This is a genomic window from Streptomyces sp. NPDC003032 (assembly GCF_053591415.1).
Genome location: NZ_JBSFTT010000002.1, coordinates 114,349 through 169,576 on the forward strand (window position 1 = coordinate 114,349; position 55,228 = coordinate 169,576).

The 55,228-nt window shown below is 71.6% G+C and carries 54 protein-coding genes, 1 tRNA gene and 2 pseudogenes; 29 read left to right on the plus strand and 28 right to left on the minus strand.

Features of this window, described 5'->3' with window-relative positions; all coding sequences use genetic code 11:
* Positions 1-1,217 precede the first annotated feature (1,217 nt).
* The 3 genes from ACWDZ7_RS03020 (at position 1,218) to ACWDZ7_RS03030 (ending at position 3,086) form a co-directional block, all read left to right on the plus strand.
* Positions 1,218-1,973: a hypothetical protein gene (locus ACWDZ7_RS03020; protein WP_451794298.1), complete on the plus strand. Its 756-nt coding sequence runs from the start codon at positions 1,218-1,220 to the stop codon at positions 1,971-1,973.
* Positions 1,974-2,044: 71 nt separating this feature from the next.
* Complete coding sequence (locus ACWDZ7_RS03025) at positions 2,045-2,749, plus strand: class I SAM-dependent methyltransferase (protein ID WP_451794299.1); 705 nt, start codon at positions 2,045-2,047, stop codon at positions 2,747-2,749.
* Between the two features lie 181 nt (positions 2,750-2,930).
* Positions 2,931-3,086, plus strand: a complete 156-nt coding sequence (locus ACWDZ7_RS03030) for a hypothetical protein (RefSeq protein ID WP_451794300.1) — start codon at positions 2,931-2,933, stop codon at positions 3,084-3,086.
* Between the two features lie 133 nt (positions 3,087-3,219).
* Here ACWDZ7_RS03030 and ACWDZ7_RS03035 read toward each other — a convergent pair whose 3' ends face one another.
* The 3 genes from ACWDZ7_RS03035 to ACWDZ7_RS03045 form a co-directional block, all read right to left on the minus strand.
* Positions 3,220-3,723, minus strand: a complete 504-nt coding sequence (locus tag ACWDZ7_RS03035) for a hypothetical protein (RefSeq protein ID WP_451794301.1) — start codon at positions 3,721-3,723, stop codon at positions 3,220-3,222.
* A 393-nt stretch (positions 3,724-4,116) separates the two neighbouring features.
* Complete coding sequence (locus tag ACWDZ7_RS03040; protein WP_451794302.1) at positions 4,117-4,878, minus strand: MerR family transcriptional regulator; 762 nt, start codon at positions 4,876-4,878, stop codon at positions 4,117-4,119.
* Positions 4,879-5,101: 223 nt separating this feature from the next.
* On the minus strand, positions 5,102-5,821 hold the full coding sequence (locus tag ACWDZ7_RS03045; RefSeq protein ID WP_451794303.1) for a phosphodiesterase: 720 nt from the start codon (positions 5,819-5,821) through the stop codon (positions 5,102-5,104).
* A 131-nt stretch (positions 5,822-5,952) separates the two neighbouring features.
* Here ACWDZ7_RS03045 and ACWDZ7_RS03050 point away from each other — a divergent pair, with 131 nt between their 5' ends.
* Complete coding sequence (locus tag ACWDZ7_RS03050; RefSeq protein ID WP_451794304.1) at positions 5,953-6,486, plus strand: hypothetical protein; 534 nt, start codon at positions 5,953-5,955, stop codon at positions 6,484-6,486.
* Positions 6,487-6,552: 66 nt separating this feature from the next.
* Here ACWDZ7_RS03050 and ACWDZ7_RS03055 read toward each other — a convergent pair whose 3' ends face one another.
* Positions 6,553-7,377: a cytochrome c oxidase assembly protein gene (locus ACWDZ7_RS03055; RefSeq protein ID WP_451794305.1), complete on the minus strand. Its 825-nt coding sequence runs from the start codon at positions 7,375-7,377 to the stop codon at positions 6,553-6,555.
* On the minus strand, positions 7,374-7,766 hold the full coding sequence (locus ACWDZ7_RS03060) for a DUF2243 domain-containing protein (protein ID WP_451794755.1): 393 nt from the start codon (positions 7,764-7,766) through the stop codon (positions 7,374-7,376). Before ACWDZ7_RS03060 ends, ACWDZ7_RS03055 begins: the two co-directional genes overlap by 4 nt.
* 364 nt (positions 7,767-8,130) lie before the next feature.
* Between ACWDZ7_RS03060 and ACWDZ7_RS03065 the strand changes: the two genes are divergently transcribed.
* From ACWDZ7_RS03065 to ACWDZ7_RS03075, 3 genes are all read left to right on the plus strand, one after another.
* A complete protein-coding gene (locus ACWDZ7_RS03065; RefSeq protein ID WP_451794307.1) occupies positions 8,131-9,327 on the plus strand; it encodes an alcohol dehydrogenase catalytic domain-containing protein in 1,197 nt (398 codons plus the stop codon).
* 62 nt (positions 9,328-9,389) lie between these two features.
* Entirely contained in the window at positions 9,390-10,403 is a 1,014-nt protein-coding gene (locus ACWDZ7_RS03070) for an SDR family NAD(P)-dependent oxidoreductase (protein WP_451794308.1), read from the plus strand.
* Positions 10,404-10,487: 84 nt separating this feature from the next.
* On the plus strand, positions 10,488-10,814 hold the full coding sequence (locus tag ACWDZ7_RS03075; protein WP_451794309.1) for a plasmid stabilization protein: 327 nt from the start codon (positions 10,488-10,490) through the stop codon (positions 10,812-10,814).
* 154 nt (positions 10,815-10,968) lie between these two features.
* On the opposite strand, the gene ku is transcribed toward ACWDZ7_RS03075, so the two are convergent.
* Together ku and ACWDZ7_RS03085 are read right to left on the minus strand one after the other, a co-directional pair.
* Positions 10,969-11,892, minus strand: a complete 924-nt coding sequence (gene ku, locus ACWDZ7_RS03080) for a non-homologous end joining protein Ku (protein WP_451794311.1) — start codon at positions 11,890-11,892, stop codon at positions 10,969-10,971.
* A gap of 89 nt (positions 11,893-11,981) precedes the next feature.
* Positions 11,982-12,854 carry a hypothetical protein gene (locus ACWDZ7_RS03085; protein ID WP_451794312.1) on the minus strand — a complete coding sequence of 291 codons (873 nt, stop codon included), beginning with the start codon at positions 12,852-12,854 and terminating at the stop codon, positions 11,982-11,984.
* Between the two features lie 137 nt (positions 12,855-12,991).
* Between ACWDZ7_RS03085 and ACWDZ7_RS03090 the strand changes: the two genes are divergently transcribed.
* Positions 12,992-14,041 (plus strand): glucose 1-dehydrogenase, encoded by a 1,050-nt coding sequence (locus ACWDZ7_RS03090; RefSeq protein ID WP_451794313.1) that lies wholly within the window; start codon positions 12,992-12,994, stop codon positions 14,039-14,041.
* A gap of 40 nt (positions 14,042-14,081) precedes the next feature.
* Here ACWDZ7_RS03090 and ACWDZ7_RS03095 read toward each other — a convergent pair whose 3' ends face one another.
* Together ACWDZ7_RS03095 and ACWDZ7_RS03100 are read right to left on the minus strand one after the other, a co-directional pair.
* Complete coding sequence (locus ACWDZ7_RS03095) at positions 14,082-15,269, minus strand: metallophosphoesterase (protein ID WP_451794314.1); 1,188 nt, start codon at positions 15,267-15,269, stop codon at positions 14,082-14,084.
* A 121-nt stretch (positions 15,270-15,390) separates the two neighbouring features.
* Positions 15,391-17,295, minus strand: coding sequence for an ABC transporter ATP-binding protein (locus ACWDZ7_RS03100; protein ID WP_451794316.1), 1,905 nt, complete (start codon positions 17,293-17,295; stop codon positions 15,391-15,393).
* Between the two features lie 189 nt (positions 17,296-17,484).
* On the opposite strand from ACWDZ7_RS03100, the gene ACWDZ7_RS03105 reads away from it, so the two are divergent.
* Positions 17,485-19,800, plus strand: a complete 2,316-nt coding sequence (locus ACWDZ7_RS03105) for a glycoside hydrolase family 3 N-terminal domain-containing protein (RefSeq protein ID WP_451794317.1) — start codon at positions 17,485-17,487, stop codon at positions 19,798-19,800.
* 98 nt (positions 19,801-19,898) lie between these two features.
* A complete protein-coding gene (locus tag ACWDZ7_RS03110) occupies positions 19,899-20,093 on the plus strand; it encodes an antitoxin (RefSeq protein WP_451794318.1) in 195 nt (64 codons plus the stop codon).
* A 70-nt stretch (positions 20,094-20,163) separates the two neighbouring features.
* Here the strand turns inward: ACWDZ7_RS03110 and ACWDZ7_RS03115 are convergent, their stop codons facing one another.
* The 4 genes from ACWDZ7_RS03115 to ACWDZ7_RS03130 all read right to left on the minus strand — a co-directional run bounded on the left by ACWDZ7_RS03115 (position 20,164) and on the right by ACWDZ7_RS03130 (position 23,834).
* On the minus strand, positions 20,164-21,177 hold the full coding sequence (locus ACWDZ7_RS03115; protein WP_451794320.1) for an RICIN domain-containing protein: 1,014 nt from the start codon (positions 21,175-21,177) through the stop codon (positions 20,164-20,166).
* Positions 21,178-21,752: 575 nt separating this feature from the next.
* Positions 21,753-22,475 (minus strand): cation transporter, encoded by a 723-nt coding sequence (locus ACWDZ7_RS03120; protein WP_451794322.1) that lies wholly within the window; start codon positions 22,473-22,475, stop codon positions 21,753-21,755.
* Between the two features lies 1 nt (position 22,476).
* Entirely contained in the window at positions 22,477-22,812 is a 336-nt protein-coding gene (locus tag ACWDZ7_RS03125; protein WP_451794324.1) for an ArsR/SmtB family transcription factor, read from the minus strand.
* A 164-nt stretch (positions 22,813-22,976) separates the two neighbouring features.
* Positions 22,977-23,834, minus strand: a complete 858-nt coding sequence (locus ACWDZ7_RS03130; protein WP_451794326.1) for a GNAT family N-acetyltransferase — start codon at positions 23,832-23,834, stop codon at positions 22,977-22,979.
* A 361-nt stretch (positions 23,835-24,195) separates the two neighbouring features.
* On the opposite strand from ACWDZ7_RS03130, the gene ACWDZ7_RS03135 reads away from it, so the two are divergent.
* Positions 24,196-25,086 carry a glycoside hydrolase family 19 protein gene (locus ACWDZ7_RS03135; RefSeq protein WP_451794327.1) on the plus strand — a complete coding sequence of 297 codons (891 nt, stop codon included), beginning with the start codon at positions 24,196-24,198 and terminating at the stop codon, positions 25,084-25,086.
* Between the two features lie 68 nt (positions 25,087-25,154).
* Here ACWDZ7_RS03135 and ACWDZ7_RS03140 read toward each other — a convergent pair whose 3' ends face one another.
* Both ACWDZ7_RS03140 and ACWDZ7_RS03145 read right to left on the minus strand, forming a co-directional pair.
* Entirely contained in the window at positions 25,155-25,592 is a 438-nt protein-coding gene (locus tag ACWDZ7_RS03140; protein WP_451794329.1) for a nitroreductase/quinone reductase family protein, read from the minus strand.
* 29 nt (positions 25,593-25,621) lie between these two features.
* On the minus strand, positions 25,622-26,173 hold the full coding sequence (locus ACWDZ7_RS03145) for a TetR/AcrR family transcriptional regulator (RefSeq protein ID WP_451794330.1): 552 nt from the start codon (positions 26,171-26,173) through the stop codon (positions 25,622-25,624).
* A 108-nt stretch (positions 26,174-26,281) separates the two neighbouring features.
* Between ACWDZ7_RS03145 and ACWDZ7_RS03150 the strand changes: the two genes are divergently transcribed.
* From ACWDZ7_RS03150 to ACWDZ7_RS03160, 3 genes are all read left to right on the plus strand, one after another.
* Positions 26,282-26,755, plus strand: a complete 474-nt coding sequence (locus ACWDZ7_RS03150) for a nuclear transport factor 2 family protein (RefSeq protein WP_451794332.1) — start codon at positions 26,282-26,284, stop codon at positions 26,753-26,755.
* Positions 26,756-26,890: 135 nt separating this feature from the next.
* A complete protein-coding gene (locus ACWDZ7_RS03155) occupies positions 26,891-27,307 on the plus strand; it encodes a CBS domain-containing protein (RefSeq protein ID WP_451794334.1) in 417 nt (138 codons plus the stop codon).
* Between the two features lie 140 nt (positions 27,308-27,447).
* Positions 27,448-28,845, plus strand: coding sequence for an NADP-dependent succinic semialdehyde dehydrogenase (locus tag ACWDZ7_RS03160; RefSeq protein ID WP_451794336.1), 1,398 nt, complete (start codon positions 27,448-27,450; stop codon positions 28,843-28,845).
* 27 nt (positions 28,846-28,872) lie between these two features.
* Here ACWDZ7_RS03160 and ACWDZ7_RS03165 read toward each other — a convergent pair whose 3' ends face one another.
* Positions 28,873-29,100 (minus strand): DUF5133 domain-containing protein, encoded by a 228-nt coding sequence (locus ACWDZ7_RS03165; RefSeq protein ID WP_451519628.1) that lies wholly within the window; start codon positions 29,098-29,100, stop codon positions 28,873-28,875.
* A 162-nt stretch (positions 29,101-29,262) separates the two neighbouring features.
* On the opposite strand from ACWDZ7_RS03165, the gene ACWDZ7_RS03170 reads away from it, so the two are divergent.
* From ACWDZ7_RS03170 to ACWDZ7_RS03185, 4 genes are all read left to right on the plus strand, one after another.
* Positions 29,263-29,784 (plus strand): DUF6328 family protein, encoded by a 522-nt coding sequence (locus ACWDZ7_RS03170; protein WP_451794338.1) that lies wholly within the window; start codon positions 29,263-29,265, stop codon positions 29,782-29,784.
* A gap of 250 nt (positions 29,785-30,034) precedes the next feature.
* Complete coding sequence (locus ACWDZ7_RS03175) at positions 30,035-30,727, plus strand: HemK2/MTQ2 family protein methyltransferase (protein WP_451794340.1); 693 nt, start codon at positions 30,035-30,037, stop codon at positions 30,725-30,727.
* Positions 30,711-30,962 (plus strand): CDGSH iron-sulfur domain-containing protein, encoded by a 252-nt coding sequence (locus ACWDZ7_RS03180; protein WP_451794342.1) that lies wholly within the window; start codon positions 30,711-30,713, stop codon positions 30,960-30,962. Before ACWDZ7_RS03175 ends, ACWDZ7_RS03180 begins: the two co-directional genes overlap by 17 nt.
* Complete coding sequence (locus ACWDZ7_RS03185; RefSeq protein ID WP_451794343.1) at positions 30,959-32,020, plus strand: iron-containing redox enzyme family protein; 1,062 nt, start codon at positions 30,959-30,961, stop codon at positions 32,018-32,020. The genes ACWDZ7_RS03180 and ACWDZ7_RS03185 overlap by 4 nt, the downstream gene beginning before the upstream one ends.
* On the opposite strand, the pseudogene ACWDZ7_RS03190 reads toward ACWDZ7_RS03185, so the two are convergent.
* The 3 genes and pseudogenes from ACWDZ7_RS03190 to ACWDZ7_RS03200 all read right to left on the minus strand — a co-directional run.
* Positions 31,967-32,146, minus strand: a pseudogene (locus tag ACWDZ7_RS03190) (DUF6766 family protein); the annotation flags it as partial. The gene ACWDZ7_RS03185 and the pseudogene ACWDZ7_RS03190 overlap by 54 nt on opposite strands.
* A 392-nt stretch (positions 32,147-32,538) precedes the next feature.
* A complete protein-coding gene (locus ACWDZ7_RS03195; protein WP_451794344.1) occupies positions 32,539-32,976 on the minus strand; it encodes a hypothetical protein in 438 nt (145 codons plus the stop codon).
* Positions 32,977-33,094: 118 nt separating this feature from the next.
* The gene (locus tag ACWDZ7_RS03200) at positions 33,095-34,060 is read right to left on the minus strand and encodes an LLM class F420-dependent oxidoreductase (RefSeq protein WP_451794346.1); all 966 of its coding nucleotides are present in this window, start codon (positions 34,058-34,060) and stop codon (positions 33,095-33,097) included.
* 173 nt (positions 34,061-34,233) lie between these two features.
* On the opposite strand from ACWDZ7_RS03200, the gene ACWDZ7_RS03205 reads away from it, so the two are divergent.
* Positions 34,234-35,370: a glutamate--cysteine ligase 2 gene (locus ACWDZ7_RS03205; protein WP_451794348.1), complete on the plus strand. Its 1,137-nt coding sequence runs from the start codon at positions 34,234-34,236 to the stop codon at positions 35,368-35,370.
* Between the two features lie 22 nt (positions 35,371-35,392).
* Here ACWDZ7_RS03205 and ACWDZ7_RS03210 read toward each other — a convergent pair whose 3' ends face one another.
* Positions 35,393-35,896, minus strand: a complete 504-nt coding sequence (locus ACWDZ7_RS03210; RefSeq protein WP_451794349.1) for a MarR family winged helix-turn-helix transcriptional regulator — start codon at positions 35,894-35,896, stop codon at positions 35,393-35,395.
* Between the two features lie 125 nt (positions 35,897-36,021).
* On the opposite strand from ACWDZ7_RS03210, the gene ACWDZ7_RS03215 reads away from it, so the two are divergent.
* Entirely contained in the window at positions 36,022-37,530 is a 1,509-nt protein-coding gene (locus ACWDZ7_RS03215; RefSeq protein WP_451794350.1) for an MFS transporter, read from the plus strand.
* 120 nt (positions 37,531-37,650) lie between these two features.
* Here the strand turns inward: ACWDZ7_RS03215 and ACWDZ7_RS03220 are convergent, their stop codons facing one another.
* Entirely contained in the window at positions 37,651-39,228 is a 1,578-nt protein-coding gene (locus ACWDZ7_RS03220) for a carbohydrate-binding protein (protein WP_451794352.1), read from the minus strand.
* Between the two features lie 260 nt (positions 39,229-39,488).
* Here ACWDZ7_RS03220 and ACWDZ7_RS03225 point away from each other — a divergent pair, with 260 nt between their 5' ends.
* The 4 genes from ACWDZ7_RS03225 (at position 39,489) to ACWDZ7_RS03240 (ending at position 43,158) form a co-directional block, all read left to right on the plus strand.
* Entirely contained in the window at positions 39,489-40,082 is a 594-nt protein-coding gene (locus ACWDZ7_RS03225; RefSeq protein WP_451794353.1) for a TetR/AcrR family transcriptional regulator, read from the plus strand.
* The gene (locus ACWDZ7_RS03230; RefSeq protein WP_451794355.1) at positions 40,079-40,951 is read left to right on the plus strand and encodes an alpha/beta hydrolase; all 873 of its coding nucleotides are present in this window, start codon (positions 40,079-40,081) and stop codon (positions 40,949-40,951) included. The genes ACWDZ7_RS03225 and ACWDZ7_RS03230 overlap by 4 nt, the downstream gene beginning before the upstream one ends.
* Positions 40,952-41,071: 120 nt before the next feature.
* Entirely contained in the window at positions 41,072-42,772 is a 1,701-nt protein-coding gene (locus ACWDZ7_RS03235; RefSeq protein ID WP_451794356.1) for a PH domain-containing protein, read from the plus strand.
* 203 nt (positions 42,773-42,975) lie between these two features.
* On the plus strand, positions 42,976-43,158 hold the full coding sequence (locus tag ACWDZ7_RS03240; RefSeq protein WP_451794358.1) for a hypothetical protein: 183 nt from the start codon (positions 42,976-42,978) through the stop codon (positions 43,156-43,158).
* A 165-nt stretch (positions 43,159-43,323) separates the two neighbouring features.
* Here ACWDZ7_RS03240 and ACWDZ7_RS03245 read toward each other — a convergent pair whose 3' ends face one another.
* On the minus strand, positions 43,324-44,106 hold the full coding sequence (locus ACWDZ7_RS03245) for a hypothetical protein (protein WP_451794359.1): 783 nt from the start codon (positions 44,104-44,106) through the stop codon (positions 43,324-43,326).
* Between the two features lie 170 nt (positions 44,107-44,276).
* The gene (locus ACWDZ7_RS03250; RefSeq protein WP_451794756.1) at positions 44,277-46,184 is read right to left on the minus strand and encodes a protein-arginine deiminase domain-containing protein; all 1,908 of its coding nucleotides are present in this window, start codon (positions 46,182-46,184) and stop codon (positions 44,277-44,279) included.
* A 311-nt stretch (positions 46,185-46,495) separates the two neighbouring features.
* Between ACWDZ7_RS03250 and ACWDZ7_RS03255 the strand changes: the two genes are divergently transcribed.
* The gene (locus ACWDZ7_RS03255; RefSeq protein WP_451794360.1) at positions 46,496-47,074 is read left to right on the plus strand and encodes a phosphoesterase; all 579 of its coding nucleotides are present in this window, start codon (positions 46,496-46,498) and stop codon (positions 47,072-47,074) included.
* The gene (locus ACWDZ7_RS03260) at positions 47,071-48,636 is read left to right on the plus strand and encodes an alkaline phosphatase D family protein (RefSeq protein WP_451794361.1); all 1,566 of its coding nucleotides are present in this window, start codon (positions 47,071-47,073) and stop codon (positions 48,634-48,636) included. The genes ACWDZ7_RS03255 and ACWDZ7_RS03260 overlap by 4 nt, the downstream gene beginning before the upstream one ends.
* Before the next feature lie 57 nt (positions 48,637-48,693).
* On the opposite strand, the pseudogene ACWDZ7_RS03265 reads toward ACWDZ7_RS03260, so the two are convergent.
* Together ACWDZ7_RS03265 and ACWDZ7_RS03270 are read right to left on the minus strand one after the other, a co-directional pair.
* Positions 48,694-48,783: pseudogene (locus tag ACWDZ7_RS03265) on the minus strand (DNA-binding response regulator); the annotation flags it as partial.
* Between the two features lie 86 nt (positions 48,784-48,869).
* Entirely contained in the window at positions 48,870-49,136 is a 267-nt protein-coding gene (locus ACWDZ7_RS03270) for a hypothetical protein (RefSeq protein ID WP_451794363.1), read from the minus strand.
* Between the two features lie 7 nt (positions 49,137-49,143).
* On the opposite strand from ACWDZ7_RS03270, the gene ACWDZ7_RS03275 reads away from it, so the two are divergent.
* Positions 49,144-49,305, plus strand: coding sequence for a hypothetical protein (locus ACWDZ7_RS03275; RefSeq protein ID WP_451794364.1), 162 nt, complete (start codon positions 49,144-49,146; stop codon positions 49,303-49,305).
* A 68-nt stretch (positions 49,306-49,373) separates the two neighbouring features.
* Here the strand turns inward: ACWDZ7_RS03275 and ACWDZ7_RS03280 are convergent.
* A tRNA-Pro gene (locus ACWDZ7_RS03280) sits at positions 49,374-49,447 on the minus strand.
* A gap of 107 nt (positions 49,448-49,554) precedes the next feature.
* Here ACWDZ7_RS03280 and ACWDZ7_RS03285 point away from each other — a divergent pair.
* Together ACWDZ7_RS03285 and ACWDZ7_RS03290 are read left to right on the plus strand one after the other, a co-directional pair.
* Complete coding sequence (locus tag ACWDZ7_RS03285; protein ID WP_451794366.1) at positions 49,555-50,124, plus strand: DUF309 domain-containing protein; 570 nt, start codon at positions 49,555-49,557, stop codon at positions 50,122-50,124.
* Positions 50,125-50,210: 86 nt separating this feature from the next.
* Complete coding sequence (locus ACWDZ7_RS03290) at positions 50,211-52,280, plus strand: MDR family MFS transporter (RefSeq protein ID WP_451794367.1); 2,070 nt, start codon at positions 50,211-50,213, stop codon at positions 52,278-52,280.
* A 33-nt stretch (positions 52,281-52,313) separates the two neighbouring features.
* On the opposite strand, the gene ACWDZ7_RS03295 is transcribed toward ACWDZ7_RS03290, so the two are convergent.
* Positions 52,314-53,846, minus strand: a complete 1,533-nt coding sequence (locus ACWDZ7_RS03295) for a long-chain-fatty-acid--CoA ligase (protein WP_451794369.1) — start codon at positions 53,844-53,846, stop codon at positions 52,314-52,316.
* A gap of 109 nt (positions 53,847-53,955) precedes the next feature.
* Entirely contained in the window at positions 53,956-55,143 is a 1,188-nt protein-coding gene (locus ACWDZ7_RS03300; protein WP_451794371.1) for a thiolase family protein, read from the minus strand.
* Between the last annotated feature and the right edge of the window lie 85 nt (positions 55,144-55,228).

Genomic DNA, 55,228 nt, shown 5'->3' on the forward strand with positions numbered 1-55,228 from the left:
CTGTCGGACGCTCTTCCTCACCGAAGAACGGCACATGCATCTTCGAAGAGCAGGTCCCCGCGGGCTCCCCATCCCGCGCTGAATCGGACCCCGTCCCAGGGGTGCTGCGGTCCTCCGGGCGTGAGCCGTAGTCCGAGGTCGCGACGAGCGGTGGCCGGCAGTGGCGTCGTACGAGCAGTGAGCCGAAGGCGGTGTTCATGGTCATAGCGTCCGAGCAGCAGAGAGGTCGGAGCGCGCCGGGTGCCGGTGCTTCCGGCGATGATCGCTTCGGCACCCTCATAGGCACGGACACGGCCGCCCTGCAGGACCACGAGCTCCCTATCAACCACCAGGTCCTCCTCCACCCGGGCGGCAGCAGCCACGAGATCTGGGAAGGCGCCGCTGAGAGCGGCGCCACGGCGGGATTGGAGGTGGAGCTTGCCGGACCGGATGTAGGCAATGACCCGGTAACCATCGACCTCCTGCTGCCAGATCGCATCGCGAACATGCCCAGCCGTCGGCAGAGACTCGCTGGCCCGAGCCGGCATCGGCTCGATCGGAGGCGTCAGCACACCCACCACCCTGCCGCGGACCCGTGCTTTCCGCTTGGCAAGGCGGACCCCTCACAGGTCCCGTGACCTGCGCGGCGAGCTAAATGTACAGGGGTCTCCCTGGCGGTCGAGGGTGTGGCGGGCGCCGCAACTGGCTGCCCGGCGCCGGACTCTCGTCTCGTCGCCACGGAGTCGATGAGCGCCAGCGTCTTCTCGTGTACGTCGTCCGGCATCGCCGACAACGCGGCGGCGGCGGTCTGAGCGAGATCTACCCTGCGCATCAGGTCTCCCCGTTCTGTGTGGGAGCAGCACGGTAGGGCGAGGCCGCGGTGGACAGCTGTTCCTGTGGACAACCCAGGTCGCCGGACGCGCGTCACCGCCCCCATCGCGCGGCCGACACCGCGCTGCGCGGCCGGTGCGCACCACCTCCCGGCCGGGGCTGGCCCCAGTGTGCTGCCGTACACCGGCCGCCGGGAACCGGGCGGCCACACATAAGGCAACGGTAAGCAACCCACCGGCAACGCGCGGCGACCCCAACGGCCTTCCGGAGCATCAGGGTTCGGCGCTGTCCTGGGATTCAAGCCGGTCCGCGGCAGAGCCTGCATCCTCGGTGCGCGGGCCGGCGCCACACAAGCGGCCGAGCCCCTTCGAGGTGCCTGGCCCCGACCTGCCATTGGAGGCGCCGTCATGACGACCGCGACCACACCGCGCACCACCGCGAACAAGCCGTTCTCCGTCACCCTGCCGGAGGCGTTCACCCCCGAGTGGAGCCGCATCGACGGCCTCACCGTCGACGGCCGCACCGTCACCGTCGACCCGGGGCAGTACTTCTTCCCCTACGAGAACCCGACCTGGGTCCTGGCGGACTGGGACCTGGTCCGCACCGAGCTGCTGGACGCGGCCGAGACCAGCGAGCTGGCCGTCGAACAGCAGGCCCTGGAGTTCGTGAAGGCTCACGGCCAGGTCACCGACGACCCGGCGAAGGTGCTGGCCGTCAGTTACCACGTTGCCGCGCACCTCTTCCGCGACGAGTACCTGCACATCGAGGGCCTGGGTGTCACCGAGCGGGAGCTGAAGGCGCTGCGCGAGGCCACCACGATCATGGCGCTGAACCGGGTCGAGCTCGACGGGCACCTGTCCAACGTCGGCCCGTGCTGGTTCTTCCCCGTCGCGACCTCGGTCGTCTTCGGCTTCGACGAGGACGAGGGCAAAAGGGTCGACGAGCTGTACCACGGCGGCTGGTTCAACGAGACGCGGCGCAGGGAATCGGTCCTCGCGCACGCCGCGCTCGGCGGGCGGCTCGTCCACGGCTGCCAGGCGTCCGCCGATATGGCCGGCGGCTGCGTGCTGGCCTACGGCACCGACCTGGCGGGCTTCCGTGCAGAGCTCGACTCCGTCCGCCACGACTGGATGGGCCGGGTCGCGGCCATGGGTCGCCGGTGACGATCGCCCACAGTGCGGCAGCCGGACAGCGGTCCGGCTCCCGTACGCCGCCGACAGGGAGGAGGAACAGCGTGCAGCACGACATTCCGCAGGTCGGGCCGATGGTCGATGCGAGCGTCAACGCCCGCGCCTGGAACCACATCGCCGCCCAGGACCCCGGACAGGACGTAGGCACGGTGCCCGAGCGGATGGAGTGGACCTGCCGGCCCGGACGGGGACCCGGATCAGAGTTCCTCGGCGACCTCGCCGGTCTGCGGGTCGTGGAACTGGGCTGTGGCACCGGCGAGCACATCGCCTACGCCGCCGCCCACGGCGCTCGGCTCGCCGTCGGCGTCGACGTCGCTGAACAGCGCATCGCCCAGGCCCGCGCCCGCTTCGACCACCTGCCCGCCCTCCTCTGGCGCGTCGGCGACGCAGCCCAGGAGCTGGTCGAGCTGCCCCGCCTTGACGTGTGCTTCTCCATCTACGGAGCCCTCTGGTACGCCGACCCCGCCCAGTTGCTGCCCGTGATCCACAACCGGCTCCGGCCCGGCGGTCTCCTCGCGTTCTCGGTCAACGGCCCCCGAACCGGCGAACTTTCCGGCCGCCGGGTGGACAACCTCACCCTGAACAGCCGCGTCCGTCTGCCCGTCGTCCACTACTCCTACGACGCCGACGCGTGGCGGCGCCTGCTGGACGAGCACGGCTTCACGGACTGCGAGGTGCTGGCCGTCCAGGGCCCCGAGGCCAGCCCGTACCGCACTCTGGTCCTGCGGGCTCGCCGCAGCGGGGACTGAGCCGGTCACCTCCGGGCGAGTTCTACCCCACCGTCGGCCTGCTCCACCGCCGTCGGCCGCCGGGCCAGAGCCCGGGACGTGACCCACGCGATCAGCCCTGCGGCGGCGGTCAGCGCGCCGCCCGCCGCCCGCCGCGAAGGACGCCCGCGGCGCGCGCTCCAGCAGCACGGGAAGCAGCAGCATGCTGCTCATGCTGGCCACGTGCAGCTTGACGGAATCGGCGGTGAACACCCGCAGCCGCTCCGGCCCCGGCAGCGACCCGATCTCCGCATTCAGGCTGATCGAGGTCAGCGGCACCAGCGCGCTTGCGGTCGCGGCGATGACCGCCACCTCGTAGAGGCTGCCGCTGAAGGCGAACGCGGCCAGCAGAAGGCCCCTCGCCGTCCACGCCAGGCAGTATCCGCCCGGGAACCGGCCCGGCAGGGACACGTTCCCGGTCAACAGGTTGCCGACCACCGCGCCGATGCCCATCACGGACAGCACCACCGCATACGCCCGGCGCCGGCGTGCACCTGGCTGGTCAACCAGATCGGGATGCCGATGGTGAGCACGGTGGAGAAGAACTCCTCCACGCCACTGAGCGCGAGCGCACATCCGATCCGCGGATGGGCTCGCAGTACTGCGAAGGCCTGGGGCGCCTCCCTTTCCGCGCCCGGGTCCGCGTCGCCGCCCGGAGTCTGCGCCGCCTTCGCGGGCTGGGGCACCATATGGCGGCCGAGCCAGGCGAACGCCACTGCGGAGACCGCGAAGGTCGCGGCGTCCAGCGGGAACAGCTTCTCGGCGGGCATGAACGTCAACAGCACCGCGGCCGATCCGGGGCCCAGGAACCAGGTGAGCCGGTTGAAGATATCCATCAGCCCGGTCAGCGCGTCACATGTCCCGATCAGGATGATGACGACCAGCACGCCCGTCAGGCCGAGTGACTGCCACAGCCACGGCATCGCACCCACGATGACCACCTGCACGGCCTCCACCGCAGCGAGGGCCCGGAAGGCGGCGAAGCGCGCGATCAGCTTCCGGCCGAAGGCCCCGATCAGTTGAACCGAATCGTGTATGAGTGCGCGCAACGGGTGGGCTTGGCGCAGTCGCAGTCGCAGTCCTTGAAGAAGGACCCCATGCCGCGGGCGAGCTGTCGGGCCACGTGTCGAACCTTCCGAGCGGGAGCGGGGGAAACCATGCACAGTGGGGTGTGCAGAGGGCGGAAGGTCAGCAAGCGGAGACAGGGCTGCGACGCATGCTGACCCCTTACTGACCGAGGGGCCCTACATGACGCCCCTGACCTGCGCGAATGTCCAGATGCTAAACCGGCAAGTGGCCCGACCCGGTCAGGGCCGCCACACCCCCGTGGCGGCGGCCCCGGTCCCGGCTCAGCGCAGCTGGGTCGCGGCGTACGCCTCGATGGCGGCCCGCTGGTACGCGGCCAGGCCCGGCGCGATCGACTCGTACACCGCGTACCAGTGCTCGTTCTCCACGCAGCAACGCCCGATCGCGCGGTACTCCTCGGCGGTGGCTGCCCGGCTCTGGGCCAACGTCCGGTACTGGGCGTCGATCTCGACCTGCACCGCGTCGGCGTCAGCGGGCAGGCCGGTGGCCAACAGCTCGGCCAGCCGGATCATCTGCGCCGTGCGCTCGCGCTCGTCGGCTTCCCTCTCGGCCTCGCTCAACGCCGAGGTGTGCCGCTCGATGGCCCCGGCCAGCTCCGGGAAACCGTGCAGGGCCCTCATGCACTGGGCGGACCGGATGCCCTCGAACAGGTTCTCCGGTCGGCTGATGCTGATCATGTCTGTGCCGTCCTTCCTGGACCGCTCCAGTTCGGTGATCGTGCGGGCGACGGTGCCGGCCAGCGCATCCAGCCGGGCGCGCTCGGCGAGCAGCCGACGGTAATGGCCCCGCAGGGCCTCCAGCTCGTCGACCTGCGCGGCCAGGATCCGGCCGATCTCAGGCAGTCCCAGGCCCAGCGCCCGCAGCACGAGAACCTGCTGCAGCCGCAGCAGTTGGCGCTCCTCGTAGTAACGGTGGCCGTTGGTCCCGATCCAGGCCGGCGGCAGCAGGCCGACCTCGTCGTAGTGCCGCAGTGTCCGGGCCGTCACACCCGACATCCGGGCGACCTCCGCGATCGGCCAGGCCATCGCCGCCTCCCTCACACGTGCTTCACCGAGCCGGAATCTCCGGCCCTGCTCAGGACGGTAGAGGCTTCCGCTGCGGCAACTTCAACCCCAGCTCCCAGGCTCCCAGGCCGCGCACCTATCGGCGACCGCCGGGACGCTGCGAACCAGTGCCGAAGTGGCGAAGTGGCGAAGTGGCGAGTCTTCTCAACCAACGCGTCTTGTGTCGTACCGTGCCGTTCCGCGCCTACAGCGGTCCGCTTCGCGTCGTCCGGCCATGGCGGGAACCGGCGTACGCGGCGGTGCGCAGACCGCGGAAGCGTGCCGTCGGGTGGAGTCGGGGCAGGCTGCGGGCGTAGGGGTCGTAGGACACCGTGTCGCGGGCAGCGGTGTCATGGGCCGCTACGAGCGTGAGGGTGGCGAAGGTGCGCCAGGTTTCGTCGGCGGCGGCTGCCCGGAGGTCGAAGTGGATGGGACGGCGGGCCACCGTCTGCCGCAGCGTCGGCAGTGCGCTCCCCGTCGGGCCGGCCGTACCGGGGACGGGGAAGGCCGCCAGCACCCGGAGGCGGCCGCCCACGCGGTAGGACAGCAGGGTGGAGTACGGTCCCGCCAGTGCCCGGGGTCGTGGGAGCGGCAGGTGGCGGCCGAGGCGGCCTGAGCCACTGGATGTGAAGAGCAGGTCCAGGGCCGTGCCGGGGCCGTCTGCGTCGGTGACGCGGACGGCCAGGCCCAGGCCGTCCGGCAGCCGCCCGGGCAGGCCCAGCGCACGGGACCAGCGCACGGTCACGTCGTAGGAGCCGGGCCGGTCCAGCCACGGCACGGCCCACTCGCCGTCGGTGGTGCCGGGCACGTCGAGCGTCCCCGAGCAGAGCACTCCATGCGGGTGCAGCGCGGGTGCCGAGCGGCGCCGGGCCACCCGGCCGGCGATGCGCTGAGCGACCGCGTCCAGGTCCAGGTCCAGGATCACGCGGGGCACCTCACCGATTCGGGGCTGGGCTGGCTGTCTCTACCCTGGCACGCGACCTTCGGCGTCGCCCGGCGAGTTCCGAGACGCCCCGGGAAGGTGTGCGCCCAGAAGGTCCGCGGTACTGGTGGAGCATGATGAAGCGCGCACTATGGCAGGGCCTGGTCGCCGGTACGGCCGGAGTGGCCGTCATGACGCTGGGCGAGAAGGCGGAGCAACGGCTGACGGGTCGCCCGGATTCCCACGTACCCGCACGCACTCTGGAACGGCTGATCGGTATGCGGGAGTACCCGGGCCGCCAGCCCGTGCTCGTGAATCTGGCCATGCACGTGGGGCAGGGGGCCGCGCTCGGCGTGCTGCGGTCGGTGATGGCGCACGCGGGGCTGCGCGGGTCGTGGTCCTCGGCGCAGTTCGCCGTCGTCCGGCTCACCAACGACCAGATCCTGGAGAACGCCACCGGCGTCGGCGCCCCGCCCCCGACCTGGCCCCGCCGTGAACTCGTGATCGACCTGCTCCACAAGACGGTGTACGCCTTCGCCACGGGCGCGGTCGCAGACGCTCTGGCCGCGCGCTCGGGCCCCGGCCCCGGACAGCGTCACGCCGCGATGCGCCCTGGCCGTCACGCGGACGTGGGACCGCTGCCGCGCGGCAGCGGTCAAGGGCTTTAAGGGCCTGAAGGACTTCAAGGCTGTAAGGGCTGTAAGGGCTGTAAAGGCTGTAAAGGCTGCAACGGGTCATCGACAGTGGGTCATCGGCACGGGCTCTCGGCCTCCTGCCGACCTACCGACCCGGCGGGCGCGGCGGGCGCGGCGGCCCGTGGCCGCGTACCACTGGACAGCGAGGACCGACGCGATCGCGCACTCGACCACGTCCCCGCCGTAATACATGACCTGTGCGCCGAGCCGCAGGTCGCTCGCGCCGAAGTCGGTGCCGGGCGGGCCGACCGCGTAGAGGCTCTTGGCGAGGACCGCGTGGGCCGTGCCCGCGGCAAGCAGGGTCACCGCGCGCAGCGGCAGGCCGGACCGGTGGCGGACGGGGTCGAGTCGGCAGATGGCGAAGGCGAAGAGCAGTCCCGCGGCCAGCAGGTGCAGTTCGACGAAGCCGCTCAGCAGGGGGCGGTGATGCGTGACGGACAGGAGATCGGTCCGGTACAGCACGAACAGGCCACCGATGTCGATCACCGCGGCGACGAGCGGAAACAGCAGCCATCCCGCGAACCGCGAGTGCGCCACGCCCAGCAGTCCTCGCCGGACGGAGCCGGGCGGAAGGACGCGCAGCGTCAGGGTGAGCGGGCGCCCGAGGACGACCAGGACGGGCGCGGCCATCGCGACGAGCAGGTGACGGGCCGAGTGAGCGGTGAACGGACCGCCCGGCAGCCATCCGCACAGGCCCCAGACCAGGGCCGCGCTCCCGGCGGCGAAGGCGCAGTCCCGCCCCCACGGCCACGCGTCGCCACGGCGCCTGAGACGGGCTGCGGCCAGCAGATACGCGGCGCAGAACGCGACACACGCGACGGCCGCGGTCGCGGTGGTGGCGGTCGGCGGAGGTCCGGTCGTCACGACGGGCGTCGGCCGTGCCGGGTGGCGCGGACGGTCAGCCACAGGCCGACGAGCAGCAGCACGAGGCCCGCGAGGTTCCAGGCCCAGTCGTAGGGCGTCACGTCGACGCCGTAGCGGATCTGGTGCAGGCGCAGCAGCTTGTGGTCGACGACCCCGTCGAAGAGCTGGAAGGCCCCGAGGCCGAGGAAGAAGCCGCCCCGGGCGTGCGCGGGCGACAGGGCGCGGCGGCGCCGCAGGTCCGCGAAGAGGAAGAAGCCGGCGACCAGCGCCAGCAGTTCGGCGGTGTGCAGCAGGCCGTCCGACACCAGTCCCGCGCCGGAGGTGGAGCGGTCGTAGAAGTGGTGCCAGTGCAGGATCTGATGGAAGACGATCTCGTCCACGGCCGCCATCACCGCGGCGCCGATCAGCGCGCACGCGAGCAGCGACCGACGGGGGTCGGCGCGTCCGGCGCGTCCGGCACGTCCGGGATCCGCCCACTGGTCACGGTTCCGGGTCCTCACGGTCGGCGTCCGCCTTTCTCACCGGGTCGGCTGACCTTCATCGACTACCCCGCGAGGCGGTGCGGGCACCCCCGATTCCCCCGAACGCCGCGCTGCTGTTGGCAGCCCCCCACCGCGGTGCGTTTGCTGGAGGACGAGGTGCGCGCCGCGTCACGGTCGATTCCGCATGACGCCGTCCGCCCGGGGAACCCGCGTGCCAAGCCATTGAACACCCCGGAGAGCTACCGGCAACAGCTGCCACGAGGAGAGAGTCATGCGGGCACTGACGTGGCACGGCAGGCGCGACGTGCGGGTCGAGACCGTACCGGACCCCGTGCTGAAGGAACCGACCGACATTGTCGTCCGCGTGACCTCTTCGGGCATCTGCGGTTCGGACCTGCACCTGTACGAGGTGCTGAGCCCCTTTCTGGACGCCGGTGACATCCTGGGCCACGAGCCCATGGGCATCGTCGAGGAGGTCGGCTCCGGCGTGACGGAGCTGGCGGTCGGTGACCGGGTCGTCGTGCCGTTCAACGTCTCGTGCGGCGACTGCTTCATGTGCGACACCGGACTGCACTCCCAGTGCGAGACGACGCAGAACCGCGAACAGGGCACGGGCGGCTCACTGTTCGGCTACACCAAGCTGTACGGGCAGGTGCCCGGCGGGCAGGCGGAACTGCTGCGCGTGCCCTTCGGCAACACCCTTCCCATCAAGGTTCCCGAGGGCCCGCCGGACGACCGGTTCGTGTATCTCTCCGACGTCCTGCCGACCGCGTGGCAGGCCGTGGAGTACGCCGCGATCCCTCCCGGCGGCACCGTGACCGTGCTCGGTCTCGGACCGATCGGACTGATGTCCGCCCGCATCGCCCTGCACCGCGGGGCGAGCCTGGTGGTGGGCGTCGACCTGGTTCCCGAGCGGCTGAGCCGGGCCTCCCTGGACGGTGTGAGGGCGCTGGATCTGCGCCGTCACGGCAAGGACATCGGCGATGCGGTACGTGAACTGACCCAGGGGCGCGGCACGGACGCCGTCATCGACGCCGTCGGCATGGAGGCCCACGGCGCGGGCACGCCGCTGGTCAAGGCGGCGCAGTGGGGCGTGGGGATGCTGCCCGACGCCGTCGGCGCGAAGGTCATGGAGCGGGTCGGCGTCGACCGCCTCGGCGCGCTGTACGCGGCCATCGACATCGTCCGCAGGGGCGGCACGGTCTCCCTCGCCGGTGTCTACGGCGGGGCCGCCGATCCGCTGCCGCTCCTGAAGATGTTCGACAAGCAGATCCAGCTGCGCATGGGCCAGGCCAACGTCAAGCGCTGGGTCGACGACATCCTGCCGCTGCTGACCGACGACGACCCGCTCGGTGTCGACGGGTTCGCGACCCACCACCTTTCCCTGGAGGAAGGCCCCAACGCGTACGAGACGTTCCAGGCGAAGGAAGACGGAATGATCAAGACGCTGCTCCGACCGGGCCTGTGATCCGGCCGGGATCGGATCGCGTTCCGGTCCTTACCGAGCAGCCGACTACTGAGGAGTCCGTAGTGCGCGAGGCACCAGCGGCCCCCCGTCGGGGCGCCGACGATCTCAGCGGGCGCTCGGCCGTCGTGACGGGCGGGTCGCGAGGCCTGGGCCTCCTGATGGCCGACCGTCTGACCGCGCGCGGCTGCGCCGTCACGCTCGCCGCGCGCGACGGCGACGAGCTCGACCGCGCCCGCGCCATGCTGCTCCACCGCAGGCCGCGGGCGAGGGTACGTACGGCGATCTGTGACGTACGCGAGCAAGCGGACGTGCACGATCTCTTCGCCGCCACCAACGAGGCGTGCGGCGGCGTCGACCTCGCCATCGCGAACGCCGGCATCATCCAGGTCGCCCCGTTGGAGACCTTGCGGGCCGAGGAGTTCGACGACGCGATGCGGTCGATCTTCTACGGCGCCCTGCACACGGCGCTGGAAGCCCTCCCCCACCTCAGGGACAGCCCCGGTGGCGGCCGGCTGGCGCTGATCTCGTCCGTCGGCGGGCTCCTCGGCGTTCCGCACCTGCTGCCCTACTCGTGTGCCAAGTCCGCGGTCGGGGTCCTCGCGGAAGGGCTGCGGGCCGAGACGGCGGGAAGCGACGTGAGCGTGACGGCCGTATATCCCGGCCTGATGCGCACGGGATCCCATGTGCACGCCATGTTCGACGGCGCGCAGAGCCAGGAGTACGGGTGGTTCTCCACGCTGGCGGGCACCCCGCTGGTGTCCATGAACGCGCGGCGCGCCGCCGAGCGGATCGTGCGGGCCACCGTCCGGCGCCGCGTCCGTCTCGTGCTCACCCCGGCGGCGCGCGCCGCCGATCTGGCGCACGGGATCGCCCCGGCGACGACCACACGGCTGAGCGGTGTCGCCGCGCGGTTCATGCCCGACGCGCCCGCCCGCCGTCGCGGGCTGCGCGAGGGCAAGGACATCGACCCGCCGCGGGGGCCGGTGGCCGGCACCGTCCAGCGCGCCGGAAGCGCGCTGAACGAGCGGGCCGCCGACGCCTACAACGAGCGGAACCAAGGCACCGGTGGGGTGTGAGTCCGGCACCCACCTGGGTACAAGGGGGTCGAAACCGGGCAATGCGACCGGGCGACAGGACGCCCGAAAAGAATCGAGGTCATCATGCCGGCTGGATCCAGCAACAAGCGTGAGCGTCAGTACGAACACATCAAGGACAGCGCCGAGGACCGCGGCGCATCCAAGGGCCGCGCCAAGGAGATGGCCGCCCGCACGGTCAACAAGGAGCGGGCCCGCTCCGGTGAGTCCAAGACGGCGAGCAAGACGTCCACGAAGGACCCGAAGTCCGCGTCGCAGCGCGGCGGGGAGCGCTCGCACAGCGGCGCCCAGGGGCCCACGAAGGACCAGCTCTACGAGGAGGCCAAGAAGAAGAACGTCGACGGCCGTTCCTCGATGAGCAAGGAGGAGCTGAAGAAGGCGCTCGGGCACTGAGCAGACGCCGAAACGGTGTGTCCGCGGCGGGTTTCACCGCTGCGGGCACACCTTTCTGAGTGCGCTGAGTGCGCTGAGTGCGCTGAGTGCGCTGAGTGCGCTGAGCGCCCTGAGCGCCCTGAGCGCGCGACCGGGCTGCCGTGCCGCGCCACGTTCACGCCGCGGCGTTCCGCTTGTCGAGTGCTTCGATGAGCTGGTCGCGGTTCATCTTCGAGCGGCCGGGGATCTTCGCGTCGGTCGCGCGCTGGTAGAGGTCGCCCTTACTCAGCTGGGTGAGCGACGAAGTGCCTTCCCTCGAACGGTTTCGCTCGACGCTCTTCTTCAGCGCCGACATGAGGTCGATGACGTTGGTCGCCTCCGGCGGACCCGCCTCGCTGACGACCTCCCTGCCCTCGCGTTTGGCCTCGACGAGTTCCTTGACACGCTCCTCGAACGTGTCGCGGTAGTCCTCGGGGTTCCAGTCGACGCTGAGGGCCTCGATCAGCTGCTGGGCGGTCTTCAGCTCACGGTCCGCGACCTTGGGGCTCCGGCCGGGCAGGACGTCCAGTTCGCGGACGGGGTCGCGCACCTCGTCGGCCCAGCGCATGGTGTGCATGACGAGGACCTTCTCCTGGGCGCGCAGTGCGGTGAGGTACTGCTTGCCGCGCATGGTCAAGGTGGCGATGCCAGCCTTGTTAGACCGCTCCAGGGCGGCGCGCAGCAGCTCGTACACCTTCACGTACTCCTTCCCTCGCGGCCCTACGTAGTAAGTCCGGTCGAAGTAGACGGGCTCGATGTCGTCGAGGTCGACAAAGCCCGCCATGTCGACCACCTTCGACTTGCCCGGGGCGATGTCGTCCAGCTCTTCGGGCTCGACGACGACGTACTCGCCCTCCCCGAGGTCATAGCCCTTGACGATGTCTCCGCTGTCGACCTCCTTGCCGGTGCGTTCGTTGATCCGCTTGTACCGGATGCGGTCGCCGGTGCCCCGTTCGAGCTGGTGGAAGTGCACGGTGTGGTCCTCGGTGGCCGTGAAGAGGCCGACGGGAACCGTGACCAGACCGAAGGTCAGCACGCCGCTCCAGATTGCTCTCGCCATCACCCATCGCCTCCTTTGTCGCCACGGTGGTCATGATCTTCACCGTCGGTCAGCCGGTCAGCCGGTCAGCCGGTCACCCGGTCACCCGGTCAGCCGGTCAGCCGCTCGACCAGCGCGGCGGCGGTCTCGGCCCGGCCGGTGGCCTCGCGCACCGCGCGGTCGGCCGCGCGCGCCCGGTCCCGCGCCTCGTGCTCCGCGGTACGGGCCCGCCGGTGTCGGTCCTCGGTGCTCTCGCGTTCCCGCGCGAGTTCTTCGAGGTGCCGGCGAAACTCTTCCGCCAGATGTGCGGCCTCCTCCGCCTCGCGGTCGGCTACCGCCAACTCCTCTTGACACTCCCGCAGTTGTCGCTCGGCCTCCTCGGCGTCCCGGCGGGCCCGGGACAGCTTCTGGCGCCGCCGCTCCTCGGCCGCCGTGTCCCGCTCGCGGCGCGGCGCCTTCGCCGGGGCCCGTGGGGCGGCGGCCTGGCGCCGCGGGGTGGTCTCGGCGGCGACGGAGAAGTCCGTGGTGGCGTCGAGCGACTTGGTCAGCCGCCCCGCCGCCCACGCCTGGGCGGCCTTGTCGTCGGCGAGGACCGCGTGCAGGGTCTGTTCGACCTCGCGCTGGGCGTCCTCACTGATCGGGTGACCGGCCTCACCGGTGAGCTGCTTGGCCTGCCTGGCCAGGGCGTTGATCAGCGCGTGCTGCTGACGTGACAGCTCGCGCAGCCGCTCGCCGTCCAGGCCGCGGTGGGCCTGGCGCAACCCTTCACCCAATTGGACCAGCGGCTTCACTTCTTCCGGCTGCTCGCGTACGAGGAGATTACTGGCCCAGGCCGCCAGGCTCGGGCGGCGCAGGGCCCTGATCTCCTCGGCCAGGGGGCGGTCGCCGGCCTCCCGGGCCTGTGCCGCGCGCTGGTCCCGGGCGGCGGTGAACTCGTCCGGCCGCAGCCCGTACAGCTCGTCGGCGACGCTCTCCAGGTCCACGGGCGCCCTCTTTCGTCGTCTCCCTGGGCTCTCTCCCGGATCTCATGTCTATTTTGTCCTACTGGGTGCTTATGTGGTGATTGAACCGATGGAAGACGGGCACTCAGCAGTAGGAATACATCGACTGGGAGATGCCTATGCGTGCCGTGACCGTCCGCCCCTCGACCGCCGATTCCCTGGACGTGCGTGATGTGCCGGAGCCGGTACCCGGCGACGGCGAGCTGCTGGTGGACGGGCTGGCGGTCGGGGTGTGCGGCACCGACAAGGAGATCGTCGCGGGCGACTACGGGTGGGCGCCGCCCGGCGAGGACCGGCTGGTCCTCGGCCATGAGTCGCTGGGCCGGGTGCGCGAGGCGCCGCCGGACAGCGGGTTCGCGGCGGGAGACCTGGTGGTCGGGGTGGTGCGCCGCCCGGACCCGCAGCCGTGCGGCGCCTGCGCGCGCGGCGAGTTCGACATGTGCCGCAACGGCCGCTACACCGAGCGCGGCATCAAGGAGCGCCCCGGCTATGCCAGCCAGTCCTGGACCGTGGAGAGCGACTACGCGGTCGGGCTGGACCCCGCTCTGGAGACGGTCGGGGTGCTGCTGGAGCCGACCACCGTGGTCGCCAAGGCGTGGGAGCAGGTGGAGCGGGTCGGCGGCCGGGCCTGGTTCCAGCCGCGGCGGGCGCTGGTCACCGGGGCGGGGCCGATCGGTCTGCTGGCGGCGCTGCTCGGCGTACAGCGCGGTCTTGACGTACACGTGCTCGACCGGGTCACCAAGGGCGCCAAACCGGATCTGGTCACCGGCCTCGGAGCGACGTACCACAGCGAGGACATCGCCCAGGTGACCTCCGCGATCCGCCCCGACGTGGTGATCGAGGCCACCGGCGCGGGCTCTCTGGTCTTCCAGGCGATGGCGGGCACCGCGACGTACGGCATCGTGTGCCTGACCGGCGTGTCACCCGCGGGGCGGCAGCTGTCGGTGGACGCCGGCTCCATCAACCGCGAACTGGTCCTGGAGAACGACGTGGTCGTGGGCTCCGTCAACGCCAACCTCCGCCACTACCACGAGGGAGCCGACGCGCTCGCCAAGGCGGACCGCGCCTGGCTGGAGCGGATGATCACCAGGCGCGTGCCCCTGGAGCGCGCCGCGGAGGCGTTCACCGCGCAGGACGACGACATCAAGGTCGCCATCACCCTCGACTGAGACGCGGCGCCCGACGCCATCGCTGTCGACCGGGGCCCGCTCAGACCGCCCGGGTGCGGTGGGCGAGGCGGGCCGTGCGCGTGGCGATGTCGACGGTGTACGCGTCGACGGTCATCGCCCGCTCGGAGACCCTCAGCACCATGAAGCCGTGGTCGGAGAAGTTCTGCCAGGTGGCGGGGTGCTCGAAGTGCGCCTCGCCGTCACCGGCCTTGGCGGCGGCTCCGCACACGATCTGCCGGGTTCCGCCGGTCCGGGTGGTGGGCTCCAGGATCTGCAGCGTGTGGTCGTGCCCGGACAGGATCAGGTCGGCCCGCCCGCACACCACCTCCTCGTACAGCTCCTTGAGGTGGATGCCGCTGGTGTAGTGGCCGATCTCGAAGCCGTCGTACGAACCGGCGCTGCCGTGCTTGCCGTTGTTCAGGTACGGGTGGTGGCCGAGGACGATCTTCCGGCGTGCCCGCGACGCCGTGAGGGCGCCGTCCAGCCAGCTCCGCTGTGCCCGCATGTAGGGGCCGTTCCACCGGTAGTGCGGGTCGAGCTGCGCGACGTACGAGGAGACGGGGTTGGTGTCGATGGCGAAGAACTCCACCAGCGGATCGCCGGCGCCGGCCGAGGGCAGGGCCACGTTGTAGTAGCGGCTCGGCATGTACCAGCGGGGTGAGCCCTTGGCGTAGGAGACCTCGCGGTCGCCGCGCGAGGGGTCGCCGCCGCTGCCCGGGATCAGACCGGAGCAGTCGTGGTTGCCGAGGACCATCAACCACGGGATGTCCATACCGGAGTTGGGGTCCTCGAACTTGGTGCGGAACTCCGAGTCGTGGTCGGACTCGGGGCCGTTCTCGTAGATGTTGTCGCCCAGACCGACCGCGAGGCCGACCCCTTCGGCGCGGCAGACCTCACGCGCCGCGGCGGCCACCGCGTGCTGCGCCTCCTCGCCGGTACCGGCGTCGCCGGTGAGAAGTACCGCGTACTCCCCCGAGCGGCCCGGACCGGTCGGCAGCGGGAACTTTCCGGTGCGGGCGGCCGCCGCCGCGGGGGCCCGCGTCCCGCCCGGCAGGACCGTCAGCGCCGCGGCCCCCGCCACCACACCGCCGAGCACGGTCCGCCGCCGGGGCGCCCGCATGGCCCGGACCCGCTCCCCCACCGGCCCTTCGGCGAGCGCCGGGTCCGCCCGCAGCCACTGTTCCTCCGTCATGTCCGCGCTCGGCGGTATCAACTCGTCGTCACACATGGGGGGTTTCTCTCACGGAAGGGCGTGAGGGTGGTGGGGAACCGATGAACTCCTGGTGGACGTCCGGACACGGCTCGCACCACCTCTCACGCCTCAGACCGCCGCCTCCACCTCTCACGCCTCAGACCGCCGCCTCCACGGCTCGCGCGGCGGCCTCCGGCTCCGTCCCCTTGGCGAACTGCGTGCGGTACAGCTCCGCGTACCGCCCCTCCAGCGCGAGCAGCTCCTCGTGCGTGCCGCGCTCCACGATCTGTCCCGCCTCGACGACGAGGATGAGGTCGGCGGAGCGCACCGTCGACAGCCGGTGGGCGATCACCACGGCGGTGCGCCCTTCGAGTGCCTCAGCGAGGGCTTCCTGGACGGCGGCCTCCGAGGTGTTGTCGAGGTGGGCCGTCGCCTCGTCGAGGATGACGACCCGCTGCCGGGCGAGGAGCAGCCGCGCGATGGTCATCCGCTGCCGCTCGCCTCCGGAGAGGCGGTAGCCGCGCTCGCCGACCACTGTGTCGAGCCCGTCCGGCAGGGAGTGCACGAGGTCCTCGAGACGGGAGCGGCGCAGTACGTCCCACAGCTCGTCCTCGCTCGCGCCGGGCCGCGCGAGGAGCAGATTGTCGCGGATCGACTCGTGGAAGAGGTGGCCGTCCTGCGTGACCATGCCGAGGGTCGCCCGCATGGACTCGGCGGACAGCTCTCGTACGTCGACGCCACCGATGCGCACGGTCCCCTCGTCGGTGTCGTACAGCCGCGGCAGCAGCTGCGCGATGGTCGACTTGCCCGCCCCTGACGATCCGACGAGCGCGACGGTCTGGCCGGGTTCGGCGCGGAACGACAGGCCGTGCAGGACCTCGTCGCCGCCCCGGGTGTCGAGCGAGGCGACCTCTTCGAGGGAGGCGAGGGAGACCTTGTCGGCGGCGGGGTAGGCGAAGCGGACGTCGTCGAACTCGATGGCCACGGGGCCTTCGGGGACCGGTACCGCGTCCTTCTTCTCCTCGATGAGCGGCTTCAGGTCGAGGACCTCGAAGACCCGCTCGAAGCTGACGAGCGCGCTCATCACCTCGACGCGCGCCCCGGCCAGGGACGTCAGCGGTGCGTAGAGCCGGGTGAGCAGCAGTGCGAGCGAGACGACGGCGCCCGCCTCCAGCGTGCCCTCCAGGGCGAAGTAGCCGCCGAGGCCGTAGACCAGGGCGAGGGCGAGCGAAGAGACCAGCGTGAGCGCGGTGATGAACGCGGACTGCGTCATGGCGGTGCGTACCCCGATGTCGCGCACCCGGTGGGCCCGCGCGGCGAACTCGGCGGACTCGTCGCCGGGGCGGCCGAAGAGCTTGATCAGGGTGGCGCCCGGCGCCGAGAAGCGCTCGGTCATCCGGGTACCCATGGCGGCGTTGTGGTGGGCGGCCTCCCGCTGGAGCTTGGCCATCTTCGATCCCATGCGGCGGGCGGGCACGACGAACACGGGCAGCAGCACCAGCGCCAGCAGGGTGATCTGCCACGAAAGAGTGAGCATGACGACGAGCGTGAGCAGAAGTGTGACGATATTGCCGACGACTCCGGAGAGCGTGTTGCTGAAGGCGCGTTGCGCGCCGATCACGTCGTTGTTGAGGCGGCTGACCAGCGCGCCGGTCCGGGTGCGGGTGAAGAAGGCGACCGGCATGCGCTGGACGTGGTCGAAGACGGCGGTCCGCAGGTCGAGGATGAGCCCTTCGCCGAGGTTCGCCGACAGCCAGCGGCTCACCAGTCCGATGCCGGCCTCGGCGAGCGCGATGGCGGCGATCAGCAGGGCGTAGCGCACGACGGTCGCGGAGTCGGCGCCGGAGACGATGGTGTTGACGACTTTCCCCGCCAGTACGGGGGTCGCGACGGCCAGCAGTGCGGTGACGACGCTCAGCAGCACGAACTGCCAGATGCGTCTGCGGTGGGGCCGCGCGAAGACGCCGATGCGGCGCAGCGTGGCACGGGCGAAGGGGCGGCGGTCCTGCTGTGCGTGCATGACGCTGTACAGCTGATTCCAGGCGGTGCTTTCCATGCTCATGGGATGAACGTTAAGACCTCAAGCAAACTTGAGGTCAACAGTTCCCCCGCATTCACTCTCCCGCTTCACTCTCCTCACTCCCGCCCCTGCCGCGTCTATTGACCCCCGTGTAACAGGAACGTACTTTCACTTCAACTCTTGTGGTCGCCACAGGAGTTATCCCCCGTCCCGAGGTGAGAAGGCGAACGCATGCGTGAGGTACGAAGGCGTACTCTGCTGTCCGCGATCGGCGGCACGGCAGCCGCGGGAGGCGCGCTGGGCGCCGTAGGAACAGCGGCGACAGGCACCGCCGAGGCCGCTCCCGGCCGACCGGCGCCCGAAGCGGGCCCCCGCGACCACAGGGTGCGGAAGCTGCTCGACCGTATGACAGTCGAAGAGAAGCTGGGGCAGCTCCAGCAGCTCCCCTGGTCCTGGGACACCGGCCCCGGGGGCGGGGCGACGAAGGACGTGGAGGACGCGGCCCGCGCGGGCCGGCTCGGCTCCGTGCTGAGCATCTTCGGGGCGAAGAGCACCAACGCCCTGCAGCGCATGGCCGTCGAGGAGTCCCGGCTCGGCATTCCGCTGGTCTTCGGGCTCGACGTCATCCACGGCTTCTGGACGACGTTCCCGATCCCGCTGGCGCAGGCCGCGAGCTTCGACCCGGACGTGGCGAAGACGGACGGCGAGGTGTCGGCCGAGGAGGCGCGTTCGAACGGCGTCCACTGGACGTTCTCACCGATGATGGACGTCACCCACGAGCCGCGCTGGGGCCGCATCGCCGAGGGCAACGGCGAGGACCCGTATCTGACGGCGGCGTTCGCCGCGGCGAAGGTCGAGGGCTACCAGGGCGAGCCGGGCGAGAACGGCTCACCGTCGTACGGCGCGAAGGACCGCGTCGCCGCCTGCGCCAAGCACTTCGTCGCGTACGGCGGCGCGGAGGGCGGCCGTGACTACAACACGGTGGACGTCTCGGAGTCGCGCCTGCGCAATCTCCACCTCCCGCCGTTCAAGGCGGCGTTGGACGCCGGCGCGGCCACGGTGATGGCCTCCTTCAACACCATCGGCGGCGTCCCGGCACACGGCAACACCCACACGCTGACCGACATCCTTAAGAAGGAGTGGGGCTTCGACGGCTTCGTCGTCAGCGACTGGACCGGCGTCCAGGAGCTGATCCCGCACGGCTTCGCCGAGGACGGCGCGGCGGCGGCCCGCCTCTCCCTCAACGCGGGCGTCGACATGGAGATGACCAGCACGCACCTCGTCACGTACGGCAAGAAGCTGCTGCGCGACGGCAAGATCAGCGAGAGGCGGCTGGACGACGCGGTCGCCCGCGTCCTGCGCCTCAAGTTCGACCTCGGGCTCTTCGAGAATCCGTACGTCGACGAAGGCGCCGCCATCGACGGGCCGAGCGCCACCGCGCGCGAGGCGGCCCGGCGGACCGCCGTCCGTTCGATGGTCCTCCTGAAGAACGAGGGCAAGGCGCTCCCCCTGAAGCGGTCCGTCAGGTCGATCGCGGTCGTCGGCCCGTTCGGCGACTCCGACGACCTCCTCGGCACCTGGTCGTTCCCGGCCGCCGTGAAGAAGTACCCCTCGGTGAAGGTCCTGGACGCCATCAGGCGCGCGGCGCCGGACGCGAAGGTGACGTACGCCCGGGGCGTGGACCCGGAGGGCAAGGACACCGGCGGCATCCCGAAGGCGGTGGCCGCCGCGCACTCCGCCGACGTCACGGTCGTCGTGGTCGGCGAGCCGCCCGCGATGAGCGGCGAGGCGGCCGCGCGCAGCGACATCGGGCTGCCCGGCGGGCAGGAGAAGCTGGTGACGGCCGTCGCCGCGACCGGGAAGCCGTTCGTGGTCGTCCTCGTCAACGGACGCCCGCTGACCATGGGCGGCTGGCTGGGCGCCGCGCCCGCCGTCCTGGAGGCCTGGCACCCGGGCCTGGAGGCGGGGAACGCCATCGCCGACGTCCTGTTCGGCACGGTCGTGCCCGGCGGGAAGCTGCCCGTGTCGTTCCCGCGCGCGGTCGGCCAGATCCCGATCCACTACAACCACGAGTCGACGGGCCGCCCCTACGACGCGGACAACAAGTACTCGTCGAAGTACCTGGACCTGCCCCCGGACCCGCAGTTCGCGTTCGGCCACGGCCTGAGCTATACGACGTTCGACATCGGCGAGCCGAGGCTGAGCCGCGAGCGGATCTCCGCGGGCGCGCTGCGCGAGGGCGACACCCTGGAGGTGTCGGTGAGCGTCACGAACACCGGGGACCGCGCGGGCGACGAGGTCGTCCAGCTGTACGTCCATGACATCACGGCGAGCATCACGCAGCCGGTGCGCAAGCTCCGGGGCTTCCGCCGGGTCACGCTGGAACCCGGCAAGTCCCGGACGGTCCGCTTCCGTATCGGCGCGGACGACCTCGGCTTCTGGACGAACGACCAGCACGGGGAGTTCCGCGTCGAGGAGGGCGCGGTGGACGTCTATGTCGGCGCCAGCTCGCAGGCCGAGGCCAAGCGGAGGCTGACGATCACCTGACCGAACTGGGGCCTCCCCCGGAGCGGGACCTCCCCGGATGCGGCGATCCGGATGAGCACCCATGCTGGGAGGGACGGCTCACACCTAGGAGGCCGACGATGTCCATGATGGACAAGCTCAAGCAGATGCTGAAGGGCCATGAGGACAAGGCCGGTCAGGGCATCGACAAGGCGGGCGACTTCGTCGACGAGAAGACCCAGGGCAAGTACAGCGGGCAGGTCGACTCCGCTCAGGACAAGCTCAGGGACCAGTTCGGCGGCGACAGCGGGCGCCAGCCTCCGAACCAGCCGTGACTTGTGCGTTTGGGCGCTTGGGCGTCTTGACGATGCGGGCCAGGGAACGTCTCCCTGGCCCGCATCGACGTCATTCGGAGTCGATGAAGAACACCTGGTCGGTGCGTTCGGCGGTGCAGGGGTCCTGTCGGGCCGCAGCGCCCTCGGTCGTGGCGCTGCCGGTGATCCCCACGCAGAACTTCCGGTCGGGTGTGTAGAGCGTGTGGATCCGGTAGGTGTTGGGCACGGGCGTGTCGACCGCTTCGATGTAGAACGAGTTGGCCCCGGCGCAGTCGGTCGTGGTCTCCAGCACGTCGGGCACCGTGCTGACGGGGAACACCATGAGGCAACGGACCCCCGCCTGGGTGCTGTGCCACTGGATCTTGAACAGACCATTGCCCTGCGGCACCAGGTAGGTGCGCGGCGAGGTGGCCTTCGCGCACGGACGTTGCACGGCGACCGGGACGTTCAGGAGGCCGGCGCGCCCCTCGGTCAGGCACTGGCCGGGCGCGCTGGCCGGCCGGATCTTGACCCAGCCTTCCTGAAGCCCCCGGAAGGTGCCCTGGGTGAACTTCGCGCCCGGCTGGTTCTCGCAGGTCCACTGGCGCAGTGCCGTGCCGTCCGTGGTGGCGGAGGCGGTGACCTCAAGGCACTTGCGCGGGCTCGCGGTCATCGGCTGGATCAGCGCGGTGTCGCCCAGATCCGCGAACTGGAAGCTCGTGGCGGGCCGGTCGCCGCACTCCGTCTGCACGATGGCGGCTCCGTTGTCGGCGCTGGAGTTCTCCACCGCCATGCACTTGCCGCTGAGGACTCTGACGATGTGCACCGCTCCGCCGGGGGCCGAGGACTCCTTCAAGTACCACAGCGCCCCCTCCCGCCCGGCACAGCGCCGCTGCTTGACGGTCTCGCCGGTCGTCTGCGTGGCGACCTCCAGACACATGCCGGTGTGGGTCGCGGCGATGTTGATCCGCTGGCCCGCGGCGGCGGTCGCGGCCCGGGCCGCCGGACCGCCGACCGGCAGCAGGGCCGAGGCCAGCGCCAGGAGCAGGACCAGGAGCAGGGACGGGGCGACCGTGTGCGGACGGGATGGACGGAACCTCAGCATGGAGTTCTCCGTGAGCCTGTGGGATCGGGCCCGCCCGACGAACTGAGCCTCAGGCTCGGCTCGCGCGGACGCGGGCATGGCGGCGCCCAGATGCTGCCCGTCGCGGCTGACGCCGGGCTGACGTGGACCGCGCCTCCGGTTCCGCACGAGCGGGAACTGTCGCGTCGGTCACCGCACGCGGCGGGTGCGCTGGACGTCGCCCAAGGCGACCCGGTATTCCGCCGCGAACGGCTGGCCCGGCGTGGTCAGCCGGGCCGGAAGTCGGGCTGGCGGATCGCCGCGCGCCCCGCCGCCCGGCTCGGGCTCCGACCGTCCCTGCTCAAGGCGCCGACCGTCCCTGCCCAGAGCACGGACCGTCCCTGCTCAAGGCGGTCCCCGCCCCCGCCCATCGCCCCGCCGCCCGGCTTGGGCGCCGACCGCCCCTGCTCAAGGCGGTCACCGCCCGCGCCCGGGCCCCCGCCCGCACCCAGGCCCCTGCCCGGTCGCGGCGGGACAGCCGGTCGTCGCCGACAAGGAATGACGAGGGCGGACGGCCCGTCGGCCGCCCGCCCGTGACGATCGCCCGCGTCCGCGGGTCAGGCGCAGCAGTCGCAGCCCGGGCGGCAGCCGCACGTGTCCGCCCCGGCGTCGGCCGCCGCCGTGGTGGCGGCCGACGCCGGGGCGGAGGGTGCGCAGCAGCCCTTGCCCTGCCAGGCGTCCAGACCTTCCTTCACCGCCACGACGGCGATGACCAGGGCGGCGATCGGGTCGGCCCAGGACCAGCCGAGGGTGGCGTTGAGAACCAGGCCGACCAGCAGCACCGCGGAGAGGTAGGTGCACAGCAGGGTCTGCTTGGAGTCGGCGACCGCGCTGGCGGAGCCCAGTTCGCGCCCTGCCCGGCGCTGGGCGGCGGACAGGAACGGCATGATCGCCAGCGACAGGGCGGCGAGGACGATGCCGGGGACGGAGCGGTCGGCCTGCCCGGCGCCGACGAGGGCGCGCACCGCGTCCATCACCACGTACGCGGCGAGGACGAAGAAGGAGACGGCGATGATCCGCAGGGTGGTCTTCTCCCTCGCCTCGCGCACCGCGTGGTCGCGGGCGGTGAACTGCCAGGCGACCGCCGCGGCGGAGGAGACCTCGATGACGGAGTCCAGGCCGAAGCCGACCAGGGCGGTGGAGGAGGCGATCGTCCCCGCGGTGATGGCGACGGCTGCCTCGACGACGTTGTAGATGATGGTCGCGGTGACCAGCAGCCGTATCCGGCGGGCGAGCGCGTCACGGCGGGCCGGGCCGCGCCCGAGGGATACCGCGGTCATCTCAGCAGCAGCCCTTCGTCCGTGCGTCCGGGCAGGTCTTGTCCGCCTCGACGGCCACCACGGCGTCGCGCAGGTCGTCCAGGGCGTGGCCGAGGCGTTCGTCGGCCAGCTGGTAGCGCGTGCGCCGCCCGACGGGCACGGCGACGACCAGACCGCAGTCGCGCAGGCACGCCAGATGGTTCGAGAGCCGGGTGCGGGAGATGCCGAGCGCGTCGGCGAGGTCGGACGGATGGGCCGGGGCCTCGCGCAGCGCGAGCAGCAGCCGGCAGCGGATCGGGTCGGCGAGCGCGCGGCCGAAACGGGCCAGCACCTCGATGTCGGAAGCGGCAGTCAGCACAGCCCGAAACTACACGTCCTCCTGAATTCAGGGAACCCTGAATCGTGCGAGGGTCCGTCCACGGTCCGACCTGCTCCGGCCCACTCGCCCAGCAGGCTTCCGGCCAGCAGGTCGACCGTCACGGGCCACTGCCCGGCGACCTCGGGGGCCGGGACCGCTGAGGCCTATCCGAGTTCGAGCGAGGTGACTCCGAAGACCCGTTCGTACGCGAATTCCCTGACCGGGCCCGTGTACATGCGGGCCGTGTCGAACGTCGGCTTCATGCCGCGCGCCTCGGCGAGCGCGACGGCCTCCGCGTTGGTCGCGGGCACGTCCATGGCCACGGGTGCGCCGTCCGCCTCGGCGACCAGCGCGTCCAGGAGCGCCTCGGCGTCGGCGCGCGTGTCCGCGAAGAGCGGGCCGACGCGCAGCGCGTCGCGGCCCGGCCGCAGGACGCCGTACCCGGTCAGTCTGCCGTCGACGACGCGGGTGAGGGCGCGGTGGCCGGGGGCGGTGACCCAGGTCTCCAGGAAGCGCGGCCGGTCCGCCGGCAGACACGAACTGTCGTACGCGAGGAGGGTATCCAGGCCCGCGGCCTCGACGGGACGTACGTGCCGGTCGGGCACGTCGACCGCGGGCAGCGGGCCGATGTAGCGCACCGTGCCGTACGCGCGGACGAAACCGGAGCGGCGGTAGTTGGCCTGCTGGTCCGGCACACCGTCCAGGCCCACGATCCGGCCCTCGGCGTGCGCGAGCCCCGCCCGCCACGTGGCGAGGCCGAAGCCGCGGCCGCGCTGGTCGGGACGGACGAGGTAGAAGCCGAGGAAGGCGTAGCTCTCCCCGTAGTTGACCACCGAGACCGCGGAGACGGGCTCGCCGTCCAGGCGCCCCATGAAGAACCCCTCGGGGTCCTGCGCGAAGAACGGGACGGTGTCGCCGAGGCCGGGGTTCCAGCCCTCGTCCGCCGCCCACCCGGTCACCACACGCCAGTCGTCGAGCGTCGCCCGTGAGACCACGAGCCGCCCGAGGGCCGAATCCGTCATCGCTGCACCCTTCTCGATCCGACACGGTGCGCCGTGAGGAACCGCACCGGGTGCATCCTGCCCGAGCCCGCCCCGGCCAATGCCCGCCTCAGCCGATGCCGGTCACCTGTTCGTCCCGCGCCGCGCCGAGGCCCGGCACCACAACAGACCGGCGTAGCACGCGAGTTCATGCCGCCGGCCTGCCGCGCGGGCAGGGTGGCGCCGGCCGCGAGGGCGTCGCCTCCGCATATCGGACAGCGGGCAAGTTTCACGCCCTCACTCTGGTCTAGACCTTGACAGGTTCAGACCATTTCAGCTTGAGTCGCCGACACCCCCATGACGGGACGGACCCTCCCCCGTCCCGCCCGTTAGGAGATGTCGCATGATCAAACGCATCACCAGCCTCGCGGCGGCACTCGCCGCGGTCGGCGCGATGATCGTCCTGGGCCCGGCCGCCACCACGGCGTCCGCCGCCGAGTGCGCCTCGCCGTGGAGCTCCTCGTCCGTCTACACCGGCGGCAAGTCGGCCTCGTACAACGGACACAACTGGTCCGCCAAGTGGTGGACCCAGAACGAGACCCCGGGCCGCTCCGACGTCTGGGCGGACCAGGGCACCTGCGGTGGCGGCACGGGGCCGGGCAACCCCGACCCGTCCGGATTCGTGGTCAGCGAGGCGCAGTTCAACCAGATGTTCCCGAACCGGAACTCGTTCTACACGTACAAGGGCCTGACCGACGCGCTCAAGGCCTACCCGGGCTTCGCCAACACCGGCAGCGACACCGTCAAGCGCCAGGAGGCCGCGGCGTTCCTCGCCAACGTCAGCCATGAGACGGGTGGCCTGGTGCACGTGGTCGAGCAGAACCAGAACAACTACCCCCACTACTGCGACAAGACCCAGCCCTACGGCTGCCCCGCCGGGCAGGCCGCCTACTACGGCCGCGGCCCGATCCAGCTCAGCTGGAACTTCAACTACAAGGCCGCGGGCGACGCCCTTGGCATCGACCTCCTCAACAACCCGTACCTGGTGGAGCAGAACCCGTCCATCGCCTGGCAGACGGGCCTCTGGTACTGGAACACCCAGAGCGGACCGGGCAAGATGACCCCGCACAACGCCATGGTCAACGGCGCCGGCTTCGGTGAGACCATCCGCGCGATCAACGGCACCCTGGAGTGCAACGGCGGCAACCCCGCCCAGGTCCAGAGCCGCATAGACCGCTACAAGGCGTTCACACAGATCCTCGGCACCACGCCGGGCTCGAACCTGAGCTGCTGAGGTCACGCTCACCCCGCACACCCCGACGGCCGGGCGGGCCCGATCCGAGGTCGGGCCCGCTCGGCCCGTCAGTCCAACGGCACCAGCCGGAACACCGGATGACGCGCCACCTCCGCGGCGAACTCCTCGTCCGACGACTCAGCGGTCACATCGAAGTAGGGCCGCGTGACGGGCACTTCACGCCAGTACTGGCGCAGCACCGGCACACTCTCCTCGGGCCCCAGCTCAATCACCCCCAGCGTCCGCGACCTGCCGCCCCGGCCGAGCCCGACCTGCCCCGCGGCGCGCGCGTTGCGCACCCATGCGCTCACCCCGTAGGCGGCGACGAGCCAGCGCTCGTCCCCGGCCGACATCACGTCGACCGGAGTGGAGTACAGCCGGCCCGACTTCCTGCCGCGCACCGTCAGGTTGTAGCGGTAGGCCTTGCCGATCCCGAGCCGGGTCATCATGTGAAACACGCGGTTGATCACGCGCGTACCGGCGTTCATGCGGTACGTCTTCGCCATCGCCCCTCCTCATGCCGAAAGGTCGGAGCTTACGGCGCGGCCAGCAACTGGGCCGCACCGCTCCGGGCTTGACGCGCCGGTTCGGGCGAGCCGGAGATCGCGGCGGCCGTCATGGCGCCCTCCGCGAGCAGGACCAGCGGCCCGACGGTCCATGCGGGGCCGCCCGCGGACGCCACGAGGCCGGCGAGATAGTCGTGGAACGCGCTCTTGTGCGCCCTGACGGTGTCGGCGACCGACGGGTCCACCGCGCCCAGCTCTCCGTAGGCGTTGATGAAGGCGCAGCCCCGGAAGTCCGGCTCGGTGAACCACTCGTACAGCCAGTCGTAGACGGCGAGGACCCGCTCGTCGCCCTCCGGCCGCCCCTCCACATGGGCGGCGAGCCGTGCCCGCCAGCGGCGGTCGCGGCGGTCGAGGCAGGCCCTGACCAGCTCGGACTTCGACGGGAAGAGCTGGTAGAGCCGCTTGAGCGGGATCCCGGACGCGGCGCGGACCCGGTCCATGCCGACCGCCTGGACACCGCGCTCGTAGAAGAGCGCCTCCGCCGCGTCGAGGAGCCTTGCTTCGGCTTCCGCGTGATCCATCGAGTCTCCGAACGACCAGGTGAGAACGTACGTTCTCGGAGCCTACTACGAGGGCGGCCCGCTCCGCACCGTTGCGGGAGAACGAGCGTTCTCCTAGGGTGGCGCGACATGACCACGACTCCCCGATCCCCCGTACCGCCCTTCACCCGGCAGACGGCCATCGAAAAGGTCCGCCTCGCCGAGGACGGCTGGAACAGCCGCGACCCCGAGAAGGTGGCCCTCGCCTACAGCGAGGACTCCCGCTGGCGCAACCGCGCGGAGTTCGTCACCGGGCGCGACGCCATCGTCGCCTTCCTCTCCCGCAAGTGGGCCCGCGAGCTGGACTACCGGCTCGTCAAGGAGCTCTGGGCACACAGCGGCCACCGCATCGCGGTGCGGTTCGCGTACGAGTGGCACGACGACTCCGGCCAGTGGTACCGCTCGTACGGCAACGAGAACTGGGAGTTCGACGACGACGGCCTGATGCGCGCCCGCCACGCCTGCGTCAACGACCTGCCCATCGAGGAGTCGGCCCGCCTCTACCACTGGCCGCTCGGCCGCCGCCCCGACAGCCATCCCGGGCTCGGCGACCTCGGCCTGTGAGCGCGGGCGCGCCGTCGGCCGGGCCAACGGACCTCGGCGGACGTGTGTCATGTCCCTCCGCACGGGATACCCGGTGGGCGACAACGGCCCGAGCCACCGGGCCGGACAGCCCATCGACCGCCAAGGAGGGTCCACGTGACCACCGCACGCGACATCATGACTCCGGGCGCTGAATGCGCCGGAGCCGAGGAGACCGTCACCCAGGCGGCCACCAAGCTCACCGAACTCGGCGTCGGCGCGCTGCCCATCTGCGGCACCGACAACCGCCTCAAGGGCGTCATCACCGACCGGGACATCGTGGTGAAGGTCCTCGGGAAGGGCAAGGACCCCTCAAAGGTCCTCGTGGGTGAGCTGGCGCAGAGCGAGGCCGTGACGATCGGCGCCGACGACGGCGTCGACGAGATCTTCGCGACCATGACGAGCCACAAGGTCCGTCGGCTGCCCGTGATCGACGGTCACGAGCTGGTGGGCATGGTGGCGCTCGCCGACGCGGCCCGCGCGCTCTCCGACCCCAAGGCCGGACAGCTCCTGGAGGCCCTTTCCACCGATTGACGGCCCGCCGCGGGTCGGAGCGCGCCGTCCCGTCGGGACGGCGCGCTCCGTTTCTCCGCATGCCCCCGCGCACGCACCGACCTAGTGTGGAACGGCGGCGTGCCGCCGCCCGGCCCCACTCCGCCCCGAGGAGGAACGGCATGCCCATCGCCACGGTCGACCCCGCCACCGGCGAGACGCTCGAAACCTTCGAGCCGCTCGCGCCCGCGGAGATCGAGCGCCGCCTGGCGGCGGCCGACGCCGCGTACCGCCACCATCGCACCACCGACTTCGCGGAACGCGCCCGGCTGCTCGGCCGCGCCGCCGACCTGCTGGAGGAGGACACCGACACCGTCGCCCGCACCATGACCACCGAGATGGGCAAGCCCATCAAGGCCGCCAGGGCCGAGGCGGCGAAGTGCGTCAAGGCCATGCGCTGGTACGCCGAGCACGCCGAGGGCCTGCTCGCGGACGAGCATCCCGCGCAGGCCGACGTGACGGACTCCGGCGCCTCCCGGGCCGTCGTGCACTACCGCCCGCTCGGGGTCGTGCTCGCCGTGATGCCGTGGAACTTCCCGCTCTGGCAGGTCGTACGCTTCGCCGCGCCCGCCCTCATGGCGGGCAACGTCGGGCTGCTGAAGCACGCCTCGAACGTGCCGAGGACGGCCCTGTATCTGGAGGACCTCTTCCGGCGGGCCGGATTCCCCGAGGGCTGCTTCCAGACGCTGCTCGTCGGCTCCGACGCCATCGAGGGCATCCTCCGTGACAACCGGGTGGCCGCCGCGACCCTGACCGGCAGCGAACCCGCCGGCCGCTCGGTGGCGTCCGTCGCGGGCGACGAGATCAAGAAGACCGTCCTGGAACTCGGCGGCAGCGACCCCTACTTGGTGCTGCCGAGCGCCGACGTGGAGCGCGCCGCGCGGACCGCGGTGACCGCCCGGGTGCAGAACAACGGACAGTCCTGCATCGCCGCGAAGCGCTTCATCGTGCACGCCGACGTCTACGACGCCTTCCGCGAGCGATTCGTCGCGGGAATGCGGGAGTTGACCGTGGGCGACCCGCTGAGCGAGGACACCGACGTCGGCCCGCTCTCCAGCGAGAAGGGCCGCGACGACCTGGAGGAGCTGGTCGACGACGCGCTGGGCCACGGCGCGACCGCGCTCTGCGGCGGACAGCGCCCCAAGGAGCAGGAGCGGGGCTGGTACTACTCCCCCACCGTCCTCGCGGACATCACCCCGCGGATGCGCGTCCACCGCGAGGAGACCTTCGGTCCGGTGGCCACGCTCTACCGCGTGACGGACCTGGACGAGGCGGTGGCGCTCGCCAACGACACGCCGTTCGGCCTGAGTTCCAACGTGTGGACGCGCGACGACGCCGACATCGCGCGCTGCGTACGGGACCTCCAGGCGGGCGGCGTCTTCTTCAACGGCATGACCGCCTCCCACCCCGGCCTGCCCTTCGGCGGCGTCAAGCGCTCCGGCTACGGGCGGGAGCTGTCGGGCCACGGCATCCGCGAGTTCTGCAACGCCACGACCGTCTGGCACGGCCCGGCCGAGTAGGCGGCCGGGCGAAGCTCAGGCTGCCGGTCAGGCCGAGAGCAGCGAGTCGTCCGTGATCCTGGCGCCCGGCAGCCGGTGACTGGCGGCCACGAGTGCCGCGTCGACATCGCTGGTGCCGGTGGCCACGCAGAGGCTGTACGCGACGTCTTCGAACTCCTGGCGCCCTTCGGCGCCGCCCCGGTCGGCGTGCAGCACCGCCAGGGCCTTGTAGCGCTCCACCAGGTCCTTCAGCACGGCGGGGTGTGCCAGCAGCACGGGTCCTCCTTCGGGTCTCGGGTGTGAACGTCGGGTGCGACGTCCGCTCAGTGGCCCGTCTGCCCGGGCTCGTCCGGTCGAATCACCGTCGCGGCGATGAATCGGCCGCGGAGTCGATCGCCCGGATTGTCGTTTGCCTGGTTGATGGGCAGACTCGGACCCGTGGACGCGTCGAACAGCAAGCCGGATCAGGGGCCCGGGACGGAGTGCGGGGAGGACGGCCGCCGCGAGACGGAGACCGAGCGCGCCGACCGCCGCTGGACCGAGCTGATCCAGGAAGTGCGGGTGGCCCAGACCGGCGTGCAGATCCTGTTCGGCTTCCTCCTCACCGTGGTCTTCACACCGCGGTACGCGGAGCTGGGCGACGTCGACCGCACGATCTACGTCGTGACCGTGATCCTCGGCTCGACCGCGACGGGCGCCCTCATCGGCCCGGTCTCCTTCCACCGCATGGTCTCGGGCCGCCGCATCAAGCCGCAGGCGGTGGTCTGGGCCTCGCGTCTGACCTTCGTCGGCCTGATCCTGCTCCTCGGCACGCTGACGGCGGCGCTGCTGCTGGTGCTGCGGATCGCCATCGACGACACCGTGGTGCCGTGGCTGGTCGGTGGCGTCGTCAGCTGGTATCTGGGGTGCTGGTTCGTGCTGCCCGCCTGGGCGAGGCACCGGTACACGTCGGCGGGCTGACGGGCGACGGAGAGCGGGGAGCTCCCCGAACAGCGGCCCCGCGCGGGCTTCCTGGAAGGTGCGGCTCCCGTCACGCAGGTGTGGATCACAGTCGCGCGGGCACTCAGTGTCAGGACAGACGCAGGATGCAATCCGCACTGTTCGTGACAAGTCACTACCTGTGACGCCTCAAGTGGTGACCGGGAGCGAACCGGCGGACCGTGGAAGGAGGAGCGCCCCTCGTGGAGTTCTCTCGGACGGGAGATGCCGCATGACCACGCAGACGCGGACGTCGATGCCACCGCCGGTCCGTCCGGCGCACTTGCTCGCCCCACCAGGTGTGTACGCACCGCAGTACGACACCGAACTGCTGACCCGCGCCCTGCACCGCGAGGGCATCGGCGACGGCGCCTCCGTCCTGGACCTGGGCACCGGCACCGGGGCGCTGGCCGTCGCCGCCGCGCGGCGCGGAGCACGCGTGACGGCCGTCGACATCTCGTGGCGGGCCGTGCTGACCGCGCGCTTCAACGCGCGTCGGTCCGGGCAGTCGGTGACCGTGCGCCGAGGTGACATGGCGGCGGCGCCGAAGGGCCCGTACGACCTCGTGGTCAGCAATCCGCCCTACGTGCCCTCTCCTTCCCCGGCTCTCCCCCGGCGCGGGGCGGCACGGGCGTGGGACGGCGGCCCCGCCGGGCGGGCGATCGTCGACCGTGTCTGCGACGCGGCGCCCCGCGCCCTGCGCCCGGGCGGCGTCCTGCTGATGGTGCACTCCGCGCTGTGCGGCGTCGACGCCTCGCTCGACCGGCTGAGCCTGCTGGGCATGGACGCCAAGGTCAGCGACCGGGAGTTCATCCCGCTCGGGCCGGTACTGCGCTCCCGCCGTGCGTGGCTGCGCCGGCAGAACCTGCTCGCCGACGACGAGACCCACGAAGAGCTGGTGGTCATCCGTGCCGAACTCCGCTGAACGCCCCCGCCGCGTCACGGTCGATCCCGACGGGCCGCTCCTGGTGGAGGGCCCGGTCGAGGTCGTCGGTGACGACGGCACCGTCTTCGCGTCGCGGCGCTTCACGGTCGCGATCTGCACGTGCCGCCGCAGCCGTACGTATCCGTGGTGCGACACCAGCCACCGGCGCCGGGTGCAGCGCGACGGCGGGCGCTCGCGTACGGCGGGCGACCGGGAAACGGACCCCGCGTCATGACCGCCGCCGTCGAGTCCCGCCTCCACAGTCCCGAACTCCCGGCCGCGCGCGGCGATCTGTCCCGGGGCGTGGTGGCCGCGCTGCTGCACGACGAGCCCGTCACGGCCCTCGGGCGGCGGGCGGCGAGTGTCGATCCGTACGGAGAAGACCTCCAGCTCGCCCTGTACATCCTCTACGAACTCCACTACCAGGGCTTTCAGGGCGTGTCCGACGAACGGGAGTGGGACCCGGAGCTGCTGACGCTGCGGCACGCGCTGGAGCGGCGTTTCCTCGCGGCCCTCCGTGCCGACGTGCCGTCCGGTGCGAGCGCCGAAGAGGCGCTGGCGGCGCTCCTCGTGGAGCCCGTCGGGCACGACGAGGACAGTGTCAGCCACCATCTCCAACGCGACGGCGAGCTGTGGCAGTTGAGGGAGTACGCGGCGCTGCGCTCGCTCTACCACCTCAAGGAGGCCGATCCGCACGCCTGGGTCATTCCGCGGCTGCACGGGCGGGCCAAGGCGGCCATGGTGGCCATCGAGTTCGACGAGTTCGGCGCCGGGCGCCCCGAGGAGATCCACGCCCGCCTCTTCGCCGACCTCATGGCCGATCTGGACCTGGAGACGTCCTACGGCCACTACGCCGACGCGGCCCCCGCCGAGGCACTCGCCCCGGTCAACCTCATGTCCCTGTTCGGTCTGCACCGGGCGCTCCGCGGCGCGCTGGTCGGTCACTTCGCCTCCGTCGAGGTGACCTCGTCGCCCGGTTCGCGGCGGCTCGCCGCGGCGCTGCGGCGCACCGGCGCGGGGCCCGCGGCCCAACGGTTCTACGACGAGCATGTCGAGGCGGACGCCGTGCACGAGCAGGTGGTCCGCCGTGATGTCGTCGGCGGGTTGCTGGCCGCGGAGCCCGCGCTCGACGCCGATGTGGCCTTCGGTGTGCGGGCCACCGGGTTCCTGGAGGACCGCCTCGGCGCTCGGCTGCTGGAATCCTGGCGGCAGGGGCGCAGCGCGCTGAGGCCGCCCTCGGCCCTTGACGCCGGTCGCCTCGTGGGCGGAACCCACCGGTTTCGACTCGGGTGAGCCCCGATGCCGCAGATGGACGGAGAAGACGGCCATCGACCCCACGGCGAGCAGCTCGGACTGCCAGTTCCGCAGTGTGCGGGACCAGAAGTCGGCGGCGCCGAGATACGCGGACCATCTGATCGGTCCCAGTTCGGCGGACTGCTCCAGTTCGTCGCGGGTACCAGGGGGCGAGCGCCAGGCAGCCGCGCTCGGCGTCGCTCGCGCGCAGGCCGGCCTCGAAGCGGGTCGCGGCCCCGGCCGCCCCGTCCTCACGCGCGTCGATACCGCAGCCGGTGAGGGCGCCAGGCACCCTGAGCAGCACCACCGCGAGCAGGCCGGACCTCACCGCGAGCACCAGTCCTGGTCTCCTTCGCGGCCCGCCGGTTCATGGGCTGCCGCGCCCGGCGGTGGTCCGCGAGGGTGCGGGCAGCTTGCGCCACGATGCCCGCACACCGCCGCGGTGCGCGGAACCCGCGCGGCCGACACGCCCAAGTGCGCCCGATCGGGTCCACGCCCACCCAGGCGTTCTCGTCCACTCAGGCGTTCTGGTACGGCTCCCCGTGCTCGGCGCCGGTCAGGCGCAGCTGCATCTGGATCTCCTGGTCACCGGAGACGGTGCCGGTGGTCTTGACGTCGAAGGCGGACGCGAGCGCCGCGCGCAGCCGGTCCACGGCCACGGGGGCGCCTTGCAGGTCCGCGGTGACGGGTCCGGAGAGCAGGACGCCGGGGACGGAATCCGGGGTGCGGGAGGCGCGGAAGGCACCGGTCCAGACGGCGGGGTCGGGCCGGCCCGTCTGGCCGGGGGCGTCGTCTCCGCGGTCGGACGGGAAGTGGTCGCAGAGCACCTTGAAGACGGTGTCCGCGTCGGCCGCGGAACACTCGCCGAGGACGACCTGCACCGCGTCCGGGGAGTCGGAGTCGGGCTGCTGGTGCTGCCGCTGGTCGGGGGAGGCCTGGTTCGGTGTGTCGTTCACGCTGACTCTCTCCGGTGGGTCGCTGGTGCTGGGTCGCTGGTGCCGGGTCGTTCGGTCGCTGGTGCCTGACGCGCGTCGGGTACCCGGTGGTGCCCCGGGTACCCGGTGGGCCGGAAGCTCACAGGTCGCGCAGTACGGGCAGCAGATTCTTCTCGGCCCAGTCGATGAAGGGGCGCTGCTGGTCGCCGCCGACCTGGACGAGGGCGATCTCCGTGAAGCCCGCCTCGGCGAAGGGGCGTACGGCCTCGACGAAGTCGTCGACGTCGTCGCCGCAGGGGATCTGCTCCGCGATGTCCTGCGGGGTGACGAGCTGGGTGGCGCCGGCGAAGCCCGAGGGCCCCGGCAGCTCGGAGTTGACCGGCCAGCCGCCGACGGACCAGCGGAACTGGTCGTGGGCGCGGGCGACCGCCGCGTCCTTGTCGGTGTCGTAGCAGACGGGCAGCTGGCCGACGCGGGGCTTGCCGCCGCCGCCGTGCCGGTCGAAGGAGTCGAGCAGCTCTGCCTTCGGTTCGGTCGCGATGACGAGGTCGGCGAGGCGCCCGGCGAGTGAGCAGGACCGCCCGCCGGAGACCGCGACACCGATGGGCGGCAGCTCGTCGGGCAGATCCCACAGGCGGGCGTTCGCCACGTCGAAGTGGGTGCCCTGGTGGTTGACGTTCTCCCCGGCGAAGAGCGCGCGGATGATGCCGATCGCTTCTTCGAGCATGTCCAGGCGGGTCTGCGGGGATGGCCAACCGGCGCCCACGACGTGCTCGTTGAGATTCTCGCCCGAGCCGAGGCCGAGCCGGAAGCGGCCCTCGGAGAGCAGCTGCATCGTCGCGGCCTTCTGCGCGACCACGGCCGGGTGGTAGCGGACGGTCGGGCAGGTCACGTACGTCATCAGCGGAATCCGCGAGGTCGCCTGCGCGGCGGCGCCGAGCACGCTCCACGCGTACGGCGAGTGCCCCTGCGACTCCAGCCACGGAAAGTAGTGGTCGGAGGTGACCGAGAAGTCGAAGCCCGCCTGCTCCGCCGCGACGAGGTCCTCGACCAGAGCGCGGGGCCCGGCTTGCTCGGTCATCATTGTGTAGCCGATTTGCACCATAATTCATCGGTTTGCCGAAATGCTTCCGCTGAAACCTACGACAGCCCCGGGGCCGCCGAAGGAGCTGCGGACGCGGCTGCGGACGCGACTTGCGGGTACCCGGACCACGGTGGCATCCGCCGCCGCGAAAAGGCCGCGGGGAGACGGGGCCACGGAGAGAGAGGCGGCGTCGCTTGCGCACAGTAGGAGTGGAGGAGGAGCTCCTCCTCATCGACCGCGAGAGCGGTGAGCCGCGGGCCCTGTCCTCGGCCGTCCTGGCACGGGCCGCCAAGGACGCCGCCGAGACCTCCGGCGCCGAGAGGCACGCCGACGACTACCGCGATCCCGAGGACGAGACGTTCGAGAAGGAGCTGCAGGGTCAGCAGCTGGAGTTCGCCACGCAGCCGCGAACGAGCATGGACAGCCTCACGGAGGAGATCGTGCGGTGGCGCTCGGAAGCGGACCGGCACGCGGGTGACCTGGGAGCGGCGGTCGTCGCCCTCGCCACCTCCCCCCTGCCCGTCAGCCCGTCGCTGAACGTGGGCCGGCGTTACGAGTGGATGGAGGAACAGTTCGGGCTCACCACCCAGGAACAGCTGACCGGCGGCTGCCACGTCCACGTCTCGGTCGACTCCGACGAGGAGGGCGTGGCCGTGATCGACCGGATCCGCCCCTGGCTGTCGGTCCTGGTGGCGCTGAGCGCCAACTCCCCCTACTGGCAGGGGCACGACACCCGGTACAGCAGCTATCGCAGCAGGGTGTGGGGGCGCTGGCCGATGGCGGGCCCCACCCAGATCTTCGGTTCCGCCGAGCGGTACGAGGAGCAGGTCCGCGACATGGTCGCCACCGGCGTGCTGCGCGACCGGGGCATGGTCTACTTCGACGCCCGGCTTTCCCACCGCTACCCCACCGTCGAGATCCGGGTCGCGGACGTGTGCCTGGAGGCCTCCACCACCATCCTGATCGCCACCCTCGCGCGGGCACTGGTCGAGACGGCCGCACGGGAGTGGCGCGCGGGGCTCGCGCCGGCCGGGCACGACGTCAGCCTGCTGCGCCTCGCCGCGTGGCGGGCGGCACGCTCCGGCCTCGAAGACGTCCTGCTGCATCCGCTGACCATGCGGCCCGCACCCTGCGGCGAGGTGGTGGCGGCGCTCCTGGACCATGCGCGGGACGCCCTGGAGGAGGCCGGCGACCTCGACCTGGCCCGCAAGACGACGGCGGGCCTGCTGGAACACGGCACCGGAGCGCGCGTCCAGCGGGACCTCGTGGAGCGGACGGGCAGCCTGAGCGCCATGGTCGCGGAGTGCGCCCGCCGCACTCAGGCGACCTGAGGAATGGGCGGCACCCCGCCCTTTATGGGGTGCTGCGGGGGGCGGGGCACGCGGCGGGTGACAGGCGGGCGAGCAGCGCCTGGAGAATGGCTCGCTCCTCGCCGCTCAGCGCGTCGAGCGCCTGGTGGGTGGCGTGCATGGCGGAGCGGATGTTCTCCACCGCGGCCACCCCGTCCTCGGAGAGGGCGACGTTCTTCACCCGGCGGTCGGTGGGGCTCGGCTCGCGGCGGACGAGCCCGCGGCTCTCCAGGCGGTCGATGATGCCGGTCATGTTCGACGCGTCACAGCGGAACGACGCGGCCATCGAGCGCATGGACGCCGGGCCGCCCTGGCGCAGCACGTTCAGCGCCTTGGCCTGGCTGTAGGTGAGGCCGTGCGCGGCAGCGGCGGCGGTCACGTCCGCGTAGAGGCCCGCCATGGAGGCCCAGAGCGTGTCGAGCAGGAGGGCGTTGGACACCTCGGCGTACCCGCCCTCGGGCGTCTCGGAGGAGCGGCTGGAGCGGCTTGTTCCGGATGTCTCGGGCATGGTTCCACTCTAACCCGAAACTTGACGACTTCAACTTTCGATGTTTACCTCTATCCAGTTGCTTGAAGACATCAATCTTCTAGGTTCTGCACCTTTCACCCCGCGTTCGAACTACGGAAGTAACCGTGACACCCACACCACATGCGGCGCACAAACGCCCCGCCGGAGACACCACGCTCGTCCTGGTCCTCGGCCTCGCCGCCATGATCGTCTCGATGATGCAGACCCTCGTCGTACCGATCATGAGCATCATCCAGAACGACCTCGGCACCTCCACCGCCAATGTCAGCTGGGTCACCACCGCGACCCTGCTCTCCGCCGCGGTCTTCACCCCGCTGCTCGGCCGCTTCGGCGACATGCACGGCAAGAAGCCCACCCTGGTCGGGGTGCTGCTGCTGATGATCGCCGGATCGGTCCTGGCCGCCACCACCAGTTCCCTGCTGTGGCTCATCGTCGGCCGCGTCCTCCAGGGCGCCGCCACCGCGATCTTCCCGCTCGCCCTCTCGGTCCTGCGTGAGGAGATGCCGCCGGCGAAGCTGCACGGCGCGATGGCCATGGTCAGCGGCACGCTCGCCGTCGGCAGCGGCCTCGCGCTCGTCGCGGCGGGCCTGCTCACGCAGGGCTCCGACCCCGACTACCACCGGGTGTTCTGGCTCGCGGCCGGCCTCGCGGCCGTCGCCCTTGTCGGCGTCCTGGCGCGCGTTCCGGCCTCGCGGTCCACGACGGGCGGCCGGACCGACTGGCTCGGCGCGGCGACGCTCGCGGCACTGCTCGTCCTGCTCCTGCTGCCGATCTCGCAGGGACACGAGTGGGGCTGGACCTCCGCACGCACCCTCGGCCTGTTCGTCGCGGCCGTGGTCATGGCGGCCGTCTGGACGCTGGTGGAGCGCAAGGTCCGCGCGCCCATGGTGGACATGCGGATGTTCGCCCACCGGCCGGTGCTCTTCACCAACCTGGCCGGGCTGTTCCTCGGCTTCGCGATGTTCTCGCAGTTCATCGGAGTCGCGTACCTGGTGCAGATGCCGAAGGAGCTCACCGGGTACGGCTTCGGGGCCTCGGTCCTGCGCTCGTCGGTCGAGTACCTGCTGCCGACCACCGTGATCTCACTGATCGCCGCGCAGTTCGGCGGCATGCTGGTCGGGCGGATCGGGGCGCGGTTCACTCTGACCATCGGCGCCGTGTTCGGCGTGGCCGGCTTCACGTGGCTGACCGCCGCGCACGACACCTCCGCGTCGATCATCCTCGCCGGCATGCTGATCGGTGTGGCGATCAGCTTCGGCTACGCGGCCATGCCCGCCCTCATCGTGGCGAGCGTCCCGCACCACCAGACCGGCATCGCCAACGGCCTGAACTCCATCTCCAGGTCCGTGGGCAGCGCGATCGCCAGCGCGATCATCACATCCCTGCTGGCGTCCAAGACCCTTGAGCACCTGCCTGCCGGGGCGCCCGCCCTGCCCGCCGAGAGCCAGTTCACGCTGAGCTTCGCCCTCGCCGGCATCGCCTTCGTACTGATCGTGGCGGTGGCGCTGGTCGGCCTCACCAAGGGCAAGGTCCAGGAGCGCACGCCCGAGAGGGCGGAGAAGACCGCGAAGGCGGAGAGCATCGAGGAGAAGGCCGAGAGCGTCCCGGCCTGACCCGGCACCAGCACGCCCCCCGACCCACCCCGATCGGACGGTCCACGAGGCCCGGTCGGAGTGCTGGTCGGGGGGCGATTTATCCGTATCCGGATTTCGTATACGGATATTCGTATACGGCTACGGCGTCACTTGGTTGCCGCCGAAGGACACGATCAGACGGCCGTCCGCCGCGAAGGACCATTTCAGTGCGCCCGCGTACGCGGAGCACCGGGATCCGTTCGAGCCGGACCAGAACTGGTTCGAGCCGTCGGCGTCGCCGACGACCTTGTCGTTCGACCCGCTGCCGGTGCGGCACGAGACGTTGTCCCGGAACACCGTGGTGCCGGCGTCGAACGAGAAGTTGCGCTGGGCGTTGCCGATGCCGATGTTGCCCGTCATCGACATCTTGCCGGGGTTCCTGTTGTAGGTGAACCCGTGCTTGCCGTTGTTGTAGGCGATGCTGCGGCGGATGACGTGATCGACGGCGATGTCCTCGCCGCCGAGCTTGTAGCCGTTGCGGTCGCCGTTGGAGTTCACGGTGCCGTCGGAGAGGGTGCCGTTGTTGTGGGAGAGGGAGTCCTCGATGGTCACCGGGCCGATGGCTCCCGTGTCCGTCTTGGTGTAGAGGTCCCAGCCGTCGTCGATGTTGTGGTGGGCGACGGCGTGGCGGAAGACGTTGCCCGGGCCGGTGGTGAGCTTCGAGGCGAAGCCGTCGGCGTCCTCGCCGTCGGAGTCGGCGTTGTCGTGCGACTCGGCGCTGAGGATGAGGTTGTGGGACGGCCACTGGTCGCGCGGGGTGCTGGAGGCCATCCGCGACAGCTGCAGCCCGGAGTCACGGTTGTGGCGCGTCACGGTGCGCTCGATGATGTTGCCGCTGCCGCCGACGAAGATCCCGTTGTCACCGGCTCGCTCGACGACGATGCCGTTGACGTGCCAGAACTTTCCGTTGACGGCGAGCCCGCGGTTGGCCGGGTCCTCGCTCATGGCCGAGAAGTTCAGTACGGGGGTCTCGCCCGGGTAGGCGGACAGTTTCGTACGGGCACTGGAGGTGCCGTCCTTGCCCGGAGGAATGGTGACCGTCGTCGAGTGGCGGTAGGTGCCGCCGCGCAGATGGATCGTCCCGCCGGGGGTGACACGGCTGATCGCCGAGGTGAGCGTCGTCGGGTTCGCCTGGGTTCCGGCCGCGCTGTCGGTCCCGTTCGGCGCCACGTACAGGGCGTCGGCCGACGGCGGCGGGGTGGTGGTGCCGTCCACCTCGACGTCGAGGTAGTCCACGTTGGGCAGACCGGCGGAGGTGGTCGGGCTGAGCCGGATGGTGTTGCTGCCCGAGGCCACCGGCACGGTCAGCGTCTTGGTCACCCACGTCCCCCACGCGCCGGTGCCCTCGAACGAGGCCGACGCGGCCGTGGAGCCGTCGACCGTGACGTTCGCGGGCCGCGCGGTGCCGGTTCCGTTGGCGAATCGGACCTTCAGCGTCGCCGTGCCCGCGGCGGGGGCGTCCACGGTGACCTGTATGTGGGCGCCGATCGCGTTGTCGCCGTTGCAGAAGCCGGTGCCCGAGTAGCCGGTCCAGTCCGAGTCGATGGTGCCGGTGCAGACCGTCGGGGAGCTCTCGGCCTCGTAACGGGTGGACGCGGCCTGCGCCGTGTTGCCGGACAGAGCGACGAGTGCGCCGGCCAGGAGGCCGGCGGACGCGATGACTGGTGTCAGTTTCACCGTTCGTCTCCAGGTGGATGGGTCGAGGGTTCGGATACGTGAACACGCTGTTTCATCCGGTTACCGAACCCTTTACGGGAAAGCGCTTTCGGCGGACGCTAATTGTCCATCGTGAACACGTCAATAGACATGTACGTGATTATCGTTCACATACATACACATCGCTCAGCGGGCGGAACAGGGCCGCCTCTCGCTTGTCTTCCTAGTGGCCCTAGGTTATATCTAATGTCCCTAGTTCAATCAGAAGGGCAGGGGGACGTATGGCGCGGGCAGGGCTGACGGCGGAGCGCGTGACGGGCGCGGGCGCCGAGCTGGCGGACGAGGTCGGGTTCGACCAGGTGACGATGGCGCGGGTGGCGCGGCGGCTCGGCGTGAAGGACGCGAGCCTCTACACGCACGTGCGCGGCCTGGAGGATCTGCGCGGGCGGATCGCGCTGCTGGCGGCGGACGAGAAGACCATCCGCATCGCGGAGGCGACCGCCGGACGGGCGGGCAAGGAGGCGCTGGTCGCGTTCGCCGACGCCTGGCGGGAGTACGCCCACGAGCATCCCGGCCGCTATACGGCGACGCAGACCTCGATCCGGATCGACCCCGAGCTGGCCGCCCGAGCACCCGGGCCGCGCCGCGCCGTCGAACTGACGTACAGCATGCTCCGCGGCTACGGGCTGGGCGAGCCCGACCTGACCGATGCGGTGCGGTTGCTGCGCAGCACGTTCCACGGGTTCGTCGCCTTGGAGGCGGCGGAAGGGTTCGGCCACGCGCGTCCCCCGCAGCAGTCCTGGGTCCGCGCCCTCGACGCCCTGCACACCCTCCTGGAGCACTGGCCCTCATCCCGAGAAGGAGAATCCTCATGACCGGCCCGACCATCGGCGGCCTGCGCGTGAACGGCGCGACCCTGCACTACGAAGTGCGCGGCGAGGGCCCGCTCCTGCTGCTGATCCCGGGCGGGACGGGCGGCGCCGCCGCGTTCGACGGGGTCGCCGACGTGCTGGCCGCCGAGTACACGGTCGCGACCTACGACCCGCGCGGGATGTCCCGGAGCCCGCTGGACGACCCCGAGGCCGAGCAGCATGTGGCCGAGCACGCCGATGACGCGTTCCGCCTGCTGGAACTGCTGTCACCCGGTGAGCCCGCCCGGGTGTTCGGCTCCAGTTCGGGCGCGATCGCCGCCGTGCATCTGCTCACCGCCCACCCCGAACGCGTCGAACGCCTCGTGGCGCACGAACCCCCGATGGTGGAGGTACTGCCGGACGCCTCCGAACAGCGCGCGTTCGTCGCCCGCGTGGAGGAGACGTTCCGTACGCAGGGACTCGTGCCGGCGATGACCGTGTTCGCCGCGGGCTTGAAGAAGGACCAGGAGAAGGAGCCGGAGAAGGAGCCGGAGAAGGACGGTGACACCGCCGGGTCGGAGGCCGAGCTGAAGCTCCCGCCGCAGGCAGCGGCGCGGGGCGAGCGGACGATGGCCGACCTGCCGTACTTCGTGGGGCGCATCGTGCCCGCCTTCATGCCCTACGCCCCGGACCTCCACCGGCTCGCGGCGCTGCCGGACCGGCTCGTGCTCGTCGGCGGCGAGGACTCGCGCGGCGAACTGCCCTACCGTTCGGCCGCTTTCCTGGCCGAGCGCCTCGGCATGGAACTCCGGCACTTCCCCGGCGGGCACATCGGCCTGACCACGCACGCTGCCGCGTTCGGCGAACATCTTCGGAAGGCGTTCCGCGCCTGACCCATCCCGCCGTCCCGCCGCCCCGCCGCCCCGCCGTACGAAGTCGGCAGCATGCGGGGCACGCAGACTGCCGTACACCGCAGAGGCGGGTGCGGTCCGGCCGATGGCACGATCCCGCACATGGACATCAACGGGGAAGTGACCTGCCGACCGCCCCGCGCCCTGTGGTTCTTCGTCGGGCTCGGGACAGCCGGGGCGGGCGCGGCCGTAGTGCGCCTGGTGCGTCCGGGCCGGTTCCTGGACATGTGGCTGGACGTATGGCTGGTCGTGGGGTTGCTGCTCGCGGTGGTGGGCCTCGCGTCGCTCCACTGGGTCACCGCGGCGGTGCGCGGCGACGCGTACGGTCTGCACTACCGGACGCTGCTGCGTCGCCGGAGTGTGCCGTGGAGCGCCGTCGCCGATCTGCGCGTGCGCCGGAGCAACCACCCCAAGGGCACGGTCCTCCGTGTCGGCGTGGCGCTGCGCGACGGACGCAAGCTGCTGCTGCCCCTGCCGTACGGCAGCTCGTCCCACGACGAGGACTTCCACCGGCGGTTGGAGGCGTTGCGCGCGCTCCTGCTCCGGCACGGCGCTCCTCGATCGGGCCACCTCCCCGTCGTCTCGAACCGCACCGCCGGATACAGGGGCCCGCTCGGGCCGCTGGTCCTGTGCGCGTTGCTGCTCGCGTGCGCGGGCGTGGCCGCATGGTTCCTACCGGGTACGGCGGCGCGCGAGCGGGCCTGGAAGTCGGCCGCACCGTGCGCGACAGGGGTGCCCGCCCCGGAGCGGCGACAGAGCGGCGCCGAGCGTGGAAGGGAGTGCCTGAGCAGGCTGCCGGCCGTGGTCGCGCGGGTCGACGCCAAGGGTTCCAAGCAGCAGAGCCGGTTGCACTTCGCCCGGAGCCGGCCGCTGGAGGGCGTGGGGGTCTCGTGGGGGGCGGCGCAGGAGTTCCGGCCGGGTGACGAGGTCCGGCTGACGGTCTGGCGCGGCGAGGTGGTGGAGGTCGCCGGGGAAGACCACGTATGGCGCGCGCATGTCCCCACCGCCCGGGCCCAGGCGGTCCTCGCCGCCGCGTCCGCGCTCACCGCGGGCTGGCCCGGCGCGCTCGCGCTGCGACGGTCACGTGGGCGCCGGCTGCCCGACGACGAGGTGCTGCCGTCGGCTCTGCCGTTCGCGGGCGCGCTCGCGGGTACGGCGCTGTGGCTGCTGCCGCTCTGCTACCTCTTCCCCACGTCTCCACTCTCCTCGACCACGGCGACCACGTGGGCAGCTGTCGGCTCCCTGCTCACACTGGGACTCGCCGTCCGGGCCTGGCGGACCATCCGTGTGCGTACGCCCGAAGCGACGGCAGGTCCCGCACGGGCGGCCACGGCGGGAGCGGGGTCGCGGGCGGCCACGGCGGGGGCCGCAGCGTCGCGGGCGGGTACGGCAGGAGCCACGGCGGCACAGGCGGCCACGTCAGGGGCGGCGGCGCAGGCCGCCACGGCGGGAGCCGCGGCGTTTCTGCCCGCCCGGTTTCTTGAGCACACCGACTACAACCCCTACGGCTTCGGCACCCATATCGCTCTCGCGGGCGACGGGGCGATGGTGACCCCGCATCCCGGCCCCGGCCTGTTCGCGGCCAAGCGGATACCGGTGGAGCGGCTCACGCTCACGGACGTGCGGCGCGCACGGGGCGGCGACGGTGACACCGTCCCGCGCGGCTGGCACATCGCCGAACTCGACGACGCGGGCCGGCCGGTCCGCCTCGCGGCCGCTCCGGCCGACCTGACCCGCGTACTCGGGGAGCTGGGCCTGGCTATGGGCCCCACTCCAGTGAGAGGCCATCACGCGACTCCTTGACGGCGCCCACTCCGGGCGGTCCGCGTGACGGCCACGCTCGTCGCCGTCGCCGTCGCCGTCACCTTCGCGGTTCCGCTCACCGTGGGGCCGGCGCGGCCCTCCACCGGGCGGCGGAGTGACGCTGCGTAGCCGTTCGACGTGCGAGCCGCGGCGGTGCGCCTGAACCTGTGGAGGGGGTCCGACCGTGGAGAAGGGAGCCCATCGTGGGCATCAAGGACCAGTTCCAGGACAAGGCCGACCAGCTCAAGGAGCAGGCGGAGAAGGCGCGTTCCGGTGCGCGGGACGAGGCGTCGGAGCGCGGGCAGCAGGCGCGGGACCGAGCCCAGCGGGGCCGGCAGCAGGCCCAGGACGCCGCCGATGACGCACAGGACCGCTTCCAGTCCTGACGTTTCCGGTCCTGGCTGTGGGGGCGCGCCCCCACAAGCAACAGAGCCCCCGTCTCGCGAGCCGAGGCGGGGGTCCGCGGCTTCAGCCGATGACTCCCCGCCCTGCCTCGCTCCGCCGAAAAGCGGCCGACGCTCCACGCGGTTCAGTCGAATCGCGTCGCCGGGTCATCCGATGGGCTCGCGCATCTCCTCGCGTACCTGCAGGGTCGTCCGCGCGAGTTCGTCGAGGTCGACCGACTCGGGATCCTGGGTGGCGTTCGCGTCCGTGATCAGGCCCACGCCCACCGCCGTGTTGTCATCGCCCCAGGCGCACATCGGCACGTTGCTCCGAACACCACCCGCACCCCCTTCCTGGGTGAGCACCTGGCAACTCACCGCGATGTCCGATCCCGAGGGTGTGATGTCCCGCGCGGGCACCGCGACCACGGCGCCCTGCCCCTCGGTGGCGCCGGCCATCACGTCCTCCCGTGCCGCGGCGGGGTCCCTGAACCGCCCGGACATGCCGGAGACGACCATGACAGCGCCTTCCTGCTCGCCCTGGCCCGCGTACTGGGCGACCACCGCCTTCGGGTCACGGACGTTGGCCCTGCTGCGGTTCTCCTCGACGATCGCCCGGCCAGTGGTCTCGGAGAGGTCCTGCGTCAACTTGTACGCGCCGTCGACCAGTTCGGGCTGCACGGTCAAGCGGTACTCCGCCTCGGGGAACCCGCCACCGCCGTTCACGAACACGACGGCTCCCGCTATGACCACGAGCACCCCTAGGGCGCCAGCGGTGATGCCCAGGACCTTGCCGGTTCTGCGCCGAGGCGGCGGCGGAGGCACGGGCGGAGCGGCGCCCCACGGGGCGGGCCCGGGGCCCGCGGGGTATGGGGCGTAGGGCGGTTGCGGCGGCTGCCCGTATGAGGGCAGGACGGGGCGGAATTCCCCGGACTGAGGCGGCGTGGACATGCCGACACGCTACGACACGCCCGCCCGCGAGGCGCGATGGGCCTGCCCCTCCTGACCTGCGGGTCTGAGGCCACGCGCGCAGGAGCTGGGAGCCGCTCGTGCGACGGGGCCGGGGGTGCGTGTGGGCGGGGCCGGCACCCGTGGTGGCGTGCCGGCCCCGCCGGAGGGTGTTACGCCGTGGGCCACCACGGCGCGCGGGTGTCCCGCAGCGTGTTGGTGCCGCAGTGCACCTCACCCATGCCGAGGTGGTACGTGTACCAGTCGTCGATGTAGGTGGTGGTGAACCCCGCCTTGGCGTACACGGAGTTCACCGCCTCGGTGAATATGTCCCGGCCGCCGATGACCGGCCCCCACTGCTTGGGGGCCAGATAGCGGGTCGGGCTCAGCAGGACGCCGTTGACCGCGCCGGGGACGTAGGCGCTGTTCGGCCGGACGGCGGCGGCGCTGCTCGCGGCACCACCCTCGGAGTCCCGGCCGCGGCGCGTCTCGTCGGCGCCGCGCAGCTGACTGAACTTCTCCAGGGCCTCGGGGCCCATGCGGCGCAGCTTGCGGCTGCCGCTGAGGTCTCCGCTCGCGTCGGAGTCCCGCGTGTACAGGCCGGGCACCCTCACTATCTCCGCGTCGGTGACGCCGGTCTCGCGCTTGAGGATGTCCAGGTTGGCCTTGATGCGCTGGGCCGCAACCTTGTTGTCGGCGCGGAACGAGGCCTTGGCGAGCACCTGGTCGATGGTCTCCTTGGGCGCGGGGACGTCGCTGCCGCGCGGGACGGAGAACATCTTCGTCCCGCCGTGCCCGTCCCGCTTGGCCTTGCGGAGGAGCTCCACCCCGGCGGCCGGGTCGGCGACGCCGATGCGCCAGCCGCGCTCGGTGCCGGCGGGCAGGAACTGGACGAACTCGTCCACGTGCCCGACCGCCAGCCACGACGTGTCGAGCAGCAGCGGCGCCTGCACTCCCTGCGAGGACAGGAACGTACGCATCGACTTGGCGGGCTTGGAGCCGGAGTCGGCCCGGTAGCCCTGGATGATGCGGCCTGCCGGGTAGCTCTTGCCGTTCAGCGTGTACGGCGGAATGGTCTCCAGGTTGCCCATGGAGTTGAGCGTCCACTCCTCGTTCACCGTCGGCTTGCCGACCTGCACCACGCCCACGTCCGGGCCGCGCAGCTTCTCGAACAGCTCACGGCCCGCGTCCCGGTCGGGCTGCGCGGACCGGATCATGACCCGCATCGTGCGCTGCTTGCCGCCCGGGCCCGGCATGCTCGCGTAGGCCGGCTCGACGAAGTCCTGCGCCCACGGGTCGTCGTACTTGGTGAAGGTCGTCAACGGCTTGTCGATGCCGGCGTCCTTCACCTGCTTGGCGAGTTCCTTGACGAACTTGCGCTGGTCACGGCCGTAGGCACCGGCGCCCTTCATCTTGGTGACGAGGACTTCCTCGGCACGCTGCAGGTGGTGGTGGGTCAGGACGGGCGCGGTGCGCAGCACGACGTCGTCGGAGCGGGACGTGCCGCCGCCGGTGACCGTGAAGCGGACCTTCACCTCTCCGTTCCACTTCTGCGCGTCGCGCACCACGTCCGTGGCCTCGACGCCCAGCTCGACTCCGGCGCGCAGTTCCGCGGCGGACAGCCGGTCGGCGGGCCGCAGCAGGGACCAGCGGCCGTCGCGCTTGATGAACAGGTGGGCCTTCTTGGCGCCGGCGCCGATCGCCTTGACGGTGCCGTGGCTGCCCGCCGGGGCCCCGGTCAGCGGCACGGTCTTCAGACGGGCCAGGTCGGCCGCGTCACGCGCACCGTTGACCTTGGTGTCGGACCCGTCGTTGCACCGGGCCAGCTTCGCGTCCGACAGGGGCCTGCCATGGGCGTCCTTGACCGGGCAGCGCTTCGCGTCGTCGTCGACGTTCGGAAGCACGATCGCGCCGCGCCGCGCCGTCCAGGTGTTCTCGCCCGCCGAGTCGCTCGTACCCGCCACGTCGACGGTGCCGTCCCGGTTCACGTCGGCGCGCATATCGGGCACTTGGGACGGTGCGTCCGGGGCGTCGGCTTCGGCCATGGCCGTGGCTCCGGTGGCCGCGAGCACCCCGGCCATGCCGGTCGCAAGAGCGACGCTTCTCCATCTGTGCGTACGCACAGTTCCCCTCCTCTGTTCCCGGCCCTCTGGTCAGGTGGTCGGTCGGCGAGGGCCGTTGACCTTAAGGAGGCGCGCGGGACCGGTGAGGTTGTCAGGGCGACGGGATTTGTTCGGGATCACAGGATTCGTACGGGACAACGGCAACCGGGGGCGAGGCGCGGCCCGTCGGCGCGGATGCGGACGTAACAGAATTCGCCGTAACGCTTCTCCTGGTTCACACGCGGCTGGTGGGCTGACCGCGCTCAACCCAACGATCACAGGAGGCGTGCGTGAATCTGGTCGTCAACGGCGACGCGGAGAGCGGGGCGGGCGGTACCGCCGACCCCGTCGCGGAGGTCCGCGGCTGGCAGGTCGCCCAGGGAGCCCCGGCGCTCATCGCCTACAGCCTCGGCGGTGGCTATCCGACCGCGTCGGACCCCGGTCCGGCCCGGCGCGGCAGCCGCTTCTTCTCGGGCGGCAACAGCGCGCGTACCGCCCTGGTCCAGGACATCTCCCTGCCCAGGACCGGCCGGACCGGGCGCCGGGCCGTCGACGCGGGCCGGGTGCGCTACACCGTGTCCGCGTGGCTCGGGGGCTACGCCGGGCAGGAGGACGGCGCCCGGCTCTCCGTGGAGTTCCGTGACGCCGAGGGCACCCCGGTCGCCCTGAGCGTGCTCGGCCCCGTCGGCGCCGGGGACCGGGAGGGCCGCACGGGCCTTGTGGAGCGGACCGCCGAGGCCGCGGTGCCGCCCACCGCCCGCTCGGCGCGGCTGCTCCTCGTCTTCACCCGCAGCGGCGGCGGCACCTCCAACGACGGTTACGCGGACGCCCTCTCCCTCACTCTCAGCGCCGTCGGAGGCCACCGATGACCGTCAACCGCCGTGATCTGCTGAAGGCCGCCGCGGCTGCCGGCGCGCTGAACCTCGCCTGGCCGCTGGCGGGAGGACTCACCCCGGCACAGGCCCGTGAGGCGGCCGAGCGCCTGGGCGCCGAGTACGACCGGGCGCCGTTCACGCTCGGTGTGGCCTCCGGCGATCCGCAGCCGCACTCGGTGCTCCTGTGGACCAGACTCGCGCCCGAACCCCTCGCGGCCGAGCAGAGACTTCCCGAGGTCGTGGAGGTCGACTGGGTGGTCGCCAAGGACTCCCGGCTGCGGCACGTCGTCGCCCGCGGCACCGCGCCGGCGTCCGCGACGCTCGGCCACAGCGTGCACGTGCCGGTGAGCGGTCTCGCGCCCGGCCGTCACTACTGGTACGCGTTCAAGGCGCTCGGCGGGACCAGCCGCGTCGGCCGTACGAAGACCGCGCCGCGCGGCCGGGTCTCCAAGGTCACCTTCGCCGCCGCCAACTGCCAGGCGTTCCACGACGGTTTCTACGCCGCGCACCGCGGCATCGCCCGCGAGAACGTGGACTTCGTCGTGCACCTCGGCGACTACATCTACGAGCACGGCCGGGTCGGCGGCGTACCGGAGAAACACGTACGCGACCACGACGGGCCGGAGATCCTCACGCTCGCCGACTACCGCAAGCGGCACGCCCTGTACAAGGGCGACAAGTCGCTGCGCGAGGCACACGCCGCCCATCCGTGGTTCCTGACCTGGGACGACCACGAGGTCGTCAACGACTACAGCGGCACCGGGGGCGGAGCCCCGTTCATGCGCCGCCGCGCGGCCGCCTACCAGGCGTGGTTCGAGCACATGCCGCACCGCGACTCCTTCGGCGGCATGGCCCTGCCCGACCCCGAGATCCACCGCGTACGCCGCTGGGGCGACCTGCTCGAACTGAGCGTCCTGGACCTGCGCTCGTACCGCTCCGCACAGAACCTGCCCGACGGCACGATCCTCGGTGCCGAGCAGAAGGCCTGGCTCAAGCGCACCGTCGACCGCGCACCGGACTCCTGGCACGTGTGGGCCAACTCGATCATGCTGAGCCAGCTGCGGGGCAGGCCGGGCGGCTCGTACATGTTCACCGACCAGTGGGACGGCTTCCTCGCCGAACGCAAGGAGGTCCTCGGGCACGTGCACAAGAGCGGCCTGGAGGACCTGGTCGTCATCACCGGCGACTGGCACTCGGCGTTCGTCGACGACGTCCGCACCGACTTCGACCAGCCCGACTCGCCCCTGGTGGGCACGGAGTTCACCGCTCATTCGGTGACCTCCGGCGCCTACTCGCCCGAGTGGAACACCGCCAACGGCCCCCTCATGGGCAAGGCCAACCCGCACCTGAAGTACTTCGAGGGCAACCGGTACGGCTATGACGTGTACGAGGTGACGCCCCGGCGCTTCACCGCCCACATGCGCGTCATCGGCGACCGCCGCGACCCGGACTCGCCCGTGACCACGCTGACGAAGTTCCACGTGGACCGCGGCAAGGCCGGCTCGTACGAGGACGAGGGGACCAAGGGGTCGGCTGCGCAGTACCGCAGGGACTAGGTCGCGCCCGATTCGACCGGCCGACGGGACCCGGCCGGTCGGCTCCGGGCGTACGCCTCACCGCGGATCCCCGGGGCTCGCGAGCCCCACCTCGTACGCGAAGATGATCGCCTGTGCGCGGTCCCGCAGGGACAGCTTGGCGAGCAGGGCGTTCATGCGGCGGCTGGTCGGTGACGCCTCGGCGGGTGAGGGTGCGGGTTCCCGCCCGGGGCCGGGTGGCGTGGAGTTCACCGTCACGGCCGGTGAGCAGGTCCGTCCGGGCGTCTGACCTGCCGCTCGTCTTCGACGCCCTGCTCGGCGCCGAGCCCGTGCCGCCGTCCGTCGCCCGTATCCAGCGCCGCCGCGGCCGACCGGGGGGCCGCCCCGGCAAGCAGCCCGCTCTCGCCCCGGTGATCGACCGGGTGGTGCCCGCCGCGGGCGCCGGGGCCGGTGGCCCGGACGTGCGGATCACGGCGCGCGTCAGGGACGCGGTGTCCGGTGTGCCGTACGGAAGGGATCACCGTCGAGGTGGACGGAAGACGGGTCCCGCACCGCTTCGCCCCGGCCGACGGGAGGCTGACGGCGACGGCGCGGCTTCGGCCGGGACGGCACACGGTCCTGATCCGGGCGTTCAACCACCCGCATGCCCCGGCGGCGCGCACGGTGACCTTCCACGTCCGGGACACATGACGCCGAGAACGATCAAGGGGCCGTTTCAGATTGCTCTGAAACGGCCCTTGATCTGCGACTCTCACGAGTCGGGACGACAGGATTTGAACCTGCGACCCCTTGACCCCCAGTCAAGTGCGCTACCAAGCTGCGCCACGTCCCGGTGTGTTCGGTGCGGTGCCCCGCGTGATCACAGGTAGAACTCTACCCCACGTACGAGGGTGCTCCGTTCCCCGGTGACCGCCGTCAGGTACGCGCGACAATCGGCGTATGAGCACTGCACCTCGACCGTACGACAGTGGCCCCGACCGCGATCGCGACGCGGAGGGCCGGGCCCGCAACCAGCGGCCGCGCGATGGGCTGGGGCGGCCGTTGCCGTACGGCGCGGACGGCGTGGCCCGGCAGCCCGAGGGGGTGGTGCGCGCGCCCGAGGAGTCCGTCACCGAGGCACAGGCCCTGCTGGACGCGGGGCGGCCCTTCCACGCGCACGAGGTGTTCGAGGACGCGTGGAAGTCCGGCCCGGAAGCGGAGCGGGACCTGTGGAAGGGCCTCGCCCAACTGGCCGTCGGCCTGACCCACGCGGCCCGCGGCAACACCAAGGGCGGGGCGCGACTGCTGCTCCGGGGCGCCGGGGCCGTCAATGCCTGGCACGCGGCAGCGGAAAGGAGGGGCGCACCGGACGAGCGGGACGAGCAGTACGGGCCGGACGAGGCGTACGGAATCGACGTCCCGGAACTGGTCCGATGGGCCGAGGCGTTGGCGGCGCTGCTGGAGCGGGAAGAGGCCGCGGTGGACGCGGCTGCGCACGCGCCGCGGTTGCGCGGGGGCGGGGCCGGGTAGCCGGGGCGAGGCCGGTCCGCCGTCACCGGACCGGCCTCGCCCCGCATGCACGGGCCCCGGCCCGGTGTGAGGGTGGCCGTGTGACCATGACCGATCAGCCGGCCGCCGCCGCGGCACAGGCGCCGCCCGTCCTCGACCGGCGCCGCCGCAACGTCGTCTTCGTGACGATCATGCTGGGGATGCTGCTCGCCGCACTCGACCAGACCATCGTCGGCACGGCGCTGCCGACGATCGTGTCCGAGCTGGGCGGGGCGGAGCACATGTCGTGGGTGGTGACGTCGTATCTCCTGGCGGAGACCGTCGCCACGGTGCTCGTCGGCAAGTTCGGTGACCTGTTCGGGCGGAAGGTCGTCTTCCAGGTCTCGGCGGTCATCTTCATCACCGGGTCGTTCCTCTGCGGTCTGTCGACGAACATGACGCTGCTCATCGCCTGGCGGGCGATGCAGGGCATCGGCGCGGGCGGCCTGATGGTCACCTCCATGGCGCTGATCGCCGATGTCATCCCGCTGCGCGAACGCGGCAAGTACCAGGGCGCGATCGGCGCCGTCTTCGGGGTGTCCACCGTGATCGGACCGCTGCTCGGCGGGCTCTTCACGGACCATCTGACCTGGCGCTGGGCGTTCTATGTGAACGTGCCCATCGCGATCGTCGTCGTCATCGCGGCGGCCCGCACGATCCCCCTCGTGAAGTCGGCGGCGCGGCCGGTCATCGACTACATGGGCATCGCGCTCGTCGCGATCGGGGCGAGCGCGCTGATCCTGGCGACGAGTTGGGGCGGCAACGAGTACGCGTGGGGGTCGCCCGCCATCATCGGGCTGTTCGCCGGCGGGCTGATCGCGCTCGCGCTGTTCTGCGTCGTCGAGACGCGCGCCGCCGAGCCGATGCTGCCGATGCGGCTCTTCGCCAACCCCGTGTTCACGGTCTGCTCGATCCTCAGCTTCGTCGTGGGCTTCGCGATGCTCGGCGCGATGACGTTCCTGCCGACGTATCTCCAGTACGTCGACGGGGACTCGGCCACGGTTTCGGGCGTGCGGACGCTGCCCATGGTGGTCGGGCTGCTCATCGCGTCCATCTTCAGCGGCAACGTGGTCAGCAAGACGGGGACGTACCGGATCTTCCCGATCGTCGGCGCCCTGGTGATGGCGCTCGGGCTCTATCTGCTCTCGCTCATGGGGAGCGCCACGAGCGCGTGGCTGGAGTCGGTGTACATGTTCGTGCTCGGCGCCGGCATCGGCCTGTGCATGCAGGTCCTGACGATCGCCGTGCAGAACACCGTCCCGTACACGGATCTGGGCACCGCCACCTCGGGCGTGACCTTCTTCCGTACGCTGGGCAGCTCGTTCGGCACGGCGGTGTTCGGCACCATCTACGCCAACACCCTCGCGCCGAACCTCAAGGACGGGGTCGCGGCGGCGGCCGGTACGGGCGCCGCTGATCCCGCGACGATCGCGAAGGCCGCGCAGAACCCGCAGGGGCTGCACGACCTGCCGGGCCCCGCGGCGGCGCCGGTCGTCGAGGCGTACGCGGACACGCTGCACACCGTCTTCCTGTGGACCGTCCCCGTGGCGCTCCTCGGCTTCCTGGTGGCGCTCTTCCTCAAGCAGGTGGAGCTGCGCGACAGCGCGCGCATGGGCGCGCCCGACATGGGCGAGGGCTTCGCGCAGCCGAGCACCGGGGACTCGGGGCACGTCCTGGAGCGGAGCGTCGCCGGGATCGTCCGCAATGTCGGCATGAACACCGCGCGCGGCATCATCCAGGGCTCCGACACCCGTCTGGACATCGCGGGCGCCTGGGCGGTCATGCAGGTCTCGCTCTTCACCCGGATGGTGGGGTACGCCAGTCTCGGGCTGATCGCGGCGCGGCGCAGGATCCCGGCCGAGGTGCTCGTGCCGGTCTTCGACCGCATGGTCGAGGAGGGGTATCTGACCCGCACCGGTACGTACTTCTCGCACACGCCCGCCGGAGCGCGGGAGGCGGAGGTCATCGCCGGGGCGTGGTCGTCCTGGCTGGCCGAGGAGATCGAGAAGGACCTGGGACGGCCGCCGGACGAGGAGCTGACCGCGGCGGTGGACACGATCGCCAAGCGGCTGCTCGCGGAGGATCTGGAGCAGGGCCTCACCCCCGAGACGGCGGGCGCCCCGGTCGCACGGCGCTGAACCGCACCTGCGAGGCGTGGACGCCGAGTGCTTCTACACGGACGAGTGCTTCTCCACGGAGTACTGGGTGCGCAGTTCCCGCTTGAGGACCTTCATGCTGGGGCCGAGCGGGAGCGCGTCGGTGAACTCCAGGCGGCGGGGGTACTTGTGGCGGCCCAGGTGTTCCTTCGACCACGCGATGATCGCGTCCGCGTCCCCGGCCGCGCCGGGCGCCGCGACGACGACGGCGCAGATCTCCTCGCCGTGGACGGGGTGGGCCAGGCCGATCACGGCTGCCTGCGCGACGTCGGGGTGGCGCATGAGGACCTCTTCGACCTCGCGCGGATAGACGTTGAAGCCGCCGCGGATGATGACGTCCTTCTTGCGGTCGACGATGGTCAGGAAGCCCTCGGCGTCCTTGGTGCCCAGGTCGCCGGTGCGGAACCAGCCGTCGACCAGCGCCTCCGCGGTGGCCTCGGGGCGGCCCAGATAGCCGGAGAAGACGTTGTGGCCGCGGACCACGACCTCGCCGAGCCGGCCGGTGGGCAGCAGCTCCACGCGGTCGTCGACGTCGGCGCGGGCGATCTCCACGTCGACGCCCCACAGCGGGTGGCCGATGCTGCCCGCCTTCGTGCCGAAGTCGGGCTGGTTGACGGAGGCGGCCGGGGAGGTCTCGGAGAGCCCGTACCCCTCGTAGACGGGCGTGCCGAAGGCCTCCTCGAAGCGTTCGAGGACGGCGACGGGCAGCGAGGCGCCGCCGGAGACGCACAGCCGTAGCTTCGGCAGTTCAGCGGCGGTAGCGGCGGCCGCGACCAGACCCACGAACATGGTGGGCACCCCGTGGAAGGTGTTCGCCCCTTCCGCCACCATCAGCTCGATGGCGCGCGCGGCGTCGAAGCGGGGCAGCAGGACGAGGGTCGCGCCGGCCCGCCAGGTGGAGTTCATGGAGACGGTCTGGCCGAAGGCGTGGAAGAGGGGCAGCGCGCCCAGCGCGACGTCGTCGGGCCGGACGTCGTTGGCGTCGAAGGCGTTGACGGTCGCGTTCATCACGAGGTTGAAGTGGCTGAGCACCGCGCCCTTGGGGACGCCGGTGGTGCCGCTGGTGTAGAAGATGACGGCCGGGTCGTCGGCGTCGCGGGTGACGTACGTGGTCAGCGGCTCGGCGTCGCGGGCCAGCTCCTCCAGCTCGCCCTTCGCACCCAGCTCCAGCATGCGTACGCCGGTGGCCGCGGCGGCCGCCGCGCCGGTCGGCGCCTGCGCGGGGTGGCAGAGGAGGAGGCCCGCACCGCTGTCGCGCAGGACGTGCTCGACCTCCTCCGCGGAGAGCAGCAGATGGACGGGGACGACCACTCCCCCGGCGGCGAGGATCGCGTAGTAGGCCGTCGGGAACTCGGCGGTGTTCGGTGCCATCAGGGCGACGCGGTCCCCCGGCCGCACGCCGAGTTCCGCGAGGGCCGCGCCCTGGGTGCGGGCCTCGCGCCACAGCTCCTTGAAGGAGAGCCGCAGTTCTCCTTCGACGAGGGCGGTGCGGTCCGGGTGGCGGCGGGCGGGTTCGGCGAGGATCGCGGCGAGGGACAGCGTTGCCATGGCGGGTGGTGCTCCGTTTCCGTGCGGCCTTGCGGTGGTTCGGACTGCTGCTCGGGCTGCTGCTCGGCGGGGCGTGCCGAAGGCGGCGGCGCGCCCCCGGCCTCCCGGTTCAGTCGCGCTCGACGAGGAGCGCGCTGCCCTGGCCCACGCCCACGCACATGGTGGCGAGGCCGCGCGAGGCGCCCGTGCGGCGCATCCGGTGCAGCAGCGTGGTGAGGATGCGGGCGCCGGAGCAGCCGAGGGGGTGGCCGAGCGCGATGGCGCCGCCGTAGGGGTTGACCAGCTCCGGGTCGATGCCGAGGGCGTCGACGCAGGCGAGGGCCTGGGCGGCGAACGCCTCGTTGAACTCCGCCTCCTGGAGGTCGCCGACGCTCCAGCCGACGCGGTCGAGCGCCTTGCGGGTGGCGGGGACGGGCCCGATGCCCATGACGTCGGGGTGCACGCCCGCCGATGCCCCGGCGGCGTACCGCCCGAGGGACTCCAGGCCCAGGTCGTTGAGGGCCTCCTCGCTGACGAGCAGCAGTCCAGCGGCGCCGTCGTTCATCGGCGACGCGTTGCCCGCGGTGACGGTGCCGCCCTTGCGGAAGACGGGCTTCAGGGCGCCGAGCTTCTCGTACGAGGTGTCCTCGCGCACGCATTCGTCCGTGTCGACGACGATGCCGTCCGGCCGGGTGACGGGGAGCAGCTCGTCGTCGAAGTGGCCGTTCTTGCGGGCGGCCGCGGCGCGCTGGTGGCTGCGGAGCGCGAAGGCGTCCTGGCGCTCGCGCGACACGTTGTGGCGCTCGGCGACCTCCTCGGCGGTCTCGCCCATCGCGAGGACGCCGTGCAGCTCCTTCATCCTCGGGTTGGTCAGGCGCCAGCCGAGGCGGGTGTCGGCGGTCTCCATGCGGTGCGGCAGCGCCTCGTCCGGGCGTCGCAGCACGAAGGGGGCGCGGCTCATCGACTCGGAGCCGCCCGCGAGGACGATGTCGGCCTCACCGGCGGCGACGGTGCGCGCGGCGGTGGTGACGGCTTCGAGCCCGGAGGCGCAGAGCCGGTTGACGGTCGCGCCGGGCACGGACTCCGGGAGGCCGGCGAGGAGGGCGGCCATGCGGGCGACGTTGCGGTTGTCCTCGCCCGACTGGTTGGCGGCGCCCCAGTAGATGTCGTCGATCCGGGCGGGGTCCAGCTGCGGTATGTCGGCGAGCAGTCCTCGTACGACGCCTGCGGCGAGGTCGTCGGGTCGGACGGAGGAGAGGGCGCCGCGGAGCTTGCCGATGGGGGTGCGGCGGGCGGCGGCGAAGTGGACGGTGCGCACGATACGGCTCCGGATCGTTTTGCGGGTCTCGCTGCGTGGATTGTGGGTCTCGCTGCGTAAATTAGCGCTGCTAGTTTTGGAGTCT

Bases quoted from the DNA above. Each gene is read 5' to 3' on its own strand.
- ACWDZ7_RS03105 (WP_451794317.1), top strand. From the start codon at position 17,485: ATGCGTGAGGTACGAAGGCGTACTCTGCTGTCCGCGATCGGCGGCACG.
- ACWDZ7_RS03120 (WP_451794322.1), bottom strand. From the start codon at position 22,475: ATGACCGCGGTATCCCTCGGGCGCGGCCCGGCCCGCCGTGACGCGCTC.
- ACWDZ7_RS03290 (WP_451794367.1), top strand. From the start codon at position 50,211: ATGACCGATCAGCCGGCCGCCGCCGCGGCACAGGCGCCGCCCGTCCTC.
- ACWDZ7_RS03100 (WP_451794316.1), bottom strand. From the start codon at position 17,295: ATGAGCATGGAAAGCACCGCCTGGAATCAGCTGTACAGCGTCATGCAC.
- ACWDZ7_RS03115 (WP_451794320.1), bottom strand. From the start codon at position 21,177: ATGCTGAGGTTCCGTCCATCCCGTCCGCACACGGTCGCCCCGTCCCTG.
- ACWDZ7_RS03030 (WP_451794300.1), top strand. From the start codon at position 2,931: ATGCTGCTCATGCTGGCCACGTGCAGCTTGACGGAATCGGCGGTGAAC.
- ACWDZ7_RS03285 (WP_451794366.1), top strand. From the start codon at position 49,555: ATGAGCACTGCACCTCGACCGTACGACAGTGGCCCCGACCGCGATCGC.
- ACWDZ7_RS03185 (WP_451794343.1), top strand. From the start codon at position 30,959: ATGACCGCCGCCGTCGAGTCCCGCCTCCACAGTCCCGAACTCCCGGCC.
- ACWDZ7_RS03200 (WP_451794346.1), bottom strand. From the start codon at position 34,060: ATGGTGCAAATCGGCTACACAATGATGACCGAGCAAGCCGGGCCCCGC.
- ACWDZ7_RS03130 (WP_451794326.1), bottom strand. From the start codon at position 23,834: ATGACGGATTCGGCCCTCGGGCGGCTCGTGGTCTCACGGGCGACGCTC.
- ACWDZ7_RS03260 (WP_451794361.1), top strand. From the start codon at position 47,071: ATGACCGTCAACCGCCGTGATCTGCTGAAGGCCGCCGCGGCTGCCGGC.
- ACWDZ7_RS03145 (WP_451794330.1), bottom strand. From the start codon at position 26,173: ATGGATCACGCGGAAGCCGAAGCAAGGCTCCTCGACGCGGCGGAGGCG.
- ACWDZ7_RS03140 (WP_451794329.1), bottom strand. From the start codon at position 25,592: ATGGCGAAGACGTACCGCATGAACGCCGGTACGCGCGTGATCAACCGC.
- ACWDZ7_RS03065 (WP_451794307.1), top strand. From the start codon at position 8,131: ATGCGGGCACTGACGTGGCACGGCAGGCGCGACGTGCGGGTCGAGACC.
- ACWDZ7_RS03295 (WP_451794369.1), bottom strand. From the start codon at position 53,846: ATGGCAACGCTGTCCCTCGCCGCGATCCTCGCCGAACCCGCCCGCCGC.
- ACWDZ7_RS03175 (WP_451794340.1), top strand. From the start codon at position 30,035: ATGACCACGCAGACGCGGACGTCGATGCCACCGCCGGTCCGTCCGGCG.
- ACWDZ7_RS03225 (WP_451794353.1), top strand. From the start codon at position 39,489: ATGGCGCGGGCAGGGCTGACGGCGGAGCGCGTGACGGGCGCGGGCGCC.
- ACWDZ7_RS03110 (WP_451794318.1), top strand. From the start codon at position 19,899: ATGTCCATGATGGACAAGCTCAAGCAGATGCTGAAGGGCCATGAGGAC.
- ACWDZ7_RS03235 (WP_451794356.1), top strand. From the start codon at position 41,072: ATGGACATCAACGGGGAAGTGACCTGCCGACCGCCCCGCGCCCTGTGG.
- ACWDZ7_RS03135 (WP_451794327.1), top strand. From the start codon at position 24,196: ATGATCAAACGCATCACCAGCCTCGCGGCGGCACTCGCCGCGGTCGGC.
- ACWDZ7_RS03230 (WP_451794355.1), top strand. From the start codon at position 40,079: ATGACCGGCCCGACCATCGGCGGCCTGCGCGTGAACGGCGCGACCCTG.
- ACWDZ7_RS03095 (WP_451794314.1), bottom strand. From the start codon at position 15,269: ATGTGTGACGACGAGTTGATACCGCCGAGCGCGGACATGACGGAGGAA.
- ACWDZ7_RS03210 (WP_451794349.1), bottom strand. From the start codon at position 35,896: ATGCCCGAGACATCCGGAACAAGCCGCTCCAGCCGCTCCTCCGAGACG.
- ACWDZ7_RS03160 (WP_451794336.1), top strand. From the start codon at position 27,448: ATGCCCATCGCCACGGTCGACCCCGCCACCGGCGAGACGCTCGAAACC.
- ACWDZ7_RS03250 (WP_451794756.1), bottom strand. From the start codon at position 46,184: ATGGCCGGGGTGCTCGCGGCCACCGGAGCCACGGCCATGGCCGAAGCC.
- ACWDZ7_RS03020 (WP_451794298.1), top strand. From the start codon at position 1,218: ATGACGACCGCGACCACACCGCGCACCACCGCGAACAAGCCGTTCTCC.
- ACWDZ7_RS03050 (WP_451794304.1), top strand. From the start codon at position 5,953: ATGATGAAGCGCGCACTATGGCAGGGCCTGGTCGCCGGTACGGCCGGA.
- ACWDZ7_RS03040 (WP_451794302.1), bottom strand. From the start codon at position 4,878: ATGGCCTGGCCGATCGCGGAGGTCGCCCGGATGTCGGGTGTGACGGCC.
- ACWDZ7_RS03060 (WP_451794755.1), bottom strand. From the start codon at position 7,766: ATGGCGGCCGTGGACGAGATCGTCTTCCATCAGATCCTGCACTGGCAC.
- ACWDZ7_RS03150 (WP_451794332.1), top strand. From the start codon at position 26,282: ATGACCACGACTCCCCGATCCCCCGTACCGCCCTTCACCCGGCAGACG.
- ku (WP_451794311.1), bottom strand. From the start codon at position 11,892: ATGGCGAGAGCAATCTGGAGCGGCGTGCTGACCTTCGGTCTGGTCACG.
- ACWDZ7_RS03090 (WP_451794313.1), top strand. From the start codon at position 12,992: ATGCGTGCCGTGACCGTCCGCCCCTCGACCGCCGATTCCCTGGACGTG.
- ACWDZ7_RS03245 (WP_451794359.1), bottom strand. From the start codon at position 44,106: ATGTCCACGCCGCCTCAGTCCGGGGAATTCCGCCCCGTCCTGCCCTCA.
- ACWDZ7_RS03075 (WP_451794309.1), top strand. From the start codon at position 10,488: ATGCCGGCTGGATCCAGCAACAAGCGTGAGCGTCAGTACGAACACATC.